The sequence below is a fragment of the Bacillus cereus group sp. BfR-BA-01380 genome, assembly GCF_022663535.1.
GTDB classification, from domain to species: Bacteria; Bacillota; Bacilli; order Bacillales; family Bacillaceae_G; genus Bacillus_A; species Bacillus_A cereus_BB.
In genome coordinates this window covers 1-48,970 of the sequence record NZ_JAKUFS010000035.1, presented here as the reverse complement: position 1 = coordinate 48,970, position 48,970 = coordinate 1, and the positions used below count along the sequence as shown (strand labels likewise).

Sequence of the window (48,970 nt, the reverse complement as noted above, 5' to 3'; positions counted from 1 at the left end):
AATGTATCTTTTTATCTAAGGATAAATGTATCTTTTTATCTTTGTATCTTTTTATCCTTCTTTTAATCTGGTTAGATGTAATTAATCCATTTGTAGAGGCATTTACAAAGAAAAAAGCTTGTTGTAACGTAATACACAACAAGCATCATTCTACAAAACAAAACATATTTTGATGAATCAAATCTACATAAATAAATCGAACAAAACAATTGAATATGAACAGAAAATAAAAAAGTCACTCCCATATGCTAACGGCTACCAACCTTTAGCGGGAATGACTTAATCCTGTACTCTAATACAGGACTTTTGTTTAAGCAGTGTACCACCACTAACTTAAAAATGCCTTCGTCGAGGCTTCTTTGATATACCCATTTTATCTATGATTTGGCTAAAATTCAACTAGTAAATACTAGATTTGATTATTTTGTAGTCAAAAAGATATATAGGGCATCTCTAAACCTAGAAGTCTTGTGAATGTACAGGTCCTTTAGTAATTGGAGATACCTTTTTGTTTTTTTGTTCGCGTGGAATTGCCTGAAACCACGTTAATAAAAACTGATAATCCGTAATTACGTGCTGCTATATAGTGGGAACGTGTTGCGGTGTGGCTTGCTGTTGGTCGTGCAGGGGGTACAGAGTATGCGCCTACAAAAACAGCACCCCTCATTGGATTCCTATTCATTCGGTGAGGGTAGGTGAGAACTACCTATAAAGGTTCGGGTGGTAGCCATTAGCATTACGGTGCTAGGGAACACGTTCAGCTTGTCGCACAGGGGTGGCTTTGTGTAGTGGACAAGTCTTAGGCAAAGGGCGTGTACGGTGAAAACTGTTAAGTGAATAGGGTCTATGCATACGGATACCTTAGTAAGCTAGTGCAAAGTAGACGCTTATCCTTCTGTTTTGATTGATTACTTTTTTTGTAGTCTTTCAAAGTAGGGGATAAGTCTGCCTGTCAGCCGTTGTCCTTGACGCATGGCAAAGTATCAAAACCCCTTAAAACTGTCAAGACATTTAAAGAAAAAACTTTGCCACTGGCTAAGAGTAGCGGTAGAAATAAGCAACTACCACTAACTAAGATAGAGGATAAGGGGACGGTAGTATAGAATTTGTCTTATTTCTAAAATTTAATTTACACAACAGATATAGTACGTGAAATTATAATAGGTGGGGGGGATGTGAAAGTGAATAAGAAACAAGACGTGCGATATATAAGGGAATATACATTAAGAGATGGCAGTGTAAAATCCATAAAAGTTGAGACCTGGAGAACGTTGAAAGAAGAAATGAATGTTTTAGGTATAAAAGACTCTGATATTTTTCAAATTCAGTTAATAAGATAACAGTAAAATAAATGGTTATTGATCCTTAACGTTGAAAATAGCGTTGTTTAATAAATGATACTAATGACATTGTTTTAAATTGTGTTTGGATATCTGATAAGGTAGATTGGCAATCATTTTTGTAGTCATCAAGTATACATTGATAGTTATTTTTTTGTTTAACCATGAACGTGGAATACATGTCAAATATTTTATTTTCAGTATCTGTGTAGAAAATATGAAAATTATTTCTTTGTACTATTAGATTAAAGTATCCATTTTCCACAGTGAAGCCAACTTTTGTATAAAAACTAATTAAATATTCTTCATCAAAGAATGCATTCAGCTTACCCCTGAAATGGAGTTCATAATCAGGGTAGCTCATATAGGCCCATCTGAATATGGAGTATATCATAGCTGTTCCAATCCCTTTTCCACTAGGTTTTGCATCTAAACTTGTAATAAAAATTCGAATTGCTTTTTTTGAATGATTTTCTTCAATACGACATGAAGTTGTTCCGACATCGGAATTATTTTGGTCATGAAACTCTATATCAAACTTGATAAAGTTTAACCGTTTTTCAATTCCAGTAAAGGAACTTTCTAATCTTTGACCATTTTTAGTCATGATTATTGGAAGTGTAGTTAACATAGTTTAAAGTAAGTCCTTTCTATATTGTAAATAAAAACAAACCCTCATAATAGAGAGCTTGTTTTTTTGGAAATAGAGATAGGGTACTAGCTATGACAAATTAAACTTATCATATGTTGAATAATCTTGTATTGAGAAATAAAAGTACCATTTTGTTAAGGCGAAAATCAAATTTTCTCACTTTGCGAAGTTAGTAGATCAGTAGTAAGATGTAATGGACTTAGTCAGTCAGCCTTTTCTTTGTTGTAGCTCCGTGTATGCGGGGCTTTTTTATTGAAATTTGTAACTAACTTTGACAGTGTACTCTGCTATATTTTGATTCCTGTAAACAGCTGTTGCAGATAAGCTTTCTGTTTCATTTCCTCCTAATGTATTTCCAATAACCCAAGTTTGAGGTTGTTCTTGTAGTACATTTCCTTCTTCGTCATATGCGATAAATTCTATATTGTATAATTTTATTTCTTTGTCTGTCGTGTTGGTATATTGGCCAGTAATATTAACTTTGTTAACAGATATGTTTTCGAATTTTAGATCTCCAATCAAAACGCTTGTTGATTCAGCAGAAATCTTTTCTGATTTTGTTATTAGCTTTGATTCTTCTTGTTCTTCAGATCCGTTAACTTCTTGCCAACCACTATCTTTTAAAACTTCTGTAGTTCCTGTTAATCAATTTATTCTAACAGGCCATTTTTGATCCATCTTGTCATATCTATACAATCCCGGCCAAACGATTAAACCAAATATAATTATCGCAATTCCACCTACGATTACCCACGATTTCATAAGTATACTCATCCCCTTGCTATTGTATTTTTGTAAAGTAAATAAGAAGTACTTTTTCCAATGTTCTAAGATGTTTTATGATACTCAACTGTGTCTAATCCTTTTCGTTTGTTAATCAAGTTTGTAAAGATCTTACTTAATTTCATTGCGGGTTTTTCAACTAAATAATACATACAAGATGATACAATGATTGTACCAACAAAAGAGATAATACATATAGCCCACATAGGCACAATACCATTTAATAAATGCATACATGATAACAATACAATTAAATGATATAGATACAAACTATAAGATATTTTGCCAATAAAATTTATAAAATTGTTACTTAATATTCTGGAAATTTTAGACGATGAGATTGCGAGTATAATTAGAATGGCTGCACCTATTGAAGTAACCCAAGTGTCTGTAATAGATCTATAAAACGGGTTAAGGTTTGGAATTAAAATATTTAAAACAAAGGAAGGATGAGCATAGAGGTATAAAATAATTCCAACTACAAATAAGAAAACCTTATTTTGCATAGTTAAATTTGAAATTTTATTAATAAGACTTGTACGATACTTTGCTAATAATGCGCCTACAACGAATAAAGCTGCACAATGTATTGTGTAGTATATTTCTGTTCCTGTAAATTGTTTATCTGATGATGAAAATATGATACTGATAAATGTTAGGAAAACAGCTAATAAAATTCCTTCTTTTAAGTTTGATCTTATTAACAAAAACATGACGATTGGAAAGATAAGTGATATTCTCATTTCATGAACAAGTGACCAGACCACATTGTCTAAATTGCTTGTAAATGTAACAATTAATAATAAATGATCTTTTATAATATCCATATCAATTCCACGTCTCCAGTTAACATTAAACCAGTCTGACAATCCTACTATCTTTCCACTGTAAAACGCTTCTTTACATACAATAGCGATAGTAATTGCAATTATATAAGGAATATAAATTCTGCAAAATCTCCTAAAGACATACACTACATAGTTAAATTTCTTATTTGAATAGAATGGCAAAGATAGAACGAATCCAGATAAAACAAAGAACAATGTTACTGCCTCACTCCCTGCGATAAATCCCCGAAAAATACCACGTTCAAAAAGTAACCGAGTAATAATAGTTTGATTGAAAGCTAAATACATGTGACCGCAGAAAACTGATAAAGCAGCCAATCCCCTAAGCGAATCTAAATTTTTGTACCGATCAGACATATAATATCCCCCTCTATCTACATACTTTTTTAAGAATAACTTAATTTGTGTAAAGAAAAAGCACTCTTTCGAGTACTTATTTCAATCCAAATTGTGATTTGTTTGCTAGCTTTTCTTCTTGGAATGTGAAGTTGGCGTTTGCTCCAAGGCCTTTTTCTCCATCCCATTTGTACATAATTGTGTGAAATTGGTCGCCTTTTTGTCCTGTCTCAGATAGAACTTCACCATCACTGCCAATTATGTTTTTAACTTCTTCGTATGACATGCCGTTTTGAATTTGATCAAACTCAGCTTTGCTAACTCCAGGCTTATTTTTAGCTTCTTCTTTTTTAGTCTCTTCTTTCTTAGGTTCTTCCTTCTTCGGTTGCTCTTGCTTAGTTTCTTGTTTTGGTTCTGTAGAAGTAGTCTTTGCTTCTTCTTTTTTATTTCCACTATTTCCGCCAGCTGCAGCAGCTACGATAATAACGACAATAACCCAAAACCACCATTTTTTGTAGAAAGGTTTTTTCATAATGTTATTCCCCCAATGATTAAAATGTAAGATTTCCAAATCTCATACATTGATTGTACGGCATTTTGCCGTTATAATCAATGGCGAGGTGAGAAAAATGTCAAATAAAGAAAGAGTGGAAATTCGTATGCCAAAAGCGATATTGGAAAAAGTAGATAGGTATAAGGATGAAAACGCTATACCTACAAGAACAGCAGCTATTCTTGAGCTGTTACGAAAAGGATTAAAAGAGTAAGAATTTAATTAGTTGTTCCAATGAAGTATAAAAAAAGAGAGAGCATCTCTGCTCCCTCCTTCATTTTTACATACATAGAATATTTTTCTTGTGGCAATTGGAAAACTTTGCTACTACAATTATTTTAACAGCTCATCATTCTGACCAAGGAAACGAACATAATGATTGAGATGTTTGCAAAAACACTCTCTTTGACTTTCAGACAACGCCGCATACGTTTTCTGTATGTCGAAGAGAGTATTATGTAGCACTTCATCATTATTTCCGTCTATACGTCCAACAAGCACGTCTAACGATACATTGAAATATGATGAAAGCCTAAGCAAAGTTGTTAAATCTGGTTCAGAAAAACCATTTTCATAATTGTTTATCTGACTTCTACTTAGATTTAAATCATGTGCTAAATCTTCCTGTCGCAATCCGGTTCGTCTTTTTCTAAGTTCTTTTAATGTTTTACCGAATGTATTCTTCATATCTCAAGTATAATTATAGATACATCTTTATACTACAAATGATAGATTTATTGTCATTTAAGTTTTCATGATATTTATTTAATCGTAAATAAGAACATTAGTTCCTATTTTAAGTCCTATGTGGTAAAATATACATATAGGGTATTTAAATGCAAAATTTAATATTCATATCTTATAACTGAAAAAAATGTAGAAAAAACAACTTTCTCAACATTTTAGAATTAATATAATTCTAAATATTTGTAATTTTTATGGTAAAATAATTTTAAATAATAAAATCGGACATAAAAAAAGACCCACGACTGTGAAAGTGGTGTTGCGAGCACCCTTACACCGTCCACCCTAACAGACCTAGGGGAACTCTTGTCATAAGTCTTCATAAATATTATAACATACATCTAAGAATATATGGCGCGTTTTCCTTTAATTGTAATAATTTGGGTAGCGTGTCTTTTTGTCCAACAAGGAGGACAAAAAAATGCAAGAATTATTGAACAATCTTAAAGGTGATTTATGTTTAGCTGGCATCACGAACAATAAGTTAGCATCGTCATGGGGAATATCTCCTAGTGGTGTATCTGATGTATTTAAAGGAAGAAGACAAATGCGATTTTCATATCTCTCTACATCGTTAGCTTTATTGAATAAAGGAATTAAAACAGAAAGTGAATTTATTTCTAAATATGCAGAAATCGCAAAACCTAAAAACAAAAGAGAGATCATGGAGTATTTATCTTTACGTGGAGACTTTCAATCATTAAATAAAATTATAGAAAAAGAAAAGGAATCGAAAACAAGTGTCAATAAAGAGTGGGCTAATGTCTATGATCTAATCTATAAAAGATATACTGAAAAAGTTGAGCTTCTTGAATTTTATAATTTGATGCGAGAGAAAAACAAGAAGACAAACACATTAGAAATGAAGGTCTTGATTGATCTATTATTATGCCAACTCTTATATCAAACAGGTAATCATGAATTAATTTCAAATAAAATGGACGAGATAAACTCAAATATCAAGCTTATATCTAATAAATTCATTGAAAAGACATTTGATTTACGTTTAAAAGAGGCTGAAGTAGTTCTTCTCTTGAGAAATGGAAATATAGAAGAAGCACGAAATAAATGCAAAGAAATGATAAGTGTATGTCAGCTAAACCATTATTATCTTTTGCCGCAAGCAATTGCTTATTTTAAATTAGGCGAGTCTTATATATTTGAAGATTATGAGAAGTCTAAGAAGTATTTACTTAAGGCTTATACATTATTTGATGGATTAGATTATGCTGGTATTACAGAAAAAAGAAAAATGTTTCAATACACTCTTTCTTTTTTGAAAATATACCACGGAAAAGAAATGGACACTTTGAAAGATGTTCATAAGGCCGAATTAGCATTTTTAAAAATTAGACAAGGATTTAAAGAAGAAGCTGAACGCATGTTAATGGAATTAAAAGACGAAAATGGAGAATTAAGTGCTATACAAACAGTTTACTTGGCAATGGCACGTGATAGTAAAACTTTAATGAAAGATGCACTCGAAAGTCTTCTTCAGAAAGGCGACATATTTTACTCTCAATTAGCTAAAATATACTTGGGTTATTATTGAAAAAAATGGTATAATTATCTTATGAGAAGAGGTGAAATAATTGAATAAATTTTTAGTGCTTTTACCTATTTTATTAATAACAGGAATGTTTAATTTCGCCACTGATAATCAAATAGAATCTAGTCAAGATGCACCTAAACCAGTCATACAACGAATGAATGTAGATCCAGGTGGATGGTAAGATTTAATTATATAATAAAATTAAATATACAATAGATTAAAATGCGGTCATCCTTTATGGGTGGTCGCATTCGTAGTTTTTGGGGATATTCTGTTTTTCTTAAATTATAAAAAAACAGAATATATGGTAATAAATTACAAAAAAATGGAGGGTGTTGGGGATGGAGAAAGTACAAGTTGAAAGTGTAGAAACAGAAATTAAAACGGAGTTAAGTGGTATTGTGAGTGCAGCACACACAGGGGACTCAATATCATATGAAATGTTATTGAAAATAAAAGAAGCGATTGGTAGCATCTAGAGCTATCAATCGCCTGATATTTTAACAAGGTTTCGTATTATTTCCAATAGTTCTTTTTGTTTTTCTGGGTTTTTTGTTCTTATTTGCAACATAAGATCTTCAAGTTCGTCTTTAGCTGTAATTTTAGGGTCTTTTTCATCAGATTCACCAAGAATGTAAGATACTGAAACGTTTGATATTCTAGCGATCTCCAGGCTCATCTTTTTAGATGGGCATTTTTCGCTTTCTTCATTCTCCCACATCGATACCGCTGATCTACTTTGCATTCCTAAAGCTTCAGCGAATTCCCTTTGGCTCATTTTTAATATATCTGTCCTTATTTCTTTAACTCGTCTACTAATTAGTTTGTAATCCATTTTTTTATCCCCTTATTAATTATTAGTAATTATAAGCTTACTAATGATATAAAAACTTCCCTTATAATTAAATTTAACAAAAATGTTCTCAAAATGACAACACTTTTTAATAAGATAACATCAATTTAAAAAAAGTTTCATGTTTTTTAAAATTAGGGGTTCTCAAAAAGAGACCACTATGTTATACTCAAAACAACGAAACGAACAAAGGGTGATACCGAATGAAATTAAACATTGAAAAGATGAGAGAGCTTAGACTTTCTAAAGGTTTCACACAAGACGAAGTAGCAAAAACAATAGGCTACACAAGAAGGCATTCATATTCTCAAGTTGAAACTGGGAAGCGTGAACCTAATCTACATAGAATGTCTTTGTTAGCAAATCTTTATGAAGTAACTATTGATGATTTGATAAAATAATATTTTTTTGTCAAAGGGGTCTCTAAAAGAGACGTCTCGAAAAAAGAATAAGGGGAGAAGAAAATGAATCAATTACAAGTTTTCAACAATGAAGAGTTTGGACAGGTTCGAACAGTAGTGCAAGGTGAAGATGTTTGGTTTGTAGCAAAAGATGTATGCGACATCTTAGAAATAAACAATAGTCGCCAAGCAACTTCGAGATTAGATGCAGAAGAAAAGGACGTCATTTCAAATGACACCCCTGGTGGGAAACAAAATTTGATTCACGTTAACGAGTATGGTCTTTACAACTTAGTGTTCATGTCAAAAAAACCACAAGCTAAAGAATTTAAAAAATGGGTTACTCACGAAGTTATCCCTTCTATTAGAAAACACGGAGCATACATGACAGATCAAGTCTTGGAACAAGCAGTAACTAATCCGGACTTTGCGATTGGTCTTCTCACTAAATTAAAAGAAGAAAAAGAAAAACTTGCAGCAGCTCAACGACAAATCGTACAACAACAACCACTTGTAACATTTGCAGAAGCATGTATGCAATCTGATCAAACACTAAAAGTTGGTGAAGTTGCAAAACTTGCTATGAAACAGGGAATCAAAATAGGGCAGAAGCGATTATTTGAAAAGTTGCGCGAATGGGAATTGATGTTTAAAAACTCAACTGAGCCAACACAAAAAGCATGCGAAAGAGAATTATTTGAAGTTAATCAAGGCGTTAAGCAAAAACCTAATGGTGAAGCATTCACTTGGACAACAACATACGTAACACCAAAAGGACAAGCTTACATCATAGATCGATTGAAGAAAGAAAATAACAACCAAGCAATCTAGCACCTAAGAATATCAAAAAAATCGATATTAATAGGAGTGAATACGATGGATGAAAATTTAATAATCGGCCTGCTTTTTCCACTAATAGGAGTAGTTGTTTATTTGTTGGACAAGCCTATCAAACGGTTAACTAGGGAGGGAAAGTAATGAGTGTAATAGATCGTAAACAATTCATAGAAACACGAAATGAATGTATGTCACAGTATGCGCTGAAAGAATTGATTGCTGAACTTCGTGGTGATCGGCACGGAATGGAAAGGTGGCATGAAGAGCATTTACGGTGCGGTAAAGAAGTACTTGAAGTATTACTGAAATAGGACAAGCATTTGCTTGTCGAAATGTCCAGGAACGAAAAAAACCTATTCGGAGGTGTGTTCCCCACCACATCTACTCATTTACTAATGTTCCTGGATGTTTCGATGTGCAAAGCATCAGAAAGGAGGAAAATACATTGGAGTTTCAATACGACAATCATGGTCGAATGAAATATCATCCAGGTTTCCATTTTTCGCACAAGTTACCTTTTACTGAAGAAGATTTGGAATACCTTTGTAAATTTTATGATTTTGATGATAAGCAAGCAATAGCATTTGCTTTAGGCAAAACAGAAAAAGCACTAGCTGATCGTGTTTCGAAATTAAAGAAAGCAGGAATGTTCCATTTTTATAAGACACTTAACAAATATTATGTATAAAAAAAGCTACCACCCAGCACGGTGATAGCCGATAAAACAGCAATTAATTTTTTCGATAGCTCCATTATATCAAAAATAATTCATTAAAACAATTGGAGGAATAGTTATGTTCGAACAAAGAGAGATTCATAACGTTTTGATAGCAGCTACGATGTTCGAAATAGCAACATCACGCCAAAATCTTAATGAATTAGTTTTATGTTATTTAAAAAAGAACTATCAAAACTACAATTTGCTAGACATTGATATACAAAATCGATTAGCAATCTGCGAACGGAGTGATTGATTTGATGCCTATCAGAATTAGAAGAGGATCAATGAAAGAAATGATTTCAGCTATAAGAGATTTAGAGAAACGCGGTTTTGACTGTGTAAAGCCAATCGAGCGGATATACAAGAATAAAAAAGACTTTTTATATAACGAAAATAAAAATATCAAAGGCGGTTACACATTCGCTGGCATGGAAGAATATGTTCGGTATGAATGTTGGATGAAGAAGGTGGACTAAATGAATTTTATTGATAAGAGACGCGGATTTTTCATGATAGAGAACGATGCAATTGATAACTGCGACTTAGATGTTTATGAGTTTAAGGCATATGCGGTAATTGTAAGACATGCAAATAAGGATACACAGTCAGCATTCCCGTCATTGACAACATTAAGTGAAAAAGTTGGTTGTGGAAGAAAGAAAATTGTTCAGTGCATTAAATCATTAGAAGAAAAAGGGTATATACAAAAGGTTAATAGGAAGGACGATCAAGGAAATAATTTGTCTAACATTTACCATGTTCTTCAGACACCTAGTGTCTCTCAGAAACCAGTGGTAGTGTCCCAGAGAAACCAGGGTAGTATCCAAGGGAAACTAGGGGTAGTGTCTGAGGGAAACACTAACAATACTAATCTTAACAATACTAATTTAACAAGAAGTAGTAGTAGTAACCCCTTCTCCTTCTATGAAAATAATATTGGTCAATTAAATCCATTCATGGCAGATAGTATTGATCAGTGGATTAAAGATACAAGTGAAGAACTCGTTATAGCAGCGATGGAACGAGCATTAAAACAACAAAAAAAATGGAATTATGCTGAGGGCATTTTAAAACAGTGGTCTAACAGTAACGTGAAAACTGTAAAAGATGCGGAAGCTTTAGAAGCGGAATACAAACGTAAAAAAGGAGCGAAACCAAATGGAAGCAATAGGAAGAGTGATGACCAAGATTTTGAATACATCGGCTTGTGATGAAGAAACAGAAGGTTATACGTGCGAACATTGCAATACGTTCATTAAAGCAATTGTAGTTGAGGTACCAACATTACGAATAAAAAACAAGGTCCTTCCTACTTGTGAATGTGTGGTTGAGCGAGAAGAAGCAAAAGTACGTGAATATCAAAATTTTGCTAAGAAAAAAGAAATTGAAAAGTTGTTCAGCATTAACAACTTAGGTGATCGTTTTGCAAGGAGTACATTCGAATCGTTCTTAGAAAGAAATGGATCTGAAACAGCTTATAAGATTTCTGATCAATATGTAAAAACGTTTGATGACTGGAAAGGTGAGTCTCTGATGATTTGGGGTGAACCAGGGAACGGAAAAACTCATTTAGCGGCATCTATTGCGAATGAGTTAACTAGTAAAGGGTACATAACTGTATTTCAGAGTGTACCTGAATTATTACAGCGCATTAGAAGTACATTTAACAACGATAACAAAGAGAATGAAGCGCAGATCATGCGAGCGCTTTTAGAATGCGACTTACTCATTCTTGATGATATCGGAGCAGAGAAAGCGACTGAGTGGGTAGAAGAAAAGATTTTTAATATTATAGATGGTCGATATAGAAAAGAAATGCCAACACTGTATACAAGTAATTTACAACCAAAAGAATTACAAAACCAAATTGGTAAACGTTCTTATGACAGGATGGTTGAAACAAGTCTAACTGTAGAAAACAAAGCAACTAGTTATAGAAGAGAGATTGCGAAACAACGGCTACAAAAATTTGGAGGTGCTTCTTAATGTGTACATGTAACGGAACTGGAGTTATCACTAATAATGTTGGATTCGGAATGTACGGTAAATATCCTTGCTCTTGCGCGGCAGGTGAGCGAAGCCGCGAGGAACTTGATCAGCACCGCCAAGTATTAATGAAAAATTTAGAAATTGCTTGTCAAATGCAAAAGGAGGGAACATGGGATGCCGAAGCTCATAGAAGATTTGCAGAAAGAAGATTATACGATAGCAGCACAACAAAGAAAGTACATGAAACAATCGCGTCGTAATTTGTATGTTGCATTGGAAGAAGCAAACCTTGTCTTTGATGAGAGAGAGGTCATTCAGTTCAAAGATATGTGGAAGAACGGAGAAAGTATCATTGAAATAGCGAAGCAGATGGGAAGACATCAACTAGAAATCGCGGTTCTTATACTAGACCAAGCAGATAAGAACAAGATCGTAGCGCGGTCAATGGGTCTAGGAGCATAAGTAATGGCTAACGAAGAGAACAAACTGAAATGTTTATATAGTAAAGTAGCTGAGTTAGACGATAGTTTACCTGGTGACTTGATACAAAAATTAAAATACCATGGCGAAATACTCTCAATCATAGGATTGCTTCATGCGGCATCTTTAAGTGAATGGAAGATGGCTGAGGTTGAACGCAAAGAAACAATAGCAAAATTATTCCTGTCAAATAAAGAAGGCACAGCAAAAGAACGAGACATGAAAGTTGAATTAGCAGTAAGTAAATGTCGTAAGAAAGAAGCGCGAGCAGAAGCGTTATGTATGAGGTGGAAGAACGCTTATAACAGCACAATTGAAATTATAAATATTCTCAAATTACAACTCAGAGATATGAAAGATATTCAAAATGGGGGTGTGTAAGTATGCAAAGTCAATTATCGTTCGAAGACATACTTGGAACTTTCGACTATACAGCAACTAGCACGGCAGAGAAATTTCTAGCAAAAGAACCTGTTATTAAGACATTCGCAGTTGATTTCTTCGATAAAGATGAAAAACAAAAATTACGTTGGTTTGAAGCGGAAGTCAAGGGCGCGGCAATAAGCGCGGCAAGGAAGAAATACGGGAAAATACTTATTAATAACATTTACATTTCAGATAAAACTTTGAAAGAAATTATGGAGATGGATTGAGGTGATTTCATGCAAAACATCTACTTGAGTGAAGTACCAACGCAAGAAGATTATGATGCAGCTTTGAAAATTGGACTACTTAAAGCAAATGTGGACAGACGATTGTTAGACGGATGGACACTAAAAAAAGCTATAACAAAGCCTTCAACAAGTAAAAGGTTATCAGATAGAAAAGAAATGCTTTTGCTAGCGCAGCGAAATGGAATCAGTGAAACAACATTCTTGATAAGGATTAGAAAAGGATTTACACCATATGATGCAGCAACAAAAGAGTTAGGTAAACGTGGAAGGAAAAAGAAAACGTCTTAAAAGGTGGATAGTGGAATGAGTGATTATTGTGAAGTGCCAACGGAAGAAGATTTAGAAAAAGCACTCAAACTTGGAATAACAAAAAGAATGGTTTATGCGCGTATTAATCAAAGCGGATGGTCACTTAAAAGAGCAATTTCTGAACTTGGAAAACCGGTTAAGAATCAAGAAATAAGAAAGATGATTATAATTGCGCAAAAAAATGGAATATCAGAAGGAACGTTTAGATTGAGACTTAAAAAAGGGTGGTTGCCGGAAGATGCAGCTACCATTAAACCTAACAGATTCAAAGAATTAAAGATTTTAGCTGAAAGTAACGGTATTAGTGAAAACACATTTCTAACAAGAATAAACAGAGGTATGGGTGAGTTTGAAGCGGCAACAAAGCCATTGGATAAACGTGGGCAGAAAAAGAAGCAAATCAACTAGGAGGACAAGCCATGACACCGAAGGAACGGGCAACATTAAGAGGTTTCTGGACAAACAAGAAAACAGGAGAGTATATCGCTGTAACGCGTGTGACGAGTTTTAGCGAGGTTCATGCAAGGAAAGTGGATTCGCTAGGTAATGAAGTGGGCCCAAAGGAAATTATGCTGATCCGGGACATTAAGAGAGAATACGAGAAAGGTATGCGGTAATGAATGGACATGAAACAAATATACATCAACGTCCTACTACATAAAGGTATTTACAAGGAAGATGGCACAGGACGGCAGCTTTATGAAATGAGTGAGCAGGAGCTATTCGAATTAATCAAAGGAGATGGGGAGAATGAGGGAGATGAAGTTTAGGCTTTATCAGAAGATGGCGAAAGAAATGATTGATTGGGACAAAGTGAAAGGGATATACAAATTAAGTGTGTTGGATGATAACGAAGATAATGATATTTTCAGCGGTTGGATGCAATACACAGGATTTAAAGACCAAAACGGAACTGAGATTTTCGAAAAAGACATTGTCCATATCGTAGGTGTTATTCCAGGATTTGAAATGGATGACATAGGAATTGTGAAATTCATTGATGGATCTTGGATGGTTGAGAATGTAGAAGGAAATGATGGTTGGCTGTTGTTCCAAGATGGGGCAGAGGTCGAAGTACTCGGTAATGTGTTTGAGAATCCAGAGCTATTACAGGGAGGTAAAGGGGAATGAGAGAAGCGATTGAAGAGTATATAAAAGGTTTACATGAATCAGCAATCGAGAGCAGGAAACAAGCGGATGAAGCGTTTGGACAAGGTGATTTAGGATTAGCAGGATTCCACCGCGGACAATGGAACACGTTAGAAGGAGCGGCAATTGGTTTGGAAGATATTTTAGCAGATCACGAGGAGGAAGAACAATGAAATATACAGAGCATGGCACTTACGAAGTAACTCAATTATTAGCGGAAGCAAAGGAGACTGAAGAAAATGGCAACTAAGATCGTTATATACACTGGAAACACTTGTTCAAAATGCATGAGAGCGAAAGCTATGTTGAGTAGTCTTCCTTCTGAGATTGAATTAGAACTAATTGAGAAAAACATAGATGAACAAATATGTTATAAAAACGAAGCTATTGAAAAAGGTATTAAAACTTTACCTACTTTCCAATTAGATAATGGAGAAATATTGTTTGGTTTTGATGAGAACGTTGGCAAGATCATGGAAGTATTAGGACTGTAGGAGGGATTGCATGAAGCAAATAACAAAAGTGCAACTTGAATCAGAGTTAGAAAAGGTGCAAAGCGATATTAATAACATTAAATATCATTTAATTATGATGGAAAGCGAGAAAAAGAAGTCAGAAAGTCTATTGCAAGAACTTGTAAATCGAAAAAATAAAATAAGAAGTTACTTATAAGGAGCGGAACAATAATGAAAAATACAGTATGTCAGTTAAATGAATATCAGGAATCAACATTACGTACTTGGAATACAAAAAATGATTTTGATCGTCGTATTTCAAATGCTGCTTTAGGAATTACAGGAGAAGCTGGGGAAGTTGCAGATATTGTTAAAAAAGCAATTTATCACGGGCATGGATTTGATCCAGCTCATTGCCCTGGTGAAGAATACGGAAACACTCATAATCTTGCTTTAGAGTTAGGAGACATTATGTACTATGTTTCTATTATGGCCTATGAAATGGGATACACATTACAAGATATAGCTGAAATGAATATCGCAAAATTAGCTAAAAGATATCCTAATGGATTTAGTAAGAAAGCAAGTATAGAACGTGTAGACACAAAGTAATACTGAATTTGAATTTTATTAAGAAAAGGAGTGGGAATAAGTAATGTTAGCATTTCATGTTTGTGATAAAACAGGACAAGATGAAGATGAAAAGCAACATCAAATGGTTTTTGCTGAAAACGAGAAAGAAGCAATTCTAAAAAGCGATGCTTACGGAATGAGTGGATATTTTGAAGATATTGTAGCAGAACGTCAACCACATTTTGATAAGTTTTCTGATACGAAAAAAGTGCCTATGAGGGAAATGATAAAACATGGTTGGATGTTTGAATGTGCAATTTGTTATAGGTTTGCAGATGAAGGAGAAATAGTAAACGAAGAACTGTATTGCGATGATTGTATAGAAGAAGCGAAAGAAGAAGTGAAAAATCAAAACTAAACCAAAGCGTTATTTTATTTTAATCGAAAAGGGGAATGGAAAATGGAGAATAGAGAACTAAATATTTTAATTGCAGAAAAAATCATGGGTTGGAAAGTTGCAGTTGCTATTGATGGTGTAACTGAGTATTACGATAATGGAACACTTTGCGATGGTAAGTGGGTTGATGATGTTGGAATTCTTGAAAAAGATAACTTAAACGTATTTAAACCAACTGAGAAGATACAGGATGCATGGCAAGTAGTTGAGAAGTTGGAGTATGACGTGAAAGTAACAAAAACCGACTTAAAACCAAAATATCAAGTGCATGTATTTGTTCCTGGTGATGTCAAAATGGTGTTTGCTGAAACTGCACCAATGGCGATTTGTAAGGGTGCATTAGAAGTGATTAAAGCGCAGAATCAAAATTAAACAAAAACGCTATTTTAGTAGGAAGGAGGGCTGCTCGTGATAAATCAAATTCATAACATGGATTGCTTGGAAGGGATGAAACTTCTGCAGAGTAAATCGATAGACATGATTTTATGTGATTTACCATATGGAGTAACGCAAAATAAATGGGACGTGGTTATTCCTTTTAATGAAATGTGGGACCAATACGAACGGATAATTAAAGATAATGGAGCCATTGTTTTAACAGCTACACAGCCATTTGCAGCGCAGTTGATTGCAAGTAACCCTAAACTATTCAGATACGACTTAATTTGGAAGAAAAACAAAAGCACAGGATTTTTAAATGCTAAGAAAATGCCTTTGCGAAGTCATGAGTACATTTTAGTTTTCTATAAAAAGTTACCTACGTATAATCCGCAGAAAACAACGGGCCATAAGCCAGTTAATCAATATACTAAACGTTCTGCAGACGGAACAAATTACGGAAATACTAAATTAGTGAGTGGAGGCGGACAAACTGATCGTTATCCAAACTCAATTATTGATATACCAGTAGTAAATAATGATTCAAAGGAACGGATTCATCCAACTCAAAAACCTGTCGAATTGTTTGAATGGTTGATTAAGAGTTACACAAACGAAGGTAATATTGTTCTTGATAATTGTATCGGATCAGGGGCAACTGCAGTAGCTGCTATAAATACCAATCGTAACTTTATAGGGTTTGAGATTTCAGAAGAATATTGTGCTGCAGCTAATGAACGGATTAATAATTTGCAGCAAGTATTACAGGTGATTTAATACAAAAATTTCATTTTAGTGGTACAGACCGCAAAACGGAAAAAAACCACGCTAAGGATTTTCGAGCCATTTTAACGCTAATTTAAATTGTGTTGTATTCGAAATTAGATCATTTCGATAAATTGTGTTGCGTTAACACCCATTTGTATTAGTCTTTTTTAGTTCTAATGCAACACAAATGACATTGTGCTGCATTAAGCAGCCTTAACGTTGTTAAAATTGTTTATTTTTATGTCGAAATTTGCTTAACGTGGTTTTTTTCCAAAATGCTGGCGGGACCCCTTTTAAAACATAATGGAGGTAATTATATGGGATTAGGAAACAGAGGAATGGCATTTGAGAAACTTATCAATCTATCAAATGAAATGTATCAAAGAGAAGGAGTGGCGCTTATAAACAAGCGTCCTACTCCTGTGAAGGTATTGAAAATAGTGTATGGCAGAGTAAAAGACGGGTATTTTGAAGAAAAATCAACTGTCGATTATGACGGAGTGTATAAGGGACGAGCGATTGCTTTTGAAGCGAAGTCAACAAAAGAGAATACACGGTTTGATTTAAAGAATATAGCGCAACATCAAATTGATTACTTGGAGAAAGCAGAGAAGATGGGAGCAGTATGTTTCTTCCTTATCGAATTTAGCAAAGACAAGACAGTGTTCGCAGTTCCATTATCAGTCATCCAATCATATGTAAGGATGTCACAACAGCCAAAAGGGAAGAAGTCGATTCCAAGAGCAGATTTTGATATTTATGGATACTTAGTAGATCAGACAGAACGAGCACCTGTAGATTATTTGCAATATGTTGATAGGTTAGCAGTTTAAATGGATGACGGAGCAGCGCAAGGCAGATGATGGGGGCTGTATGCTTGTGGTGTTCCCTTATTCAACAATAAGATATTAAAATTTCACATACCTTACAGGAAGTGAAAAAACAAAAATAGAAATAGGGGGATTTATAACATGACAGCATTTTATCAAAACTTAGGTGAAGAAATTGAAATGATGAAGATTCAATTAAAAGATTTAGAGATTGAGCATAAATACGTGATGAAAAACATGGAAATGAATGCTCCTAAATTTAATGGAGTTGTAGATTACTCAGCAGAGCGTGTTACGGGTGGGCAGGTACCACTAACATTAGATGAGATTGCAGGACACCATGATCGGATTATTGAGAAGGCACAGCTATTACATGAACAAATTGCTAATAAACAGTCTGTTATGGGGGAATTACAGTTTGTCATGAGTAAGAAGAAAGGATTGGAGCAGCAGATTGTATATATGCGAGATGTTCTAGGAATGACATTGAAGCAGATTGCTCACGAAACAGGGTACAGCTATCAACATGTTCGTAGAGTTAGTAGCAAAATGAACAAATGCTACAATCGTGCTACAAACGTGCAACACTGCTCTTGATAAATTAATGGTACACTATTATTAGTGAGGGGTAGCGGAAACTACTTACCACATATGCATATGAAGTGGCTGCAAAACACTTCATTATTCGGTCTGATGATTTCGTTATAATTGTGCCAATTGGGAAGGTTGTGGTTTAAATGAACCGCACATTCTCAAACTTGTTTTAAACGTAAAATAATGTTATTAGTCTAAACGAGATGGAGAGCTTTCGCTCTTCTTCCAGTCACTGAATGTTGTGGACAGAGCTGCCAAGTAGAACATTTTATCAGTGATTGGGAGAAGCTCGATAGTATCTAGAATACTAGGAGCTTAAATTGAATTTTCACATACTCATATTCCCCTTTGATCTGTGAATAGTTCTCCCATTCCCTAGTTAAGCTGTCACTTCGGTGATGGCTTTTTTGTTTGTAGGAATTTCCTCTTTTCTGTCGAAATGGTAGATAGAAAGGGAGTGAGAATTATGTTATGTAAAAAATGTAGTTCTGAAATGAGTCCGCAAAGTGATGGTTCAGTCGATGGTAAAATGAGCACTTTTTATTACTGTCAGTGTGGAATGATATATCATGAAGTTAAACATTATTCTGGTAAGTTAGATGAAATGTCTCGTTGGTATGAAAATAATAAAAAAGAAGAATCAAAAGCATAGCATCCATAACGGGTGCTTTTTTTATTGAACAAAATGGACATTTGAATAGGAGGAATGTATATGGATTTAACATTAGAAGGGTTAGAAGAATGTTTTAATGAAGCAAATAGTGAAGGAATAGAGTATGTAGCTGTTGTTATAAGAATGGAAGGATTTCCAGAAGATGAAGTAATTATAAACGACCATTATAATATTCCTTTTAAATTAGAGTATTACAAGAAAACATATAATGAAGATTTATCACATAAATACGCATCTGGAATTAATATTGTAGGATTTACGCATGGATATTCATTTCTGAACATACAAAGCAAGTTAGGGCTACTAGAAAAACACAATGATTAAAACAATAGCAATCATCATAGGCGCTGCCGTTATCGGTTTAGCGTCTTATTTGTTGTTAAGAGAAGATAAGGGGTGATTGGAATGAAAGTTCTTGTGACTATAGATGTGTTTGGAACTAGTGTTGATGAAGAATTTGAAGTAGATAACATTGAAACGATAGATTTGGAGATTGAGGAATACGTAAGAAGTGAAATATCGTATGATTACGAAATCATTGAAGAAGATGAAGAAAAATGATTTGGCTAACATTATTAATCGGATATGTATTGTTCTTACTGTGGTGTATTGTGAATGCTGAGGAAGTGGATAGTTCGACTGACTTATAAAAGATAAGTGACATCTAAAGTCGAATCAATTTAAAGTTCAAATACATGAAATACAAAGTGATACATGACAATAGAAAATAAGCAATTTTCTATGGTTGTTAGTTGAATAGATGAAAAGATAAATAGCATTTAATTACGAAACAATACACGATTGTAAGTTCTTATTATTTAAGGAGGAATGAGATGAAGATGAAATGTGCATACCATCACTGTGCTGAATGCTTAGTCTGTGGTCATAAAGACAAGGTACATCATGAGACGAAAGAAGATTATAAAGAGATAACAGTTTGCCCGAAATGTAATGGAGCTTTCGTAGATAAGTTTCATATTGCAAAGTATGTGCAACATATTGAAGTTAAAGAAGATAAACAGGACCCGTTATTACAAATCGTACTATCTGATATAGATACTACACCAGATGTGTATTACAAAGGTGAGAAGGTTAATGGGAAGATAAGAGTAAGTTTTGATTGGACTACTAACACAGCTAAGTTTGTACAGACATATGTCCATATTGAACATAAGGATATTGGAAAACCAATTAACACAAAAGTTATTCAGCATAATCATCCATTGGAAATTGAAGAAACGATATTGTTTTCTGGTGGAGGTATTGTGGGTAAACAATACTAAATAGTTGTAGTTAATTTTATAAAGATATTATCATGAGGTGGTGTTATGGCAAGTAAGCCAAAGAAACCATGTGCACAACCATTATGTGCAGAGCTAACAACAGATCGCTATTGCGAGAAACATAAGAAGAAAGCAACAAAGTATTATGATAAGCATCAACGAGATAGTAAAGCTACTCAGTTCTATAAGAGTACAGCGTGGGTGAAGGTAAGGGAGCAAGTGCTACTAAGAGACAACTACTTATGTCGTCACTGTATATCTAATGGTAAGCTAGTGCCAGCTGATATGGTTCATCATATACATGAACTTAAAGATGATTGGTTAAAGCGATTAGATATGGATAATCTCTTAAGCTTATGTAATGCATGTCATAACAAAGAACATGGGAAGAAGGGATAACCATTAAACACATCGATACTAAACAAGGAACTAACTATGTAATAGGAAGAACAATAGTTGCGGTAGAGTTTGTTGGTGAATTAGAAGGAGTAAGCTTGATGTTAGATGATGGTAATGAGTTATTTTTCTTTGGTATGAGTGATTGTAGAATGAGTATTTATGATAAAACTTTGAATGAGGAAAGTGTTGTTTCAAAATTATAGATACAAATATTTATAGCCCCCCTACCTTAAATTTATACACAGGCTGCCCACCAGACCGGTGCCCAGCTTTACGCAGAGAAAATTCCCTAAATGAAATCTCAGAAAACGGGTGTTGGAGTTGCCTAAACTAAAAATCTGAAAGGAGGTAAGAAGATGGCACGACCGAGACAACCTATCGATTTGCTGGTTTATAAAGGTAAGAAAAATTTAACCAAACAAGAAGTTGAGGAACGTAAGTCGCAAGAAATAAAAGCACCAAATGACAAAATAAAAGCACCGACTTACCTCCCAAAAGATTTAAGGAGAAAATTTAAGAAGATTTCTGACGAGCTAGTAGAAATCGGGATTATGTCAAATCTTGATGTCGATGCACTAGCTCGTTATTTATTGTCTGAGAAAATGTATTGGCAAGTAACAGAAACGTTATTAGATACGTCTCCGACAAAAATGGAGACATTCATTAAAACAGATCAAGACGGTAATGTAGTCGAATCAGTAGAAGATATCGTTTCTAATGATGTGTATACAGATTTACTTGTTAATCAAGACAAGCTGTTCAAACAATGTAGGCAAGCAGCAAGTGATTTGGGTTTAACTATTACTTCACGATGTAAGTTAGTTGTTCCGAAAAAAGAAGAAGGACAACCTAAAACAACAGCAGAAAAGAAGTTTGGATCTAGATTATGATCGTATTTACTGCCGAAGAGCTCTTTAATCGTGTTTACAACTACTCTTTGGACATCGTTGAAGGGAAAATAATTGCTTGTAAGAAACATATCGCAGCTTGTAAAAGGTTTTTAAATGATTTAGAAAAAATTCAAAATGATGAGTATCCTTACCATTTTGATATAGATGAGTTAGAAGACTTTTATGTTTGGGCTAAAATGTTCAAGCATACAAAAGGAACATTAACAGGGAAACCTATCGAGTTAACTGATTTTCAACTATTTGTATGTGGAAATATCTTTTGTTGGAAGTTGAAAGAAGACGATTCAAGACGTTTCAGAAAAGCATACATCCAATTAGCACGTAAAAACGCAAAATCACAGTTGTTGGCTATCATAGCTACATATTCAACATTCTTATCCGGGGAAGTTGAAGAGTGCTATATTGCTGGTTGGGGACGCGACCAATCAGATAAAGTATACTCCGAAATTAATTTACAATTAGCACCAGTTGAATTGTTTAAAGGGAAATACTCTGATGCATATGGGAAAATAAAGCATTCAAAAACAGGATCAATTATTCAACCTTTATCGAAAGAAGCACGTAAAACAGGTGATGGTAGTAACCCTAGTTTAGGAATTTTAGATGAGTATCATTGTCACGAAACATCAGAAATATATGATGTTCTTGATTCAGGGATGATTTCTCGTAAAAGCCCACTACTAGTAATTATCACAACAGCTGGATTTAATAAATCATTCCCATGTTTCTCTGAGTATCAATATGTATCTAGAATACTTGATAAAGATCATCAAACACAAAATGAAAGCTATTTTGTTATGATTTGTGAGCTTGATAAAGGCGATGACATTAAAGACGAACGAAATTGGCTGAAAGCTAATCCTATTGTTTGTACTTATAAAGAAGGTATAAAAAGTATTCGTGAAAAGCTGGAAGAGGCCCTTGAAGACCAAACAAAGATGCGAAGTTTTCTTACTAAGAATATGAATATATGGGTTGATATGAAAGACAATGGCTATATGGACATGTCTAAATGGAATGATTGTGGTAACGAAAATCTTAAAATTGAAGATTTTGAAGGACAAGAAGCCATTTTAGGGATCGATTTATCAGCAAAAATAGACCTTACATCACTTGGAATCATCATAAAAGCTGATAAATACAACATTTTTAGTCATAGTTTTATGCCAGAAGATTCATTAAGAGAAAAAGTGAAAAAAGATAAAGTTCGTTACGATTTATGGCATGAACAAGGATATATAACGACAACACCTGGTAGTGTAGTGGATTACAATTTTATAAAATCATATATAAAAAACTTAGAACAACAACATGGAATTATTATAAAGGAAATTTGCTATGATCCATGGAATGCAAGCCAATTTGCACAGGATTTAGAAGCAGAAGGGTACACAATGATTGAAATTCGCCAAGGAATCGGCACTTTAGGTGAGCCAACTAAGAATTTTCGAGAAGAAGTGTACTCGAAAAATGTTGTTCATGACAACAATCCAGTTTTAGATTGGGCAACTGGTAATGCAATTACTAAAGAAGATCATAACGGTAACATCATGTTAGATAAAGCTAAATCTATAGAAAGAATAGATCCAATTGCTTCAATGATAAATGCACATGTAAGAGCAATGTTATTGATATCATCTGAACCTGTTATTGAAGTATGGAATTTTAATGATTAGGAGGTGAAATAAATGAGTTTTATGGACAAAATAAAGAATGTTTTTCGTAGAAATAAGATTACTGATGAAAATTTCACAAAATGGAACCAACTTAATGGAAAACGCAGTTGGCAAAATCATGATATTTTAGCAAATAACGAAACTATTTTTGCTGCTGTTTCTCGGTTATCAAATTCACTTGCTACATTACCATTGAAGCTATATCAAGACTTTTATCCTATTACAAATAATAGAATGGCAGATTTAATGAGTACATCACCTAATCCTAACATGACAAGTTTCGATTTTATAAGGACAATGGAAGTATTTCGTGATATTGAAGGTAATGCATATGCTTTAAAACGCTATAATTATCGATTTCAAGTTGAAGCCTTAGATATTTTAGACCCTACAAGAGTAGAACCAGTATTGGAAGAAAAATCAAAGGAACTTTATTACGAAATACGAGGTGATGATGGCCAAATATATTATGTCCATAATATGGATATGATTCATGTAAAACATATTCATACTTTAGGTTATAAAGGTATTAAGCCAATTCATGTTTTGCGAGACTCCATTGATTATGATGCTCAAGTAAAAGAATTTAGTTTAGCTCAAATGGAAAACGGGATTAAAGCATCATTTGTATTGAAAATCGCTTCTAATTTAAGTGATGATAAGAAAAAATCGATGCTAGAATCATTTAAAAGCTTTTACTCTACAAACGGAAGTGGCGTAATTATAGTAGATAATGGAGCAGAATTAAAAGAAATAACTCGTGACTTTATTGATACGAAAGTATTTGAGGTAGAACGCATAACAAGATCACGTGTGGCAACTGTATATAATATACCACCTCACATGCTTGGAGATTTCAGTGGAACAAACTTTTCAAGTATGGAACAACAATCTTTAGAATACGTACAGAATACTTTAGTTCCAATTGTTCGAATGTATGAACAAGAATTTAATAAAAAGCTTCTTTCTAATGAAGAGCGTTCGCAAGGACTTGTATTTAAGTTCAATGTGAACGCTCTTTTGCGTGGAGATATACAAACTAGGGGAGAATTTTACTTAAAAGGCATTCGTTCAGGGTGGTTTAAGCCTAATGAAGTGCGCGCTTATGAGGAATTACCTCCAGAAAAAGGAGGGGATACATTGCTTATTAGTGGTGATTTATATCCAATTGATACACCTGTATCTGAAAGGAATAACAAAAAAGTGCCTGACTCGAAGGGAGGTGGTGGAAATTAAAAAGTTCTGGGAATTTAAGAATCAAACAGATGATACAGCAGATCTTTATTTATATGTAGAAATTGCATCTTGGGGCGGTGGTTATTATGCTCACTCAGCTAAGAGTTTCAAACAAGAGTTAGATAATATGGGCGATATTAACACACTTAATGTTTATATTAACTCTCCTGGTGGCGATGTATTTGAAGGTGTTGCAATTTATAACATGCTAAAGCGTCATAAAGCACATGTTAACGTACATGTTGATGGATTGGCAGCTTCTATTGCAAGTGTAATCGCAATGGCAGCTGACACTATTATAATGCCATCAAATGCAATGATGATGATTCATAATGCTTGGTTATTTACAGCTGGTAATTCTAACGATTTACGTGAAGCAGCAGATATGTTAGATAAAGTTAATACTTCAATAAGACAATCATACATGCAAAAAGCAGGAGACAACATCTCAGAAGAAGATTTAACTAAACTAATGGATGATGAAACATGGTTGACAGCTCAAGAATGCTTAGATTTCGGATTGTGTGATGTTGTTGAATCAGCAACTGAAATTGCAGCAAGTGTGAATAAAGATATGTTTAATCGATATAAAAACACACCAAAAGACTTATTAAATCAAACAAGTGAGTCTAATGCATCAGATGATATTAAGGAACAGGAATATAGAAAGCAAATTATTGCTGAATCAAAGGCAAGTAGTGAAAAATTGAAACTAATTCTAGGAGGAATTTAAATGAATTTATACGAACTAAAAGCAAGTTTAAAAACTGTAGGTGACCAGCTGGTACAAGTTGAAAATGATATTGTTGCAAAAGCAGCAGATCCAAGTGTACCAATTACTGAAGTTCAAAATTTAAAGAGCATGAAAGCTGAGCTTAATGAACGTTTCGAAGTGTTAAAAGCACAACATGATGAAAAAGAAGAAGAACAGCGAGTAGCTTTACAAGCTAAACACAATCAAAGTGCTCCTGGATTAAAAAGCGAAGATCCAAAAGCGCGAAAAACAGCAGCAAAGGCTGAATTAATCCGCGCTACTATTCGTGGTGGATCTTTATCACAAGAAGCACGAGCAGCGCTTGGAAATAATAATTCTACTGGTGGAGAAAAGATTCTTCCGAGTACAATGACAAATGAATTATTGCATGAACCATTTGTTAAAAACCCATTACGAGAAGCATCTACATTTACAAGTGTAACTAACCTTGAAATTCCTAAGGTTACATTCACATTAGATGATGATAATTTTATTGCTGATACAGAAACAGCAAAAGAATTAAAAGCAGAAGGTGATGTTGTAGTATTTGGTCGCAATAAATTTAAGGTTTTTGTTCCTATTTCAGAAACTATCTTAACAGCAACAGATACAAACTTAGTACAAACTATAGATCAAGCATTAGAAAGTGGTCTAGCAGCAAAAGAGAAGAAAGTAGCATTCGCTACAACACCTAAAACTGGTGAAGAATCCATGTCATTCTATAAAGCTGGTATTAAATCTGTTAATGGTGCAAATTTATATAAAGCTATTAAAGCGGCAGTTGCAGATTTACACGAAGATTTCCGTGAAAATGCAATCATTGAAATGCGATATGCAGATTACATGGACATTATCGAAACACTTGCTAATGGTAGTACTGCTTTATACAATGCTCAACCAGAACAAGTTTTAGGAAAACCAGTTAAGTTCTGTGATGCAGCAGTAAATCCTGTTGTTGGTGATTTCCGATACTCTCACTTTAACTATGATCCTCAAATGCTGTACGATCGTGATAAGGATGTAAAAACAGGTATTGAATTATTTGTTTTAACAGCATGGTTTGACCATAAAATTAAGCTAAAATCAGCATTTCGTATTGCGAATGTAGTTACTACACCCTAATCCACCCCAAACTCCAACAGGATTAAAAACTGATGCTACTACAGTGACAACTGCAAGCATCAGTTGGGCACCTGTTGTGTATGACGGGGGAATTAAAGAATATCAAGTGTTCCGAAATGGAAACAAAGTAGGAACTTCAACAACAGCTACGTACAAAGATACTGCATTAACTGGAAGTACAACTTATAAGTATCAAGTGAAAGTTGTTGGAAGTAATGGAATGGAATCATCACTAAGTGCTGAATTGTCAGTTACAACGTCTGCATCCGGAACATAAGTGAGGTGCTGATATGTTAGAACAAGTAAAAGGATATTTGCGAATCGATGGGAGTGAGGATGATATAAACCTTACTCTTTTACTTGATTCGGCAAAAGAATTTTTGAATAATGCTGGAATACCAGAAAAAGATACAGCATTATACCGTTTATCAGTGATTATTTATGTAGCTTTACAATACGACCAAGATTCATACGCCAAGCTAGAACGTTCTTTGCAAAGTAACATTATTCAAATGAAGTATGAAGGTGAAATGTTATGACTCTTGCTAAACGTAACAAACGACTTACATTTCTCAAGAAAGATGAAAATGCAAAAAGTCCAGATGGTGAACCTATCGAAATATACAATGACCTGTTTACTGTGTGGGGCTCATTTCTCTTCCTAAAAGGTAGAGAATACTTTCAAGCGGCAGCTATGAATAGTGAAATACAAGGTAAAAGTGAAATTCGCTATCGTGAAGATGTGACTTCTGATATGAATATTAAATATAAAGAACAAATGTATGAAATCATATCGGTAATTCCTACAGAAAAACATACTTTACTTATCATGTGGAAACGTGGTGGTATGAATGGCTAATGCTGAAATATTAGGTATGGACCAATTAATTGCTCAATTACAACGATTAGGTGTACAAGGTGAAAAAATAGGCAAAGATGCTGTTCAAGCTGGTGCCAATGTTGTAAAAGAAGCTATGGAAGAAAACGTTAATCGTAGTAGTAAAAAACATCCACACGTTCAAGATAATATTGAAATGAAAATACAGAAAAAAGATGGTGAATATCAATCTAATATTGGTCCAAATAAAGAAGTTGGTTATCGTGTTCATTTCCTTGAATTTGGAACAACAAAGATGGATGCTAGACCGTTTGCCGAAAAATCTTTAACGGAAAACACAGATAAGATTAATCGTGTTATGGCTGATGTAATCCGAGATAGGCTGGGGTTATAATATGAAAAACTTAAGACCACTTATTGTACAAGCGTTGGAGAATGATCCTACGCTTGTTTCATTATTGGGTGGAAAACGTATTTATTATCATAAAGCAACAAATGCACAAGAGTTTCCTAGAATTACATTCTTCGAGTTGAATAATACAGGTGATTCATTTGCAGATAATCAAGAAATAGCTAGCGATATTTCTTTTCAAATTGATATTTGGTCAAAAAATAGTACATCAGCAATTCACATAAAAGTTGATGAAATCATGAAAAATATTGGTTTTTTCCGTTATACAGTTGCTGATTTATATGAAGATGACACGCAAACTTATCATTATGCCATGAGGTATAGGAAAGTAGAGGAGGAAAGTTAATGGCAGAACAAACAACTGTAGTAAGTTCCATAATCGGTTTAGACAGTTTATATTACGCAAAAATAATAAAAGATGATGCAACTGGAGTTACTTATGCAACACCAAAAAGATTAAAAGGAGCTGTGAAACTAAAAGCTTCTAAAAAAGTATCTTCAGAAATTTTTTATGGCGATAATCAAAAATTAGAAGTCGCGGAATCAGATGGACAAACAGACGTTGAAATAGAGGTACAGGGATTACCTTTATCAATAAAGGCAGATCTTGAAGGATATCCAGACGTAGTAGATGGTGTACTAGATGAAAAACGAGTAGGTGAAAAACCTTATGTTGCTTTAGGATATCGTTTTATGAAAGGAAATGGTAAATACCGTTACGTTTGGCTTTTAAAAGGAAAACTTTCGCAAGAGGAAGAAGAAGCTGAAACTAAAAAAGATAAGACTGATTTTAAAACAACACCATTAAAAGGAGCATTTATTGAACGTGATAATGATGGCAGATTAAAATTTACTGCTGATGCAGACGAACCTACATTTACAAAGGCAGTTGCTGATGGATGGTTCACTTCAGTTTATAGCAAACCAACAGTACCAACACCGTAAGAGGGGCGTATTTGCGTCTCTCTTTTTTTATTGAATATTAGGAGGAATATAACATATGAAATTATCTTTAGTAATTAATAGCGAAAAACAAGTATTTCCATTCCCGGATTTTATTCCAGCTCGTCTAATTAGAAAAGCATCAGAATTTAATGATTCATTACAAAATCCATCACCAGAAGACCTTGATAAAATGGTTGATTATGTTGTTTCTGTTTATGCAAGTAAATTCACACGTGATGACTTCTATGACGGACTAGATGCTCGCTCATTCTTGACAACTATTCAAGGTGTTATTACATCACTTATAGAAGGAACATCGGCAGCGCTTGGAGGTAACGAAAACCCAAACAAATAAAGGGAGAGGTTTTATCATTCCAAGAAGCATTAATACAATTTCAAGAGTTTATGGATGATTTATACCTCTCCTTACTTAGACAAGGTTATAAACATTATCATATCGATAATGAAATGGATATATGGCATTATTTACGTCTTATTAGTAAAAGTACTAATGAAGAGTCGAAACAAGAAAATCAAGAAAATTATACACCAATGGAAAACATCATCTAGTAAGGAGGTGGAGTTTTGTCCAATGCTTTAAGTAACTTAGTAGTAAGACTTTCATTGCAAGATACTGGGTTTCAACAAGGATTAGCGAATACAAATAGAGCAATGCGTACATTACAATCTGAATTCCGCGCCATCTCCCAAGGGATGGGCGGTTTTTCTAATGCTATGGATCAAACACGAGCAAGAGCAGATACATTAGGACGTATGATTGATACCCAACGACAAAAAATAGACCAACTTAGAGCAGCTTATGAGAGAACAAGAGCATCTCAAGGTGAAGATGCTGCAGCAACACAAAGATGGGCTGGTCAATTAAACAGAGCTGTTGGTGATTTAAATCGTTTTGAACAAGAATTACGGCAAGTTAACTCGCAATTAGAACAACAGTCTAATCGTATGCTTACATTTGGAAACAGAATGCAAGGTATAGGGGACAGTTTACAAAATGCCGGTATGCAGCTTGGATTGGTATTTGGTGGTGCTGCAATGGCTATTGGTGCTGGACTTAAATCAGCTATTATAGAATCAATGAACTTTGAACAGCAGATGGCTAACATTAAGGCAGTTTCTGGTGCTACTGGTGCTGAAATGAGTAAAATTAGTGAACTTGCAGTTGATATGGGAGCGAAAACAAAATATTCTTCTGTTGAAGCTGGAAAAGGGATAGAAGAATTAATAAAAGCAGGTGTTAGTTTAAAAGATATTCTAAATGGCGGTTTAGAGGGAGCATTAAATCTAGCAACAGCTGGTGAACTAGAACTTGGAGAGGCTGCCGAAATCGCATCTACTGCCTTAAATTCCTTTAAAGCAGATCACCTTTCAGTAGCAGATGCAGCCAATATTTTAGCTGGTGCAGCTAACGCTTCTGCTACAGATGTTCATGAATTAAAGTATGGACTTGCAGCTTCAGCAGCTGTTGCAGCTGGTGCTGGTATGTCATTTAAAGATACATCAACAGCGTTAGCTGTATTAGCACAAAATGGGTTGAAAGGTTCTGATGCAGGTACATCTTTAAAGACTATGCTAATGAGGTTAAATCCTTCTACAAAAGAAGCATATAACAAGATGAGAGACTTGGGTCTTATTACTTATAATGCACAAGCTGGATTTGACTTTCTTGTTCAAAATGGTATTACACCAGCATCACGAAGCGTTGGAGATATTGAAACATCTTTGGAACAATATGTTATGAAAACAGAAGGTGTTACGAAATGGAATGATAAGTGTGATACTACATTCCGTGAATTGGCAACAAGTTCTGCTTTTCTTTCTTCTAAATTTTATGATCAACAAGGGCATATCCAAAGTTTAGAAAATATCTCAGGAACACTGCATGAATCAATGAAAGGTTTAACAGACCAGCAACGTAGCATGGCGCTTGAAACATTATTTGGTTCTGATGCTGTACGTGGTGCAACTATTCTTTTTAAAGAAGGCGCCAATGGTGTTAGGGACATGTGGTCTGAAATGTCTAAAGTAACAGCAGCTGATGTAGCGGCAACTAAAATGAATACCTTAAAAGGAAGAATCGAACAATTATCTGGTTCTTTTGACACAATGAAAAAGACAATAGGTGATGCTCTTGCACCAATTGCTGGAGTATTTGTAGTTGCATTACAAGCACTTGTTGACGGTTTTAACGCTCTACCTGGTCCAATACAAAAAGCGCTAGCTATTTTTGGAGGAATTGCTTTTGCATTAACATCTATTGCAGCTGTATTTGGTATTTTCCTAGCAGCAATTGGAGGTATTGTTTCTGGTATTGGCGCTTTAGGGATAGCCATTGCAGAATTAGGAGGAATTGCAGCGATAGGATCAGCAATGATGGGTGCATTAGGAACAGCATTAAGTTTTATTACTGGCCCAATTGGTATAACAGTAGCAGCTATTGCAGGATTAGCATTAGGATTTAAATTATTGTATGACAATAGTGAAGGTGTTAGGAACGCTATTGCTAAGATAGGTGAAGCATTTCAAGGTATTAAAACGATTTTTGGAGGAAATGAAGGTAAAGGTGTAAGTATCTTAGCTGGACTTGGTTTTACTCCAGAAACAATTCGGATGATTTTAGCTATTACTAATGGAATAAAAACAGCATTTAATGAAATAAAACAACAAGTAATGAATCTTGGACAATTCTTCCAAGGTATCGGAGCTTTATTTGGAGGAAATGAAGGACAAGGTGTTTCAATCTTATCTTCAATTGGATTATCCCCTCAAACAATCTTAAGTGCAATGACTATTATTAATGGTGTTAAGGATGCTATTACACAAGGCATGACAGGAATAATGCAGACATTGCAAACGATTGGAGCATCTATCGGTCAATTTTGGGTTATGCACGGAACACAAATCATGACATTTGCATCTAATGCGTGGAATAGCATTAAAAATATTGTTAGTACCGTTTTATCTGGATTGTTTTCAATCACAAGCTCAATTCTTACCGGAATAGCAGATTTTTGGAATCAAAACGGGTCCCAAATAATGAATTTTGTTTCAATAGCTTGGAATGGAATCATGAATATAATTGGTACAATTTTAGGTGCTATCTTTTCAATTATAGGTTCTACACTTGCTAGTATTGCAGAATTTTGGAATGCACATGGCAGTCAAATTATGGCTATTGTTAGTGGTGCCTTTAGTGTTGTCAGTTCGATAATAAGCGGTGCATTAGGTTTTATATCTGGTCTTTTCCAATCAGTAATGCCAATTGTATCTGGTGTTACACAGGTTGCATTCGCTGTAGTTCAAGCAGTGATAACTACTGTAGGTTCGGTAATTTCTGGTGTAGTTGCAATGGTAGGGCAGCTTTTCAGAGGAGATTGGAAGGGCGCTTTTGAAACAGCAAGAAGTACAGCGTCAGATATCATGAATAATATCGTTAGTATTTTTAAAGGAATTAACTTATTGCAAATAGGTAAAGACATTATCAATGGGTTAATAAACGGTATATCTTCTATGGCTTCTTCAGTAATCGATACAGCAAAAAAAATTGCAAGTACTGTTACAAATACAATTAAAGGCGCTTTAGATATCCATTCACCATCAAGAGTCATGCTACAAATAGGTAAGTGGACAACTGAAGGTATGGCCATTGGGATGAATGAAAACGTAAAAAACATAATTAGTGCTTCTGATAATATCGCGCAAGCAGCCATACCATCAACAACTGGCAATATTAATGGATATGGAATCCCATTCACTCAAAATGATGCAAGTAAAAATAATGAAAATGGTGTAATTGTACAAGTGATTGTTGATCAACCTATTATTGTTGATGGGCGTACAGTACAAAGAGTTGTAAGAAAAGAAAATTATCGTGAAGACAAAATTAACTTTTTGAAAAGGGGGCAAATATAAATATGCTAGATACTATTATTCTATTTAAAAATGGGCAAACTTGCTCCCTTCGAAACGATTATAACGTTAAAACTTTAGAATTATCAGTAGATCCACCTAAAAAAGAATCAGACAAGATTAAAATAAAGGGTCAGTTTGGTGTTCATCATTACAATAAAAGCTATACAGAGCGAGGGTGTCAATTAAGGGTTCTTGTGAATACAGGAGATATTGAGGGCGTATATGAAAAAAGAAATGAACTATACGCCTTATTTGGTAGGTTAGAAGATTTTTATATTATTTATTCAAGGGAACCCGGAATACGACGACGTGTTGAATATGAAGATATGAAAATTAACCGTCCGCGTGGTTCTTTAACGTTTGAAATTATCATTAATTTTACAATGCCTGATGGATTCGGTGAAAGTATCTTTACATCAATGAACGCAAAAGAATGGGATACTAATAAATTCGCATGGGGTATGGGATTAGAATGGGATGATGATTATAACTATACCTTTAAGGATAAGCTATTTAATTTCAAGAATATCGGATCTATGGAAATTAATCCATCACAGCACGATATAACATGGCGTATTAAATGTGATCCACGCTATTTAAAGATTACTAACTTTACTACTAATGACTCTTTAACAATTTATAATCCAGGTTCAGTTTCACAAGGAATAATTGTTATAAAAGGACTTCATATAGAAGATGAGTATGGTCGTAATTTGGTAAGACATGCTGATGCTGGCGAGATACATCTAGCACCTGGAATAAATCAAATTAAAATCGAATCTTCTTCATTTAATTGGTGTGAAGTAAATACAAGATTCTATTATTTATAGAAAGGAGCGAATGCCATGAGTTTATCAAGAAAATATTATATAAATACTCTTATATCTGCTGATGAACGGAAAGAATTAAATTCGGAAGTTGATAACATATATTCGGAGCTTGTGAACAACAACAATTTTATTGTTATGGTTCAACAAGCTCTTTTAAATTTAGTGGAAAAAGAAGCTATTGATGTTGCAACTTTACAATCATTAATAACAAATGGCGATGCTGATGTTTTGAAAGTAGTCAGAAATATGATCTCTGATTTTCTAGCTGCGAAGCCAGCGAATTTCGATGAAGTAGTCGCTGCACGGTTAGGTGAAAAGACTTTATACGATTTTAACCAGAAGATAAAAATGAAACTAGACAACACAGATAATTTCCAACGAGTTAAATTAACAGATGATACAGGTTATAACATTAGTCTTCAAGATGCAAGTGATCTTAATACAGTAACTAAAAGCGGGTTTTACAAAGGTTTAAATCTTAAAAACGCTCCTAAAGATCAAGGATGGTGGTATGTCCAAGTATATTCACACAATGATATCAATTATGCTTGCATGCAAATTGTATATAGCCTAAATAATACATCTGAAAACAGTTTGTACATTAGAAAAAAAGCAGCTGGAGTTTGGACAGAGTGGAAGCAGCTAGCTTTATTTGGTGCGTATGACGACATTAAACAAGAAGTATTAAACGTAAAAGGTACTTATTCTTCATTAGGTGTGGCGATACGTGCAATGATTCCATATAACAGTGTGAATTATTACACGGATTTTCAAAAAGCATTGAATGATTCCGCAGGGAAAACGTTAGAAATTCCAGCGGGAACATATACAATTGGAGATTTAGAAATTCCAAGTAACATTAGTATTCGCGCAGATCCGAATGCTTTTTTTATTTTAAAAGATGGTAGTACAACATTTTTTACTAATAAGGACACAGTTAATATTGGTGGATATGACAAAACAAGAGGAATTACTTTCAAAGGCGGAGTATTTGATCTAAAAAAGATAAAAGATGCAAAAGCGTTTGTTTTATCGCACTGTCAAGATCTCAAAATTGATACAAAAGTCATTAATGGTGGCGAATCACAATCATATGTCGCCTTGAATGCTGTTAAGGATTTAGAAATAAGTATGGAAGCTGTAGATTGTAGCGCTACAACATCAGTTGGAGCTAATGTAGGTATTTATGTGTTCAATGATAAAAACACGCTTACAAATCAAAATACAAAGCCTTATGACCTTACATCTTGTGACAATGTAAAAGTTAATCTTAAATTAAAAAATGTGAAAAAAGGATTTACAGAAATTACGACTGTCGACAAAGTTATTCATAAAAATATCACTTATAATGTCCAAGCAGAAAACGTATTGGAGGAACTTGGATTATTTAATAATATGTCTTATTTCAAAACTGAAAAAGTAATTGGTAATGATATTGGGCACGGCCTTGTATTCCAGATCTTAAACGACTCTTGCGAAGATTTTACAATTGAAGGTGTAAACATTCGAAATTGTAAAAGCAAAGAAATATCGCGTGGTATTTGGTTCAGAAGTAAAGATGGTAATGCATCTCCTAAATATGAAAATGTTCGTATTATTAACCCTGTTATTAGAACATTTTCCAAAGGAATCACAACTGATTTTGGAAGGGCAGTTCGTATTGTAAATCCTGATATAGCTGATTGCTGGGAAGATGGAATTTGGAACTACTTTACGCTCGATTGGAGTTGTATAGGTGGAATGGTTCAGTTCAATAACAAAAACGGATGGTTTAACCGGGCAGACGTTCATATAGGTGAATTAGATATTGAAAATGGTAAGAAACAAACATTTAGATCAATTCTTGCAAATGTACAAGCTAGAACTGTACGAGTAGAAAATCTACAAGATAGCATTATCAATAGTGTAATTCTTAAGGGTGGCGGGTTTTCTAAAGTTGGTTCTGACTTTAATAATAAAATCGATTTCCTAGAAGTAGGTTGGTAATATGAAACGAGTAGAAAGACCAAAAATACAGCAATTATCAACGGGTGAGCAATTTCATTTAGTTGATATGAAGCTTTTCGAAGTAATAGAAGGTAAGAACGAACCATCATCTATTCGTTTTGAAGTTCCAGACACAAAGAATAATAAGAGAGTTTATGAATATGTAGAAGATAGAAATCTCCTTATCTTCGAAGGTCAATACTACATTATTTTACTTAATCATCAAGATGAACTTGGATTCAAAGATTGTGATGCGATTCAAATTGGTGCTGAATTATCTAGACAAACACAAGAAAAGAAGGTTACAGGATATTTTTCTATAGAAGAAGCATTATCACATACGTTCCAAGATAGTAACTTCAAATACATCAATCGCTGCTCAAATAAAAATCAATTGCAGTTTGATAATTTTGGTGGCGAATCTCGTATGAAAATGATTCATAAGGTATTGGATAGATTTGATATTGAATGTATCTATGACAATATGACTGTTATCTTTGCGGATAGAATCGGTAAAACGACAGACAAGTTATATAAGTTCGGTTATAACGTAAATGCTATTAAGAAAACTACAGACGATAGTAATTGTTCATTTTCCGTTCTGCTACTTGGCCATACTCCTTCTCAAGAAGAAGGTGGTGGCAAACAGTTTACGTATTATTATGAATCGCCATTAAAATATAAAATGCCAGAGCTTATCAGATATAGACAAGCTGAAAATATTGAAGACGACCGCATTAAAGATAACGAAACAGCGAAAAGACGTTGTCAAGAAGTTATAAATGATATTCCTATTGTTTCTATCACTGTAGATCATAAAGAAGCTAATTTTGACGATTCGAATGAGCCAAAGGTTGGAGATAAAGCCATTCTTCAACATCATAAGTACAATATGGATTTTGATGTACGTGTAGTAAAGCGTACTCGTTATCCATACGAGCAGACTCCAAATAATTATGAGTTTAGTAATAAACGAGATGAACTTATTGACCGTACTGAAGAACAAAAGAAATGGACGGCTGATATTCTTTCTGTAGTAAAAGAATTAGATCAAATGCTATTAGAGGAATCAAATAGCTATACGGACCGAATCAATGCAATAACAGAAGAAAAAGCTGTTAAAGCAAAGGAAGAAAGTGAAGCGGCGAAGAAACTTGCTGAGCTTGTAAAAGAAAACCAAAAGAACTTTCAAACTACAATTATTAAAAGTAATATAGCACCAGATCAAAACTTAGAGACCGGAAAGTCCTTGTGGCTTAATACAAGTGAATATCCAAATATGCTCTATCTATGGTCCGGTACAGAATGGACTAAGATTGGTGTGAATGCACCAGAGGAAATTGGTGCTGTTACGAAAGTTAACTTTGAAGAAACAACAAACAGCATTAAACAAAGTGTTGAAACTGTAGAAAAAACACAGACAGCACAGGGAGAACAACTTAAACAGGCACAGTCTACGCTTGAAACACAAGCAGAAGCGATAAAAGCAAAGGTAACAATTACCGAAGTAGGCAACTATGTAAGCAGCGTGGGTATGAGTAACTTAATTAGAAACTCATTATTAAAAACTGATTCAAGCCACTGGTCATTAGCACCTAGTGTTTCACGAGATACAGCTGTTATGTATAACGGTGCTTATAGTATAAAAACAGATCAAAGTGGTTTAACGGCCGATAGTTGGCGCGGTGCTATTAGTGAAAGAGTTCCAGCGGTTTCCGGAGAAGATTTTGTTGCGTCTGGTTGGTTTATGACGGATGACAAAACCAAAATTGATAAAGGATTAAGATTAGAAATAGAATTTTTCAATGCTTCTGGTACAAGAATATTAGCTCCTAATGTTGATTTAATGCCATTAGAAAATAATGTTTGGAAATTTGCATATGGAACATTTAAGGCACCAGTAGGAACAGTATCAGTTGATGCTAGGTTCTATGCAATACGAAATGGCCGACTATGGTCATCTAAAATGATGCTACAGCGTGGAACAAAGCCATCTGAGTTTACTGAGAATGCAGCTGATATTGCTGGTAAAGATGAGTTATTAAGTCAAATTGCTGAAAAGGTAGCAACAGCTGATTACAACAAGAAAGTAGAACAAATTGATAGAGATATAACAGCTAACAAGGAAGGTATCACTCTTGCGGCCAAAAAGACAGAAGTGTATACACGAGTAGAGTCTGATGATAAATATGCTACAGGTGCTTATGTGAAAGAAATGGAAGCACGTATCAGTGTGAACGAGCAAAGCATCTTACAAACTGTTAAAGTTGGCAATGTAATTTCAAGCATTAACCAAACAGCAGAACAAATTCAGATAGAAGCAAAACATATAAATTTAATCGGAGCCGTTACAGCAGAAAGTATTGCTGGTAAGCTACTCGAAGGTATTACTATTAGAGCAAAAGATCCAAATGATAATAATAACTTTACAGAGATGTCGAACGGGCGACTTTTTACACAAGGTTTTCAAACTCCAGCTTCCTGGAATCAGTATTCAAAGAAAGTTGTTACAGGTTTAGAAAAGGGACTTTTTTATAGTAGGGGTTATAAAGAGGACGGTTCACAAGGAAATTCTGTAGACATTGCATCATGGGGATTGAACCTTAACAATGGTAATGATAAAGCAACATACGGAGCGTCGCTATTTACTATATTGGACACAGGCCAATATAAATCTGTTACAGCTAAATCTTACGATGAAACTCAGGGATGGAGACCAGCGTTTAAGCTTGATAACCCTCAAAATGCAGAAATTGCGGGGATAACGTCAAATAAAATTTATTTTAATAAAGTTGGTAACTATCAAAATCAATGGGTTACCGATGGTAATGTTTCATATATGACTCTATACAGATCAATGATCTATTGTGACGACGGATGGAATGGATATTTACAAATCAAGTCTGGTGCTGGTAATGCTTATAATGGTCTTGTCGTAACTGAGGTTAAAACTACATCTCAACGAAAGATGAAGACGTATATAAAAGATTTGCAGGTTGATGCCCTTCAAAGTGTTTTAGATTTAAAAATTAAAGAATACTATTTCAAAAATGATATATCTAAGTTGTATGAAATGCGTGAACAGAGAGAAGAAGGACAACAACCATATACATTGAAAGATATCCCAAAACGATATGGATTTATAGTTGATGATTGCCCTTTACCATTTACTGATGAGCAACGTAACGGTGCCAATCTATACAGTTCTTTATCAGTTACAATAAAAGGTTTTCAGCAATATGTAGGTAAAACAGATGATAGATTAAATCAAATAGAAAAGGTGATTATTGATGAAAATAACAGCAAACGCAGAACTTTACGCAAAAGTGGTGGAAGAACAACTAAACTCTGCTACCCAAGAGAAAAACATTTATTTGGCTCGCGTAATCGAACTAGAAGCAGAAAATCAAAAGTTACGTGAAGAAAACGAGAAGTTGAAACCAAAGCCTACTAATAAGTAAGGCTTTTTTTATTTGAAAGGAGGTGATGACTTGGAACAACCAAAACACGAGGAATTCCGTGAATTACTAGTAGGATTGACAAGGGTGGAAACAAAACTTGATCTACTAGGTAATGTAAAAGATATCGCAATTGAAGCGCAACAGTCAGCTAAAAGTGCTCATATGCGTATAGATAGATTGGACAAACTAGTTTTTTGGTTAGGAACAACAGTAATTGGTGCAGTTATTGTAGGTGCTATAACAGCTTTATTTAAATTTGGAGGAAAGTAGGAGATTATATGACAAAAGAAAATATTTTAAAACGTTTGAGCAACTGGAAAACATGGGTTGCTCTTTTTTCATTGGTTGGATTTTTATTAACTAAATTTGGACTTACTGAAGCGAAATCATTTGTTGATGAGCTATTACCTTACTTATTTACACTTGGTGTTGCACTTGGTATTTGGACAGATCACGAGGAAAAAGGAGATGTTGAGTAATGGGAAACATCATTGACATTTCAAAATACAATGACTCTATTAATTGGGACGTAGCTGCTCAAAATATCGATTTAGCTATTTGCCGTGTACAATATGGTTCAAATAAAGTAGACAAGCTATATAAACAGCATGTTGAAAATCTAGAAGCGCGTGGGATTCCTCACGCTGCTTATGCTTATGGATGCTATATATCTGTAAATGATGCAATTACTGAAGCTGATGATTTCATGAACCGTGTTAGTTCGAATGCTAAATTCTTAGTTTTAGATGTCGAGGATGATACTCTATCTAGTTGCGGTGGCGAAGAACTTGCTCGTGCATCTCAGGCGTTCATTGATCGTTGTAAAGCTGCAGGATGGAAAGTAGGATTCTATGTATCTCATCATATGTATAGCCAGTATGGTTTACAAAATGTAAAAGCTGATTTCCTATGGATACCACGCTATGGGAAAAAACCAGCTTATGCATGCGATATTTGGCAATATGCTGATAATGCAACAGGAGGTTATGTAGAAGGTGTTGGAAATTGTGATGTAAATCGTTTGATTGGGGACAAACCTCTTGAATGGTTTATTAATGAGTCTCATCAAGAAGTACAAGTTTCTGATAATGCAGAAGTACTAGGTTACCTAACAACAACTGCTGATGTCGCTAACATTCGTAGAGAACCAAATGTAGATGCTGATATAATGCGAACAGCAGTTAAAGGACAAGGGCATACGTACTATGAATGGCACCATGATGGTGAACATTTCTGGTACCGTGTCGCACCAGACAATTGGATGCGTGATGACGTTGCATCTATTAATAAAGACGGAAAAAATAAAGGTGTCGTTTGGGTAAATGGTGCTGATATCAACCTTCGAAAAGGTGCAAGTACTGGTGATGAAGTAATTAACAAGATTACAAAAGCATCTGCCTACGATGTGCATTACCGTTATGAAAATTGGATTTACGTAACAGGTGAATGCGTTGAAGGTTGGATGTACTTCGATGAGTCATATGTACATTGGATTAGATAATACAGACCAAGCTCTTAACGGGCTTGGTTATTTTTTAATAAAAAATAAAAATGAGGCGGTGTTAATATGAATTATTTGATTGAATTGGATAGATGGGGTATTACAAAAGGAATTCCTGCAAAACCATACAACGATGATGCATACTACCTAGCAGACGCAAATATTCAAGGCATAAATAACGCAATTCAATACGCTAAAGATAATAACTATACAAATGTTGTCTTGCCTGCTGGTGAATATGCTATTTGTTATCCTAGACCCATTCAAATGTTAAATAGTGTTAATTTTTGTATGCCATTTAGTAAGTTAAAAGTTATATATGACTCAGACAGAAAGAGCCCATTTGATAGCAGAACAGGGACAGACTACTACAACTTTAAAGGTATTTCCGTCTCTTTTGCAAAAACGGAACACGCTAAACTTATAGGTGGTGAGATAGAAGGTTGTCGAGTTGATCGCAGCTTTTCTAATCCAAAAGAGGTAGCTTTTGAGCACTCATATGGAGTTGTATTTAAAGATAGCGCTGTATTTAATCAACTTGAGCACTGTAAAGTTCACGACTACATTGGTGACAATATATCTTTCCAATCAACTGGGTTCTTCCCTTATACGGAATTCGATGAAGGGTGTACTGTAGAGTCTCTTGATTATAAGACAGGATTACCTATTCCAGTTACATCTCCTAAGACACTTATCACAAAAGCATTGCCTATTCAGTTTGATGGGCAGAAGACTACTGAGTTTATGTTTGTTGGAGGAACTGGATATGCACGGCTGACAAGTTTGACTAATAAGTTTTTTGATGTATTCTTTTATGATAAAGACGGAAAGTTTTTAGGAGCTCATAAGAAGCGTAGGATCTATAGTGATATTGAGATTCCCCAATTTGCTACAAAGTATCGCTTCCAGTTTCTTGATGAATCAATGCCCCGTCAGCATGGATTAACAGTTCACTTTGGAAGAATACCTTCTCATAATGTAATAACTCAATGTGAAATATATGGAGGACATCGTGGAGGTGTTACCTTAGGAGGAAGTCATAATACACTTTATAAGAATGTTATTCGTTCAAATGGTAAAGGACTTGCTAACTTCCTTGATGGTAAGCCAATGTTTAATGACTCTACAAGGTATGGAATCAATATGGAAGATTCATATGGTTCTAAATGTGTGATTGACGACAATGAGATTTATGACTGCTTCCTTGGCATACTAGTAGGTTGCTATGATGTTGAAATAACTAGGAACCATATACATGATACAGACTTTAATGCTATTAACTTATACGCTTGCTCACATGTCAAAATTACTCATAACTATTTGTACAACAATATGAACAATGTAGGTCTACAAGCTCCACAGTTTTACTTCCCGTATGTGGAGATACACGAGAATACTTTCGATGGTGGTAAATTAAACTTTCCAGCTACAGCAAATTATAGAGTAGATATTAAAAATAATCAGTTTATAAACCCAGAAAGTGTCATATTAAATGATAACTGTACAATGTCAGACTGTCATTTTGTTTACAATACAACAGTAAACGCTACTGCTGTGACTGCTAACAAATTAAAAGATTGTTCATTTAATTCATCTCAACAGATTATCTTACGTGAGTTAATTATTAAATCTCCAGAGATAGAAAATTGTACGTTCGAAAACTTACGTGTTCGCTTTGAAGGACAGAGTAATAAAGTATCTTCAAATGTTAAAATTACTACTCCTAAGTTTAAAGCTTGTGAGATTAGAAATCACAACTTTGGAGCTCCTGTATATGTTGATGTACTTGATGGTAAACTTATAGATACTATTGCTGAAGTTGGGATTACCAATGTAGATGGAATTAATCCATACACTAGATTGTATAATTGTCAGATTGATATCATAAGTAGCGGTATTAAGTATCTATTTATCTCTGATAATACGAAACAGTTTACAACTCATATAGCTGAAAAGTGTAAAATAACTATATCAAATCCTTCATTTGATGCAATACTAAATGGTGGATTTGCTGCACAGTCAAATGAAATAATTTTACAAAACAATGACATAACATTCGTCGGAACAACTCCTCTCACTCTTAAATACTACAAAAACGCCGCTCACATTAAAAACTTTGTATTAGACGATAAAAACACATTCACAAATATTAATAAACCTGTATAAAAAAATAGAGCCGGCTCTTTTGAGTCGGCTAGTTTTCTAATGCACATTGTAAAAACTTAATTTCTCTTTCCAAGAATTCGGTTTCAAGTTCGCAAGCAACTACGCTTCCTTTATACAATCCTTCTCCAAAGCTGTTTTTCTCATATGATTTCATTTTTTCCTCAAAATGATTCTTCATGTTCGTTATGTATTCCAAACGCTCCTTCATATCTCCTAGTACCTTTTCAATGTACTGTCTTTCCATATTCATGTTATTCCATCTCCTTTTGCTTCTTATTAGGGAACCATATATTTATTGCGTCTACACTGATAATCCATTCTTTACGTTTGCCTCCTGGTTTAATGTGGTACTTCAAATATCCTCTTTCAATCATATCACCAACAGAAACAGCGTCATTTATTTTATCTTGCAAGTAATTCTTTAATGTTGTTTCAGCAATATTCCAACGTGCAGCTGCTTCGCTTGGAGACATATATTTATCTATTTCTTTCATGATATCTCCTTTCATAATAATTAACTTTATATATTTATTATAGTCTTATAAGACTATAAACACAACCATAAAATTGGAAGTTCATTTAATTTGCGTTCGACAAAATAAAAACTGGCCATAAGCCAGCTACATCCAAAAATCATCAAAATCTACACCATATCCTTTTTTCTTTAATGCTTTAATTATCCTCTGTCCGTTACTCATGGATGGTTTATATTCATTAGAACGTGAAATCCTGCTTATTGTATTTTGATTTACTCCGCTCCATTCCCTCAAATCTGTTTGTGATATTTCGTTTCGCTTTAAAAATTTACCGAACTTTGACATTGGTTTACCTAGTCCAAACACTTCAAACACTCCTGTTCATCTATGCTTTGTTACTTTCAGTTTCACCAATGCATGATTTTTTTAAACAAAAGTGTTAATAATGTACAAACCGTACTGAATACGATTTATCATACTAAACAAATTTCGATTCACAGTTCCAATCTAATAGCCTTTTAAGACTTCATTTCATCTATTCCGAATAGAATGCGTTCACAGAACAGCACTTCAGACATCGCGAGATTACTATTTTCAATGATTCATAGCTGCTTTTCTTTCTTCTAATCTTTAGGGACTATTCTTTCAGAATACAAAAATGAGAGGTGGTGTTACTGATGATATTCGAGTTGGTCAGTTCTGCTGCAGTTGGTGGGGTAATTATTTTCTCAAAAATGTATCAAAATGGAGCAACAAATGATGCATCGAAAATCCAACGTATTTGTGCAAACTGCGGTTTAAAGGTGAAAGAGGGAAAAGATACACGGACTATACAACTGCTTCGTAAAACAAGACATGATTGGGGTGTAGAGTACGCATATCGAATTCCTCTTGGCCTTATTTTCTCCGATTTTGAGCAAAAAATACAACATTTAGAGGATGGCTTGAATCATAAGAGTAAAGTTTATGATTTCAAACTATCAGACTTCAAATCTTTGCGACTAACAAAAGATATTTTAAAACAAATACAAAACATCATATCGAAGAAAAAACTCATTAGAAAGGAAATAGATCTGTCTTACGATGGTTTATTGAAAATACGAGTTTATGAGAAAGGGATTCCTGAATATGTGAAGTTTGAAGAGGAAATGTTAAAACAATGCAAAGGATGGGAAGTACCAATAGGATACACACGTGATGGATTAGTAAAACATGACTTTGATAAGATTGCACACATGATTTCAGCAGGGATGACAGATATGGGGAAATCGAATGTATTAAAGTTAATAATTACCTCTCTTGTACGAAATCAGTCAGGTAATACAAAACTATTCCTCGTTGATTTAAAAGGCGGTCTATCTTTCAACCGATACAGATTCCTAAATCAGGTCGAATCAATTGCGAAAAATCCTACTGAATCCTTAGATGTTCTAAGAGAATTACAAAATAAGTTGAATGAAAGAAACGAATACTTACTAGAAAACGGATATGAAGATATAAAAGAAGCCGGGGATCCAACGAGATACTTTGTAATTGTAGATGAAGCAGCCGATATAGCGCCATATCAAGAGTGCCAAGACATTATTGTTGATATCGGAAGACGCGGCCGGGCGGCTGGATTTAGATTGCTGTATGCGACCCAATATCCAACAAATAGCGCTATGCCGTCACAACTACGTCAAAATATTGGTGCTCGTGTGTGTTTTAGACTTCAAACGGAAGCAGGGAGCCGTGCTGTCTTGGACGAAGGCGGGGCAGAAAGTCTACCCAACATAAAGGGAAGGGCTATATATCAAACAAATGAAAAGAAGGTCCTACAAACCGTATACATCGATAATAAACAGATTGATAATATCATACGTCCGCATATCAACATAAGAGCAAGAAAGGAGCATGAAGATGCAAAAGTTAGCAATGAAGGAGCAGAGAATAGACAACATACTCTTATCATTGAAGAGACTAGGCTTTCTTAGTAGAAAGCAAATCCAAGTGTTACATGAATTGGGTGGAGACAGAAACGCCTCCCGTGTTATGAAAGAGCTTGGAGAATATGTATCTAGCTTTAGGGACAATGAAAATGTGTATTATCTCAATAAAGAAGGTCGTGAACGTGTTGGCTGTAAAAAGGTACTCAAACGATCTAATCAATTCCGCCACTATATTATGAGAAATGATATTTTAATCGCATACGGATGCCCTCAAACTTGGAAACAGGAAGTTAAAATGAATGTTCAAGGTATCGCAAGTATTATTGCTGATGCTCTATTCACAGAAGAAGGAAGGTATCACATTGTAGAAATAGACCACGAACAAAAGATGAGTGCAAACCGTTTGAAGATGGAGAAATACAGAAAACTTATTGACTGTCATGTATTTGAGAAACCACCTAAATTTATCTGGTACACAACAACCGAGTACAGAAGACAGCAGTTGCAGAAACTGTGTGAGGGATTAGACTGCAACATATTTACGGTTACTGATTTCCATTAAAATTAAGGAGATGGTTCATATGGCAACTGAGACAATGAGCATCAAAGATTTTATGGATGGTAACTATGGAGCAAAGAAAAAGTGGAGCTTGTTCAAAAAGAAAGCAAAAAAATACGCACCTGTCGCAGTGCGAGTAAGTTTGGTAATCGGTAGTGCTATTATATTTAGCAATATTATAGATATTACACATGTGTTTGCTGCAACTGATGGTACAGATGTAAATGATGTATTTAAAGATGTACAGTCAAACGATGGAAAGGTGAAAAACTATATAGATGGTCAACTGTATAACCGTATTGTTAATGCTTTTGAACCGGTTATCTTTCTTATCAAAGCTGTTTCGTATCCTATAGCATCAGTTGTAGCGTTATGCGGTGGATTGTTCATTATGGTTGGGAGCCAGGAACGAGGGTTCTCGCTTATCTCCCGTGCTGGAATCGGTTATATAGTTGTCCAAATGATTCCGTTATTTATGCGATTGCTTGTAGAGATTGCAAAAGCGATATAAAACTAAAAAAATATAACAAAAATACCAATTTATTCATTAATTCAATTGACTTGAGTCAACTTTAGGTGTATAATAAGAGTATAAAGACAAGGAGGTGAACAAAGTGGATTGGGTGGTAATCTTAGGTTCCATAACAGCATTCGTAACTATTTACTCACAACTATCTTCCGGAATTAAAAACACCTTAGACATTTACTACAAAGTAAAGGAAGAAAAAGAAAAGAGTCGCTCCCGCCAAGAAGCCGACTCCGAATAACACAACAGGGGAGGGAAACCTCCCTTGTACCTAAGATTATTATAACACATTCCACTATATCTTATGAAAAAAATCATTTTCAGCAACATACCGATCGTTGTTATTTTAGGGTTCATTCTGTATCAAATTAATTATAACAGTTTACGGACATTAGATTATGTATACATCACACTTTGTACACTTGCATTTATGGCGATGATTTTCAACTTAATAACAACCTATATCAAGGAGAAAAAAGATGTATAAATTCGAAACAAAGGAAGAATTAATTGAGTTTATCAATAACGAAATTCTAAACACAACAGAAGCCTTGGATATTCTAGGGTGTTCAAGGCAGAATTTAAACATGATGATAAAAAAAGAAAAAATAACACCTATTAAAGAAATGGTTCGAGATCGTCTATTCTTTAAAGAAGATATATTGAAAAGTAAAGAGCAAATGAGAAAGTGAAAAGCAGCTAAATAAACCGCTGCTTTTTTTATTTGCAGGAAATTATAAATCATTATTGAATACTGTCACTAGGGGGTGCAACGCTATGACGGATGTAATTATCTATACTGCTAATGATGTATACAAACGATTAGAAGTAAGTGATAGTACATTAAGAAAGTACACGGAAGTGTTGCAACGAGAAGGATATACAGTAAAGAAGAATAAGCGTGGTAGAAGAGAATATACAGAGCATGACGTTATGGTGATTGAGAAATTGATTGAGCTGAGTAAGCATGACGGTATGACGCTTGAAAAAGCAGCAAAACTTATTGTGCAGAAATTAGAGAACTTTAATCAAAACACAAATACAGAAGAAACACAAGAAACCGATTTAATACCATTTCATATTCAGCAGCAGTTACAGCAACAGTATAGCGTTATGGCAAAAGAAATGAATCAGAGTATGTTAGAGATGGAAAAGCGGTTAAGCGGGCAGGCAGAGCAGAGAAACAAGGAAATCAAAGAGAGTATAGAACAACATAATGAACGAGTAGAAAAACGATTAGAAGCACGAGACGATAATCTTATGAAAACATTACGTGAGATTCAAGAAACAAAGCGATTAATGCAGGAATATCATGAAGAGGTTGCAGCAGCAAAAGAGAAGAAAAAGCCGTGGTGGAAGTTCTGGTGATGGTTTGTGCCATGAGCAATAAAAGCAGGAGTATTTGTTTTTCCTGCTTAAAATAAAAAGATACATTTATCTAAAGATACAAAGATAAAAGGATAAAAAGATACAAAGATACATGAAGGAAAGCTATAAGGATTGGTTTTCCTCATAGCTACTTGTTATTAGATGTAATGTTTTTTAGAATTCGTTGTTCTCTTTCAGTTAAATTATTAGCGATATAAAACTCTAAAATTTCATCAATAAATTCATAATTCTTCATGCTCTTCATTGTACAAATTGTTTTAATTTTACTGAATGATTCTGGTGTTACTTTTATGTTCTTTCTATCTTGAGATGTTAAAGATTTCTTTTTTTGAATGTTATTATTAGTACTTTGAACATTTCTTTCTGTATTAGCAGATTGTGCTATCTTCGGTTCTTGTGGTGTTTCCCTTTTGATTAAAGCCACTTATGTCAATCCCCTTTCCCAACTTAGTAAGTTTGTTATCTACGAAATACTTAGGTGTATATCTATATCCAGGTTCAATATCTCCGTCAGTCTCAAAAAGGTGAATTCTTTCTTCTAATTCACAGAAAATATCACAGAATAAAGCTAGCATTCTCTTGTCATGATGATCTTCAAATTGTAATCCAATTCGTGGATACCATTCTAAACGCGCGTGATTGTTAATAATCGTAGTAAATACATTTTCTTCACCAAAAGTAGCGATTGTACTTTTAACGATTTCTTTGTGTAAAGCACGTTTTTGTTGCAGTAATACAGGAAGTACTCCAGCAACTTGCATCTTTACAAGTGATCCAAAATCATCAACTAATGTTTGGATGTATTCAAAGATTAAACGTTGACTTCCTTCATATGAAAATTGTTGAGTTTCTTGAACAACAATAATATAGTCACTTGCTACCATCGCATTATCCACTTTTAAATCTGTTGAAGGTGGAATATCGATAAATATGTAATCGTAGTTATACTTGATTTTTTCTAGCAATCTAGAAAGGTAAAAAGTTCTGTCCTCAATCGTATTGAAATTTTCGATTAAGAAGTCAGTGTACTTCCTCATATCATATCCGCATGGGATCATATCTAGATTTTCATGCAGCTGCACAATACCTTCTGATAAGTCTCCATCTTCAAGACACTTCATTAATGTCTTTTGCATTTCAGTAATATTAAATGATTTCGCTAAGAATGTTGTACCGTTCCCTTGAAGGTCAGTATCAATAAATAAAACTTTCTTATTAAAGATTAAAGAAGCCACAAGAGATTCCATACACGAATCAGTTGTTTTTCCAACTCCACCTTTTTGTTGGGCATTGATTATTACGCATCCTTTTCTCACAGGAATCACTCCTTTTAAAAATGTAATATAATTGTAACAAAGGATAAATGTATCTTTTTATCTTTTTACTCTTGAGTCGATGATAACACGAGCTTGTACAAAAAGTAAAAGGGTAAATGTATCTTTTTTTATGTTTAATAGATTTTCATTGTTTTTTGTGTACAGAGCATTTGATTGAAACCTTGTAAAATCAACATTAATTGATGTATCTTTTTATCTTTGTATCTTTCTATCTTTGTATCTAAAGATACTCAACATTTATGAATGTATCTTTTTATCTAAGGATAAATGTATCTTTTTATCTTTGTATCTTTTTATCCTTCTTTTAATCTGGTTAGATGTAATTAATCCATTTGTAGAGGCATTTACAAAGA

Annotated in this window: 70 protein-coding genes and 2 pseudogenes; 61 read left to right on the top strand and 11 right to left on the bottom strand. The window is 34.3% G+C overall.

Features of this window, described 5'->3' with window-relative positions; genetic code table 11:
* Positions 1 to 1,181: 1,181 nt before the first annotated feature.
* Positions 1,182 to 1,340 (top strand): hypothetical protein, encoded by a 159-nt coding sequence (locus MR076_RS23155; RefSeq protein ID WP_242224576.1) that lies wholly within the window; start codon positions 1,182 to 1,184, stop codon positions 1,338 to 1,340.
* A gap of 25 nt (positions 1,341 to 1,365) precedes the next feature.
* Here the strand turns inward: MR076_RS23155 and MR076_RS23150 are convergent, their stop codons facing one another.
* From MR076_RS23150 to MR076_RS23135, 4 genes are all read right to left on the bottom strand, one after another.
* Positions 1,366 to 1,971 carry a GNAT family N-acetyltransferase gene (locus MR076_RS23150; RefSeq protein ID WP_242224572.1) on the bottom strand — a complete coding sequence of 202 codons (606 nt, stop codon included), beginning with the start codon at positions 1,969 to 1,971 and terminating at the stop codon, positions 1,366 to 1,368.
* A gap of 270 nt (positions 1,972 to 2,241) precedes the next feature.
* Positions 2,242 to 2,514 carry an FxLYD domain-containing protein gene (locus MR076_RS23145; RefSeq protein WP_242224570.1) on the bottom strand — a complete coding sequence of 91 codons (273 nt, stop codon included), beginning with the start codon at positions 2,512 to 2,514 and terminating at the stop codon, positions 2,242 to 2,244.
* Between the two features lie 305 nt (positions 2,515 to 2,819).
* Entirely contained in the window at positions 2,820 to 3,980 is a 1,161-nt protein-coding gene (locus MR076_RS23140) for an acyltransferase family protein (RefSeq protein WP_242224567.1), read from the bottom strand.
* A gap of 76 nt (positions 3,981 to 4,056) precedes the next feature.
* Entirely contained in the window at positions 4,057 to 4,491 is a 435-nt protein-coding gene (locus MR076_RS23135; protein WP_242224565.1) for a DUF3862 domain-containing protein, read from the bottom strand.
* Positions 4,492 to 4,588: 97 nt separating this feature from the next.
* On the opposite strand from MR076_RS23135, the gene MR076_RS23130 reads away from it, so the two are divergent.
* Complete coding sequence (locus MR076_RS23130) at positions 4,589 to 4,726, top strand: ribbon-helix-helix domain-containing protein (protein WP_242224563.1); 138 nt, start codon at positions 4,589 to 4,591, stop codon at positions 4,724 to 4,726.
* 119 nt (positions 4,727 to 4,845) lie between these two features.
* Here the strand turns inward: MR076_RS23130 and MR076_RS23125 are convergent, their stop codons facing one another.
* Entirely contained in the window at positions 4,846 to 5,199 is a 354-nt protein-coding gene (locus MR076_RS23125; RefSeq protein ID WP_242224561.1) for a helix-turn-helix domain-containing protein, read from the bottom strand.
* Between the two features lie 478 nt (positions 5,200 to 5,677).
* Here MR076_RS23125 and MR076_RS23120 point away from each other — a divergent pair, with 478 nt between their 5' ends.
* The 3 genes from MR076_RS23120 to MR076_RS23110 all read left to right on the top strand — a co-directional run bounded on the left by MR076_RS23120 (position 5,678) and on the right by MR076_RS23110 (position 7,287).
* Entirely contained in the window at positions 5,678 to 6,808 is a 1,131-nt protein-coding gene (locus MR076_RS23120; protein WP_242224558.1) for an AimR family lysis-lysogeny pheromone receptor, read from the top strand.
* Positions 6,809 to 6,848: 40 nt separating this feature from the next.
* On the top strand, positions 6,849 to 6,989 hold the full coding sequence (locus tag MR076_RS23115; RefSeq protein ID WP_242224556.1) for a complement C1q protein: 141 nt from the start codon (positions 6,849 to 6,851) through the stop codon (positions 6,987 to 6,989).
* 160 nt (positions 6,990 to 7,149) lie between these two features.
* Complete coding sequence (locus MR076_RS23110) at positions 7,150 to 7,287, top strand: hypothetical protein (RefSeq protein WP_242224554.1); 138 nt, start codon at positions 7,150 to 7,152, stop codon at positions 7,285 to 7,287.
* 5 nt (positions 7,288 to 7,292) lie between these two features.
* On the opposite strand, the gene MR076_RS23105 is transcribed toward MR076_RS23110, so the two are convergent.
* Positions 7,293 to 7,643, bottom strand: coding sequence for a helix-turn-helix domain-containing protein (locus tag MR076_RS23105; RefSeq protein WP_242224552.1), 351 nt, complete (start codon positions 7,641 to 7,643; stop codon positions 7,293 to 7,295).
* Between the two features lie 221 nt (positions 7,644 to 7,864).
* On the opposite strand from MR076_RS23105, the gene MR076_RS23100 reads away from it, so the two are divergent.
* The 50 genes and pseudogenes from MR076_RS23100 (at position 7,865) to MR076_RS22855 (ending at position 42,402) form a co-directional block, all read left to right on the top strand.
* Positions 7,865 to 8,062, top strand: a complete 198-nt coding sequence (locus tag MR076_RS23100; protein WP_242224550.1) for a helix-turn-helix transcriptional regulator — start codon at positions 7,865 to 7,867, stop codon at positions 8,060 to 8,062.
* A 63-nt stretch (positions 8,063 to 8,125) separates the two neighbouring features.
* On the top strand, positions 8,126 to 8,893 hold the full coding sequence (locus tag MR076_RS23095) for a BRO family protein (protein ID WP_242224548.1): 768 nt from the start codon (positions 8,126 to 8,128) through the stop codon (positions 8,891 to 8,893).
* Positions 8,894 to 9,039: 146 nt separating this feature from the next.
* On the top strand, positions 9,040 to 9,210 hold the full coding sequence (locus MR076_RS23090; protein WP_242224545.1) for a hypothetical protein: 171 nt from the start codon (positions 9,040 to 9,042) through the stop codon (positions 9,208 to 9,210).
* Between the two features lie 134 nt (positions 9,211 to 9,344).
* Positions 9,345 to 9,587, top strand: coding sequence for a DNA-entry nuclease (locus MR076_RS23085; protein WP_242224543.1), 243 nt, complete (start codon positions 9,345 to 9,347; stop codon positions 9,585 to 9,587).
* 317 nt (positions 9,588 to 9,904) lie between these two features.
* Positions 9,905 to 10,096, top strand: coding sequence for a hypothetical protein (locus tag MR076_RS23080; RefSeq protein WP_242224542.1), 192 nt, complete (start codon positions 9,905 to 9,907; stop codon positions 10,094 to 10,096).
* Entirely contained in the window at positions 10,097 to 10,831 is a 735-nt protein-coding gene (locus MR076_RS23075) for a DnaD domain protein (RefSeq protein WP_242224540.1), read from the top strand.
* On the top strand, positions 10,779 to 11,606 hold the full coding sequence (locus MR076_RS23070) for an ATP-binding protein (protein WP_242224538.1): 828 nt from the start codon (positions 10,779 to 10,781) through the stop codon (positions 11,604 to 11,606). The genes MR076_RS23075 and MR076_RS23070 overlap by 53 nt, the downstream gene beginning before the upstream one ends.
* Positions 11,606 to 11,869, top strand: a complete 264-nt coding sequence (locus tag MR076_RS23065; protein ID WP_242224536.1) for a hypothetical protein — start codon at positions 11,606 to 11,608, stop codon at positions 11,867 to 11,869. The genes MR076_RS23070 and MR076_RS23065 overlap by 1 nt, the downstream gene beginning before the upstream one ends.
* Complete coding sequence (locus tag MR076_RS23060; RefSeq protein WP_242224535.1) at positions 11,784 to 12,071, top strand: helix-turn-helix domain-containing protein; 288 nt, start codon at positions 11,784 to 11,786, stop codon at positions 12,069 to 12,071. Before MR076_RS23065 ends, MR076_RS23060 begins: the two co-directional genes overlap by 86 nt.
* Before the next feature lie 3 nt (positions 12,072 to 12,074).
* Positions 12,075 to 12,470 (top strand): hypothetical protein, encoded by a 396-nt coding sequence (locus MR076_RS23055; protein ID WP_242224533.1) that lies wholly within the window; start codon positions 12,075 to 12,077, stop codon positions 12,468 to 12,470.
* A 2-nt stretch (positions 12,471 to 12,472) separates the two neighbouring features.
* On the top strand, positions 12,473 to 12,742 hold the full coding sequence (locus tag MR076_RS23050; protein WP_242224531.1) for a hypothetical protein: 270 nt from the start codon (positions 12,473 to 12,475) through the stop codon (positions 12,740 to 12,742).
* 9 nt (positions 12,743 to 12,751) lie between these two features.
* Positions 12,752 to 13,051 (top strand): hypothetical protein, encoded by a 300-nt coding sequence (locus MR076_RS23045; RefSeq protein WP_242224528.1) that lies wholly within the window; start codon positions 12,752 to 12,754, stop codon positions 13,049 to 13,051.
* Between the two features lie 15 nt (positions 13,052 to 13,066).
* Positions 13,067 to 13,480, top strand: coding sequence for a hypothetical protein (locus MR076_RS23040; RefSeq protein ID WP_242224526.1), 414 nt, complete (start codon positions 13,067 to 13,069; stop codon positions 13,478 to 13,480).
* 11 nt (positions 13,481 to 13,491) lie between these two features.
* A complete protein-coding gene (locus tag MR076_RS23035) occupies positions 13,492 to 13,689 on the top strand; it encodes a hypothetical protein (protein ID WP_242224524.1) in 198 nt (65 codons plus the stop codon).
* A gap of 3 nt (positions 13,690 to 13,692) precedes the next feature.
* Complete coding sequence (locus MR076_RS23030) at positions 13,693 to 13,842, top strand: Fur-regulated basic protein FbpA (RefSeq protein WP_242224522.1); 150 nt, start codon at positions 13,693 to 13,695, stop codon at positions 13,840 to 13,842.
* A complete protein-coding gene (locus MR076_RS23025; RefSeq protein ID WP_242224519.1) occupies positions 13,832 to 14,203 on the top strand; it encodes a YopX family protein in 372 nt (123 codons plus the stop codon). Before MR076_RS23030 ends, MR076_RS23025 begins: the two co-directional genes overlap by 11 nt.
* Complete coding sequence (locus tag MR076_RS23020; RefSeq protein ID WP_242224516.1) at positions 14,200 to 14,394, top strand: glyoxalase; 195 nt, start codon at positions 14,200 to 14,202, stop codon at positions 14,392 to 14,394. The genes MR076_RS23025 and MR076_RS23020 overlap by 4 nt, the downstream gene beginning before the upstream one ends.
* A gap of 66 nt (positions 14,395 to 14,460) precedes the next feature.
* Positions 14,461 to 14,715: a glutaredoxin family protein gene (locus MR076_RS23015; RefSeq protein ID WP_242224515.1), complete on the top strand. Its 255-nt coding sequence runs from the start codon at positions 14,461 to 14,463 to the stop codon at positions 14,713 to 14,715.
* 10 nt (positions 14,716 to 14,725) lie between these two features.
* On the top strand, positions 14,726 to 14,893 hold the full coding sequence (locus tag MR076_RS23010) for a hypothetical protein (protein WP_242224512.1): 168 nt from the start codon (positions 14,726 to 14,728) through the stop codon (positions 14,891 to 14,893).
* A gap of 14 nt (positions 14,894 to 14,907) precedes the next feature.
* Entirely contained in the window at positions 14,908 to 15,288 is a 381-nt protein-coding gene (locus MR076_RS23005; RefSeq protein WP_277928584.1) for a nucleoside triphosphate pyrophosphohydrolase family protein, read from the top strand.
* A gap of 43 nt (positions 15,289 to 15,331) precedes the next feature.
* Positions 15,332 to 15,667, top strand: coding sequence for a hypothetical protein (locus tag MR076_RS23000; RefSeq protein WP_242224511.1), 336 nt, complete (start codon positions 15,332 to 15,334; stop codon positions 15,665 to 15,667).
* Between the two features lie 42 nt (positions 15,668 to 15,709).
* Positions 15,710 to 16,078 (top strand): BC1872 family protein, encoded by a 369-nt coding sequence (locus tag MR076_RS22995; protein ID WP_242224510.1) that lies wholly within the window; start codon positions 15,710 to 15,712, stop codon positions 16,076 to 16,078.
* Positions 16,079 to 16,153: 75 nt separating this feature from the next.
* The gene (locus MR076_RS22990) at positions 16,154 to 16,861 is read left to right on the top strand and encodes a DNA-methyltransferase (protein WP_242224507.1); all 708 of its coding nucleotides are present in this window, start codon (positions 16,154 to 16,156) and stop codon (positions 16,859 to 16,861) included.
* A gap of 308 nt (positions 16,862 to 17,169) precedes the next feature.
* Positions 17,170 to 17,670: pseudogene (gene recU / locus MR076_RS22985) on the top strand (Holliday junction resolvase RecU); the annotation flags it as partial.
* A 153-nt stretch (positions 17,671 to 17,823) separates the two neighbouring features.
* The gene (locus MR076_RS22980; protein ID WP_242224504.1) at positions 17,824 to 18,279 is read left to right on the top strand and encodes an RNA polymerase sigma factor sigma-70 region 4 domain-containing protein; all 456 of its coding nucleotides are present in this window, start codon (positions 17,824 to 17,826) and stop codon (positions 18,277 to 18,279) included.
* Between the two features lie 463 nt (positions 18,280 to 18,742).
* The gene (locus tag MR076_RS22975) at positions 18,743 to 18,928 is read left to right on the top strand and encodes a hypothetical protein (RefSeq protein WP_242224501.1); all 186 of its coding nucleotides are present in this window, start codon (positions 18,743 to 18,745) and stop codon (positions 18,926 to 18,928) included.
* 60 nt (positions 18,929 to 18,988) lie between these two features.
* Complete coding sequence (locus MR076_RS22970; protein WP_242224498.1) at positions 18,989 to 19,273, top strand: hypothetical protein; 285 nt, start codon at positions 18,989 to 18,991, stop codon at positions 19,271 to 19,273.
* 81 nt (positions 19,274 to 19,354) lie between these two features.
* Entirely contained in the window at positions 19,355 to 19,510 is a 156-nt protein-coding gene (locus MR076_RS22965) for a hypothetical protein (protein ID WP_242224497.1), read from the top strand.
* A 272-nt stretch (positions 19,511 to 19,782) separates the two neighbouring features.
* A complete protein-coding gene (locus tag MR076_RS22960) occupies positions 19,783 to 20,232 on the top strand; it encodes a hypothetical protein (RefSeq protein WP_242224494.1) in 450 nt (149 codons plus the stop codon).
* Positions 20,233 to 20,277: 45 nt separating this feature from the next.
* Positions 20,278 to 20,631 carry an HNH endonuclease gene (locus MR076_RS22955; protein WP_242224492.1) on the top strand — a complete coding sequence of 118 codons (354 nt, stop codon included), beginning with the start codon at positions 20,278 to 20,280 and terminating at the stop codon, positions 20,629 to 20,631.
* Between the two features lie 356 nt (positions 20,632 to 20,987).
* Positions 20,988 to 21,521, top strand: coding sequence for a phage terminase small subunit P27 family (locus MR076_RS22950; RefSeq protein ID WP_242224490.1), 534 nt, complete (start codon positions 20,988 to 20,990; stop codon positions 21,519 to 21,521).
* Positions 21,518 to 23,218, top strand: a complete 1,701-nt coding sequence (locus MR076_RS22945) for a terminase large subunit (RefSeq protein WP_242224488.1) — start codon at positions 21,518 to 21,520, stop codon at positions 23,216 to 23,218. Before MR076_RS22950 ends, MR076_RS22945 begins: the two co-directional genes overlap by 4 nt.
* 12 nt (positions 23,219 to 23,230) lie before the next feature.
* The gene (locus tag MR076_RS22940) at positions 23,231 to 24,454 is read left to right on the top strand and encodes a phage portal protein (protein WP_242224483.1); all 1,224 of its coding nucleotides are present in this window, start codon (positions 23,231 to 23,233) and stop codon (positions 24,452 to 24,454) included.
* Positions 24,441 to 25,187: a head maturation protease, ClpP-related gene (locus tag MR076_RS22935; protein WP_242224482.1), complete on the top strand. Its 747-nt coding sequence runs from the start codon at positions 24,441 to 24,443 to the stop codon at positions 25,185 to 25,187. Before MR076_RS22940 ends, MR076_RS22935 begins: the two co-directional genes overlap by 14 nt.
* The gene (locus MR076_RS22930; RefSeq protein WP_242224480.1) at positions 25,188 to 26,330 is read left to right on the top strand and encodes a phage major capsid protein; all 1,143 of its coding nucleotides are present in this window, start codon (positions 25,188 to 25,190) and stop codon (positions 26,328 to 26,330) included.
* Positions 26,331 to 26,352: 22 nt separating this feature from the next.
* Positions 26,353 to 26,607, top strand: a pseudogene (locus MR076_RS22925) (fibronectin type III domain-containing protein); the annotation flags it as partial.
* A 13-nt stretch (positions 26,608 to 26,620) separates the two neighbouring features.
* Positions 26,621 to 26,869, top strand: a complete 249-nt coding sequence (locus MR076_RS22920) for a head-tail connector protein (RefSeq protein ID WP_242224475.1) — start codon at positions 26,621 to 26,623, stop codon at positions 26,867 to 26,869.
* Complete coding sequence (locus MR076_RS22915) at positions 26,866 to 27,189, top strand: phage head closure protein (RefSeq protein WP_242224473.1); 324 nt, start codon at positions 26,866 to 26,868, stop codon at positions 27,187 to 27,189. Before MR076_RS22920 ends, MR076_RS22915 begins: the two co-directional genes overlap by 4 nt.
* Positions 27,182 to 27,562, top strand: a complete 381-nt coding sequence (locus tag MR076_RS22910) for an HK97-gp10 family putative phage morphogenesis protein (RefSeq protein ID WP_242224471.1) — start codon at positions 27,182 to 27,184, stop codon at positions 27,560 to 27,562. The genes MR076_RS22915 and MR076_RS22910 overlap by 8 nt, the downstream gene beginning before the upstream one ends.
* 1 nt (position 27,563) lies before the next feature.
* A complete protein-coding gene (gene gp17 / locus MR076_RS22905; RefSeq protein WP_242224469.1) occupies positions 27,564 to 27,926 on the top strand; it encodes a tail completion protein gp17 in 363 nt (120 codons plus the stop codon).
* Positions 27,926 to 28,525: a major tail protein gene (locus tag MR076_RS22900; protein ID WP_242224467.1), complete on the top strand. Its 600-nt coding sequence runs from the start codon at positions 27,926 to 27,928 to the stop codon at positions 28,523 to 28,525. Before gp17 ends, MR076_RS22900 begins: the two co-directional genes overlap by 1 nt.
* 55 nt (positions 28,526 to 28,580) lie before the next feature.
* A complete protein-coding gene (gpG, locus tag MR076_RS22895) occupies positions 28,581 to 28,880 on the top strand; it encodes a phage tail assembly chaperone G (RefSeq protein ID WP_242224465.1) in 300 nt (99 codons plus the stop codon).
* Between the two features lie 269 nt (positions 28,881 to 29,149).
* Complete coding sequence (locus MR076_RS22890) at positions 29,150 to 32,458, top strand: phage tail tape measure protein (protein WP_396021728.1); 3,309 nt, start codon at positions 29,150 to 29,152, stop codon at positions 32,456 to 32,458.
* 2 nt (positions 32,459 to 32,460) lie between these two features.
* Complete coding sequence (locus tag MR076_RS22885) at positions 32,461 to 33,288, top strand: phage tail domain-containing protein (RefSeq protein WP_242224461.1); 828 nt, start codon at positions 32,461 to 32,463, stop codon at positions 33,286 to 33,288.
* A 15-nt stretch (positions 33,289 to 33,303) separates the two neighbouring features.
* Complete coding sequence (locus MR076_RS22880) at positions 33,304 to 35,274, top strand: pyocin knob domain-containing protein (RefSeq protein ID WP_242224458.1); 1,971 nt, start codon at positions 33,304 to 33,306, stop codon at positions 35,272 to 35,274.
* 1 nt (position 35,275) lies between these two features.
* A complete protein-coding gene (locus MR076_RS22875) occupies positions 35,276 to 38,695 on the top strand; it encodes a prophage endopeptidase tail family protein (RefSeq protein WP_242224456.1) in 3,420 nt (1,139 codons plus the stop codon).
* 70 nt (positions 38,696 to 38,765) lie between these two features.
* Entirely contained in the window at positions 38,766 to 39,005 is a 240-nt protein-coding gene (locus tag MR076_RS22870; RefSeq protein WP_242224454.1) for a hemolysin XhlA family protein, read from the top strand.
* An 8-nt stretch (positions 39,006 to 39,013) separates the two neighbouring features.
* Positions 39,014 to 39,214 carry a hypothetical protein gene (locus MR076_RS22865; RefSeq protein ID WP_242224452.1) on the top strand — a complete coding sequence of 67 codons (201 nt, stop codon included), beginning with the start codon at positions 39,014 to 39,016 and terminating at the stop codon, positions 39,212 to 39,214.
* The gene (locus tag MR076_RS22860) at positions 39,214 to 40,236 is read left to right on the top strand and encodes a GH25 family lysozyme (protein WP_242224450.1); all 1,023 of its coding nucleotides are present in this window, start codon (positions 39,214 to 39,216) and stop codon (positions 40,234 to 40,236) included. The genes MR076_RS22865 and MR076_RS22860 overlap by 1 nt, the downstream gene beginning before the upstream one ends.
* 66 nt (positions 40,237 to 40,302) lie before the next feature.
* Positions 40,303 to 42,402 carry a right-handed parallel beta-helix repeat-containing protein gene (locus MR076_RS22855; protein ID WP_242224448.1) on the top strand — a complete coding sequence of 700 codons (2,100 nt, stop codon included), beginning with the start codon at positions 40,303 to 40,305 and terminating at the stop codon, positions 42,400 to 42,402.
* A 28-nt stretch (positions 42,403 to 42,430) separates the two neighbouring features.
* On the opposite strand, the gene MR076_RS22850 is transcribed toward MR076_RS22855, so the two are convergent.
* From MR076_RS22850 to MR076_RS22840, 3 genes are all read right to left on the bottom strand, one after another.
* Complete coding sequence (locus MR076_RS22850; RefSeq protein WP_242224446.1) at positions 42,431 to 42,652, bottom strand: hypothetical protein; 222 nt, start codon at positions 42,650 to 42,652, stop codon at positions 42,431 to 42,433.
* Between the two features lies 1 nt (position 42,653).
* Entirely contained in the window at positions 42,654 to 42,896 is a 243-nt protein-coding gene (locus MR076_RS22845) for a helix-turn-helix domain-containing protein (protein ID WP_242224444.1), read from the bottom strand.
* 126 nt (positions 42,897 to 43,022) lie between these two features.
* Entirely contained in the window at positions 43,023 to 43,244 is a 222-nt protein-coding gene (locus MR076_RS22840; protein WP_242224443.1) for a helix-turn-helix domain-containing protein, read from the bottom strand.
* A gap of 311 nt (positions 43,245 to 43,555) precedes the next feature.
* On the opposite strand from MR076_RS22840, the gene MR076_RS22835 reads away from it, so the two are divergent.
* From MR076_RS22835 to MR076_RS22810, 6 genes are all read left to right on the top strand, one after another.
* On the top strand, positions 43,556 to 44,851 hold the full coding sequence (locus MR076_RS22835; RefSeq protein ID WP_242224442.1) for an FtsK/SpoIIIE domain-containing protein: 1,296 nt from the start codon (positions 43,556 to 43,558) through the stop codon (positions 44,849 to 44,851).
* Positions 44,793 to 45,368 (top strand): replication-relaxation family protein, encoded by a 576-nt coding sequence (locus MR076_RS22830; RefSeq protein WP_313897360.1) that lies wholly within the window; start codon positions 44,793 to 44,795, stop codon positions 45,366 to 45,368. Before MR076_RS22835 ends, MR076_RS22830 begins: the two co-directional genes overlap by 59 nt.
* 19 nt (positions 45,369 to 45,387) lie before the next feature.
* The gene (locus MR076_RS22825; protein WP_242224440.1) at positions 45,388 to 45,876 is read left to right on the top strand and encodes a hypothetical protein; all 489 of its coding nucleotides are present in this window, start codon (positions 45,388 to 45,390) and stop codon (positions 45,874 to 45,876) included.
* Positions 45,877 to 45,979: 103 nt separating this feature from the next.
* Positions 45,980 to 46,132, top strand: coding sequence for a hypothetical protein (locus tag MR076_RS22820; RefSeq protein WP_242224439.1), 153 nt, complete (start codon positions 45,980 to 45,982; stop codon positions 46,130 to 46,132).
* Positions 46,133 to 46,370: 238 nt separating this feature from the next.
* A complete protein-coding gene (locus tag MR076_RS22815; RefSeq protein ID WP_242224438.1) occupies positions 46,371 to 46,583 on the top strand; it encodes a helix-turn-helix domain-containing protein in 213 nt (70 codons plus the stop codon).
* A gap of 85 nt (positions 46,584 to 46,668) precedes the next feature.
* Positions 46,669 to 47,259: a DUF3967 domain-containing protein gene (locus MR076_RS22810; RefSeq protein ID WP_242224437.1), complete on the top strand. Its 591-nt coding sequence runs from the start codon at positions 46,669 to 46,671 to the stop codon at positions 47,257 to 47,259.
* 148 nt (positions 47,260 to 47,407) lie between these two features.
* On the opposite strand, the gene MR076_RS22805 is transcribed toward MR076_RS22810, so the two are convergent.
* Entirely contained in the window at positions 47,408 to 47,704 is a 297-nt protein-coding gene (locus MR076_RS22805) for a hypothetical protein (protein ID WP_242224436.1), read from the bottom strand.
* A complete protein-coding gene (gene prgP / locus MR076_RS22800; RefSeq protein ID WP_242224435.1) occupies positions 47,649 to 48,596 on the bottom strand; it encodes a ParA superfamily DNA segregation protein PrgP in 948 nt (315 codons plus the stop codon). Before prgP ends, MR076_RS22805 begins: the two co-directional genes overlap by 56 nt.
* Positions 48,597 to 48,970: the final 374 nt, after the last annotated feature.

Coding starts and splice junctions, on each gene's coding strand:
- MR076_RS23150 (WP_242224572.1), bottom strand. CDS start 1,971: ATGTTAACTACACTTCCAATAATCATGACTAAAAATGGTCAAAGATTA.
- MR076_RS23140 (WP_242224567.1), bottom strand. CDS start 3,980: ATGTCTGATCGGTACAAAAATTTAGATTCGCTTAGGGGATTGGCTGCT.
- MR076_RS23135 (WP_242224565.1), bottom strand. CDS start 4,491: ATGAAAAAACCTTTCTACAAAAAATGGTGGTTTTGGGTTATTGTCGTT.
- MR076_RS23130 (WP_242224563.1), top strand. CDS start 4,589: ATGTCAAATAAAGAAAGAGTGGAAATTCGTATGCCAAAAGCGATATTG.
- MR076_RS23125 (WP_242224561.1), bottom strand. CDS start 5,199: ATGAAGAATACATTCGGTAAAACATTAAAAGAACTTAGAAAAAGACGA.
- MR076_RS23120 (WP_242224558.1), top strand. CDS start 5,678: ATGCAAGAATTATTGAACAATCTTAAAGGTGATTTATGTTTAGCTGGC.
- MR076_RS23110 (WP_242224554.1), top strand. CDS start 7,150: ATGGAGAAAGTACAAGTTGAAAGTGTAGAAACAGAAATTAAAACGGAG.
- MR076_RS23105 (WP_242224552.1), bottom strand. CDS start 7,643: ATGGATTACAAACTAATTAGTAGACGAGTTAAAGAAATAAGGACAGAT.
- MR076_RS23100 (WP_242224550.1), top strand. CDS start 7,865: ATGAAATTAAACATTGAAAAGATGAGAGAGCTTAGACTTTCTAAAGGT.
- MR076_RS23095 (WP_242224548.1), top strand. CDS start 8,126: ATGAATCAATTACAAGTTTTCAACAATGAAGAGTTTGGACAGGTTCGA.
- MR076_RS23090 (WP_242224545.1), top strand. CDS start 9,040: ATGAGTGTAATAGATCGTAAACAATTCATAGAAACACGAAATGAATGT.
- MR076_RS23080 (WP_242224542.1), top strand. CDS start 9,905: ATGAAAGAAATGATTTCAGCTATAAGAGATTTAGAGAAACGCGGTTTT.
- MR076_RS23075 (WP_242224540.1), top strand. CDS start 10,097: ATGAATTTTATTGATAAGAGACGCGGATTTTTCATGATAGAGAACGAT.
- MR076_RS23070 (WP_242224538.1), top strand. CDS start 10,779: ATGGAAGCAATAGGAAGAGTGATGACCAAGATTTTGAATACATCGGCT.
- MR076_RS23065 (WP_242224536.1), top strand. CDS start 11,606: ATGTGTACATGTAACGGAACTGGAGTTATCACTAATAATGTTGGATTC.
- MR076_RS23060 (WP_242224535.1), top strand. CDS start 11,784: ATGCCGAAGCTCATAGAAGATTTGCAGAAAGAAGATTATACGATAGCA.
- MR076_RS23055 (WP_242224533.1), top strand. CDS start 12,075: ATGGCTAACGAAGAGAACAAACTGAAATGTTTATATAGTAAAGTAGCT.
- MR076_RS23050 (WP_242224531.1), top strand. CDS start 12,473: ATGCAAAGTCAATTATCGTTCGAAGACATACTTGGAACTTTCGACTAT.
- MR076_RS23045 (WP_242224528.1), top strand. CDS start 12,752: ATGCAAAACATCTACTTGAGTGAAGTACCAACGCAAGAAGATTATGAT.
- MR076_RS23040 (WP_242224526.1), top strand. CDS start 13,067: ATGAGTGATTATTGTGAAGTGCCAACGGAAGAAGATTTAGAAAAAGCA.
- MR076_RS23035 (WP_242224524.1), top strand. CDS start 13,492: ATGACACCGAAGGAACGGGCAACATTAAGAGGTTTCTGGACAAACAAG.
- MR076_RS23030 (WP_242224522.1), top strand. CDS start 13,693: ATGGACATGAAACAAATATACATCAACGTCCTACTACATAAAGGTATT.
- MR076_RS23025 (WP_242224519.1), top strand. CDS start 13,832: ATGAAGTTTAGGCTTTATCAGAAGATGGCGAAAGAAATGATTGATTGG.
- MR076_RS23020 (WP_242224516.1), top strand. CDS start 14,200: ATGAGAGAAGCGATTGAAGAGTATATAAAAGGTTTACATGAATCAGCA.
- MR076_RS23015 (WP_242224515.1), top strand. CDS start 14,461: ATGGCAACTAAGATCGTTATATACACTGGAAACACTTGTTCAAAATGC.
- MR076_RS23010 (WP_242224512.1), top strand. CDS start 14,726: ATGAAGCAAATAACAAAAGTGCAACTTGAATCAGAGTTAGAAAAGGTG.
- MR076_RS23005 (WP_277928584.1), top strand. CDS start 14,908: ATGAAAAATACAGTATGTCAGTTAAATGAATATCAGGAATCAACATTA.
- MR076_RS23000 (WP_242224511.1), top strand. CDS start 15,332: ATGTTAGCATTTCATGTTTGTGATAAAACAGGACAAGATGAAGATGAA.
- MR076_RS22995 (WP_242224510.1), top strand. CDS start 15,710: ATGGAGAATAGAGAACTAAATATTTTAATTGCAGAAAAAATCATGGGT.
- MR076_RS22990 (WP_242224507.1), top strand. CDS start 16,154: ATGAAACTTCTGCAGAGTAAATCGATAGACATGATTTTATGTGATTTA.
- MR076_RS22980 (WP_242224504.1), top strand. CDS start 17,824: ATGACAGCATTTTATCAAAACTTAGGTGAAGAAATTGAAATGATGAAG.
- MR076_RS22975 (WP_242224501.1), top strand. CDS start 18,743: ATGTTATGTAAAAAATGTAGTTCTGAAATGAGTCCGCAAAGTGATGGT.
- MR076_RS22970 (WP_242224498.1), top strand. CDS start 18,989: ATGGATTTAACATTAGAAGGGTTAGAAGAATGTTTTAATGAAGCAAAT.
- MR076_RS22965 (WP_242224497.1), top strand. CDS start 19,355: ATGAAAGTTCTTGTGACTATAGATGTGTTTGGAACTAGTGTTGATGAA.
- MR076_RS22960 (WP_242224494.1), top strand. CDS start 19,783: ATGAAGATGAAATGTGCATACCATCACTGTGCTGAATGCTTAGTCTGT.
- MR076_RS22955 (WP_242224492.1), top strand. CDS start 20,278: ATGGCAAGTAAGCCAAAGAAACCATGTGCACAACCATTATGTGCAGAG.
- MR076_RS22950 (WP_242224490.1), top strand. CDS start 20,988: ATGGCACGACCGAGACAACCTATCGATTTGCTGGTTTATAAAGGTAAG.
- MR076_RS22945 (WP_242224488.1), top strand. CDS start 21,518: ATGATCGTATTTACTGCCGAAGAGCTCTTTAATCGTGTTTACAACTAC.
- MR076_RS22940 (WP_242224483.1), top strand. CDS start 23,231: ATGAGTTTTATGGACAAAATAAAGAATGTTTTTCGTAGAAATAAGATT.
- MR076_RS22930 (WP_242224480.1), top strand. CDS start 25,188: ATGAATTTATACGAACTAAAAGCAAGTTTAAAAACTGTAGGTGACCAG.
- MR076_RS22920 (WP_242224475.1), top strand. CDS start 26,621: ATGTTAGAACAAGTAAAAGGATATTTGCGAATCGATGGGAGTGAGGAT.
- MR076_RS22915 (WP_242224473.1), top strand. CDS start 26,866: ATGACTCTTGCTAAACGTAACAAACGACTTACATTTCTCAAGAAAGAT.
- MR076_RS22910 (WP_242224471.1), top strand. CDS start 27,182: ATGGCTAATGCTGAAATATTAGGTATGGACCAATTAATTGCTCAATTA.
- gp17 (WP_242224469.1), top strand. CDS start 27,564: ATGAAAAACTTAAGACCACTTATTGTACAAGCGTTGGAGAATGATCCT.
- MR076_RS22900 (WP_242224467.1), top strand. CDS start 27,926: ATGGCAGAACAAACAACTGTAGTAAGTTCCATAATCGGTTTAGACAGT.
- gpG (WP_242224465.1), top strand. CDS start 28,581: ATGAAATTATCTTTAGTAATTAATAGCGAAAAACAAGTATTTCCATTC.
- MR076_RS22885 (WP_242224461.1), top strand. CDS start 32,461: ATGCTAGATACTATTATTCTATTTAAAAATGGGCAAACTTGCTCCCTT.
- MR076_RS22880 (WP_242224458.1), top strand. CDS start 33,304: ATGAGTTTATCAAGAAAATATTATATAAATACTCTTATATCTGCTGAT.
- MR076_RS22875 (WP_242224456.1), top strand. CDS start 35,276: ATGAAACGAGTAGAAAGACCAAAAATACAGCAATTATCAACGGGTGAG.
- MR076_RS22865 (WP_242224452.1), top strand. CDS start 39,014: ATGACAAAAGAAAATATTTTAAAACGTTTGAGCAACTGGAAAACATGG.
- MR076_RS22860 (WP_242224450.1), top strand. CDS start 39,214: ATGGGAAACATCATTGACATTTCAAAATACAATGACTCTATTAATTGG.
- MR076_RS22855 (WP_242224448.1), top strand. CDS start 40,303: ATGAATTATTTGATTGAATTGGATAGATGGGGTATTACAAAAGGAATT.
- MR076_RS22850 (WP_242224446.1), bottom strand. CDS start 42,652: ATGAATATGGAAAGACAGTACATTGAAAAGGTACTAGGAGATATGAAG.
- MR076_RS22845 (WP_242224444.1), bottom strand. CDS start 42,896: ATGAAAGAAATAGATAAATATATGTCTCCAAGCGAAGCAGCTGCACGT.
- MR076_RS22835 (WP_242224442.1), top strand. CDS start 43,556: ATGATATTCGAGTTGGTCAGTTCTGCTGCAGTTGGTGGGGTAATTATT.
- MR076_RS22830 (WP_313897360.1), top strand. CDS start 44,793: ATGAAGGAGCAGAGAATAGACAACATACTCTTATCATTGAAGAGACTA.
- MR076_RS22825 (WP_242224440.1), top strand. CDS start 45,388: ATGGCAACTGAGACAATGAGCATCAAAGATTTTATGGATGGTAACTAT.
- MR076_RS22815 (WP_242224438.1), top strand. CDS start 46,371: ATGTATAAATTCGAAACAAAGGAAGAATTAATTGAGTTTATCAATAAC.
- MR076_RS22810 (WP_242224437.1), top strand. CDS start 46,669: ATGACGGATGTAATTATCTATACTGCTAATGATGTATACAAACGATTA.